Genomic DNA, 57,671 nt, shown 5'->3' on the forward strand with positions numbered 1-57,671 from the left:
AAGCCTACCTCTTTGATATCAAACTTTACAAGTAATTTTACTGCATTTCCACCTTCAACTGAATTGCCGTCCCTGTTGTCCGGATCTACCCAAATCTCAGAAAACATCTGCCTGCCGTTGTAGTCTGCCGGCAGCATCATATGTAGCAATGGCATGTAAACGCTCTGATTCAGTAAAGCAGACTGAAGAATGTTTTCGAAAACCATTGTATTCTGATATCCGGCTTGTCCGTTCAACCCTTTTGTCAATATGTTCAATAATTGATCCGATAGCAATCTTGCCTGATCTGCACCCATATTGGCAAAAATTCCGTCCACTAAATCCGCCACCATGCTGTTGTTTACCTTCGAGCCGACTTCGGGCATAGAAAGCAAATTATTTAGTGCATCCGAAAAGCCTTCCTTGCTGCCGGATTCATAACGAACTAAATTCAAGACAAATAAACTGATATTATCCCTTACCGAACCGAAATCTTTCGTTTGAGCCATATATTTGGATAAAAGGGGGATGATATCGCCTTTTATAATGTCTAGATTGCCTTGGATATCTCCCTTCGCCGCCCGGGCATTTAACTTTTCAATCAAGGCCCTCAATTCATCCGCAGAGGATTTTCTCATACGGTCCGCTACATTATTCAAATTAGCAATGAGATTCTGCAACGTATGGTTGTTCGCCGTAATGGCATCATATTTTCGAAGAAATTCCAATATCATATTTTTCACATCGCTTGAGCTGGTTCCATTCATAATGTTTCTTAATATGTCGAAAAAAGAACCTGTGAACTTCACCGCTGATCCTTGCATGCCTTTTAGAAGAGCCAGCAATTCTTGATCACCGACTTTCATCATCTCTAGATATTGCGCCATCTCTGAAGCAATTCCTTCATTCATGCCGGAATTCACAATACTGCCATACCGAGAGAAAAACAACTTCGCCGTTTCGGACGACATAGAAGGCATGCTGGCTAACTTTTGCATAAAGGAGTCAAAATTAGACCTGAGATTCGGCGAAAACCGGCTCTCTTGATTTTCATTATATAAAGTTTTTCCGTCACCTTTAGCAACCCTATTGGGGTTCACCACATTATTTATATTCGTATGATGGTCAGGCACATTCGATCGAATCTGGCCCGTCTTCTCCTGCCCTGTGAGCGGAGTCGTTACCCGCAGCATATCAGCCATAAGCAAATCCCCTTTTATTTTTATACACTAACATTAATAAGTTCTCGAAATCATTTTAGTTTCTTTTCGGTTTATTTTTATTTTCTTTCGTACTGTATACCAAAGCAAAAATTTCTGCTACGGCCGTATAATATGCATACGGGATTTCCATCTTGACCTCCGCAGTAGCATATATTGCCCGGGCAAGAGGTTTATCTTCTATCACCAGAACCCCCGCATTTTCTGCTACAGCGATAATTCGGAGTGCCAGCTCATCTTGACCTTTCGCAACAACAATCGGTGCTCTGTCCGAGTCTGGATGGTACCTGAGTGCTACTGCAAAGTGAGTAGGATTCTTGATGACAACATCCGCCGTAGGGACAGACTGCATCATTCTCGACATGGCCATTTGCCGCTGCTTCTGCTTGATTTTACCCTTTATCTGAGGGTCTCCTTCCATCTGCTTATATTCTTCTTTGATCTCATGCTTACTCATCTTCATCTGTCGCTCATGATCCCATCTTTGATAGATGTAGTCCAGTCCTGCGACAAAGATAAAAATGATGCATACCATGTAGACCATCATGACGATAGAGTCTAAAATATAAGCAACCGATTGAGGGATTCCTAGGTATAACGTTCGGATCAAATTATAAATTCGTGAAATAAAAAACTTATAAAGGACTACACAGATAATGAGGATCTTAATTATCCCCTTTATCAATTCCACCGCACTCTTCAGCGAAAACATCCTTTTAAATCCCTGAAGGGGATTTAACCGGCTGAATTTAGGCTTTAACGCCTCGGTCGAAAATAAAAACCGAGTCTGAAATCCTGTTGCAACAATTGCGGTTAAAGAAGCTATAAGCAAGATAGGTAATACCACAATAGCTAATAACTTGAGGGTTTCCAGTTGAATACCTGCAAGCACATGATAGTCTACCGTGTCTACCTTGCCGGTCTGCCCCAGTATATATATAAAAAAGTTATCAAGGCCTGCATAAATATAAGGAAGCATGATCTTTAATACCGAAAAGACAACTAATAGCGATACTACGCTTACAATATCCTTACTGCTGGCTATATTCCCTTTTTTTCTCTCATCTTTACGTTTTTTAGGGGTGGCTTTTTCTGTTTTAGATTGTGACAAGCCTCATCACCTCATCTATCCTAACAATCGGGCTACCGAACTTATCGCATTGAACAGCCCTTCTATCAAATCTGAAATAAAATTCATCATCGGTGAAAACATGGCAACGATTAAGACTAAGCCTAAGAAAATCTTTGCTTGAAAATTCACTACAAAAATATTAATTTGCGGAATCGCTTTCATCAAAATGCCGACACCCATTTCCAATAAAAACTGCATCCCGATCATCGGCATTGCAAGCTTAATTGCGAGTATGGTGCATTGGCAAAAAACCGCTATCATTTGGGTCGCCAGATCATTTCCTAAGAGCACCTGCCCATAAGGAGCTATCTTTTCAAGGTCTAAAAATAACTTCATCATCGTTAAATGCCCGTTCACGGAAAAAAACATCAGTATAAACAAAACGTTATATACCGTAGCTGATACGGACATCGAAACATTACTGGCAGGATCATAAATCTTGGACATGGAAAATCCCATTTGTAAGTCCATCAGTTCACCGCCAAGAATAATAATATACGAAAAAAGGCTTACTACGAAGCCTATTGCAAATCCAACGCAAAATTCCTTTGATAATAATACAATATATTCTACGGTGGAATTAATCGGTGCTACGGATGATAAATCAGAATAGGTATAAACCAACAGCGAAAGTACCAAAGCCATCGCTACCAGATATATCCTTGGAATACTTCTTCTCCCCAATATAGGGTTGAATACGATACAGCCAAGCATCCTCATAAATACCAATCCGAATGCGTTTAAATTGTCAAGTTCTAAAAAGTGCTGCATGTCTTAAAGCTCCAGCATAGCAGAGAAAATTTCTTTTGTATAGTCTACAAGCAACTCAAGCATCCACGGACCAGCCATCGTTAAAATTAAAGCCAGTAGGAGCAGTTTCGGAACAAATGTAATGGTTTGCTCATGAATCTGAGTAGCTGCCTGAATAATGGATATCGTAAGACCGATTGCCATACTGATAAGCAATACCGGTCCCGCTATCTTTGTAGCTATAATGACTCCCTCTCTTAATACATCATAAACCGGTGAGTAATCTCCCATTGTTCCCCCATTCAAATAATTTTATTGTAACCTCTTTAATGAACCTTGTCAGTTAAAACTGGATACTAAGGTGCTAAACAGAAGCTCCCATCCATTGATTACAACAAAAAGCAATAGTTTAAACGGTAATGAAATCGTCGCCGGCGGCAACATAATCATACCCATGGACATCAGTACACTTCCAACGATAATATCGATTATCATAAATGGTATGAACAGCAGAAATCCCATAATAAAGGCTCTGCTAAGCTCGCTGGTCATAAAAGCCGGAATAACAACATACATAGGAACATCCATCAAGTTGTCCGGTCTTTCCATTTTTGCAAAGTTCAAGAATACATTTAAGGATTCTACTTTGGTTTGTTTTAACATAAATTGTTTCAAAGGAACTTCCGCGCTGTCCAACGCTTGTTCCTGTGTAATCTGCCCCGCTTTATAAGGTTCATATGCATTTGTATTAATATCTGATATTACAGGCTGCATTATAAACAAAGATAGAAATAATGCAATACCGATAAGTACAGTATTAGGTGGGGTCTGCTGTAGGCCCAATGCATTTCTCAAAAGCGAAAGCACGATGACGATTCTCGTAAAAGATGTCATCATAATCAATATGGACGGCAACAATCCTACCAGCGTCAGGAGGGTCAAAATCTCCAGAGTCTGTACGCCCGTTCCATTGATCGAAAGTATTGCGTCATTCATCTTTCTTTTCCCTTATCTGCTATTTCTCTTTTTTCGTCATATGCTTTTGTAAGGCGCTTTTGAATGTCGCCATCTGCTGCATAGGTAAAACCGCAGGAGTTGTATCTAATTCAATTAAATCTTCCCCTGAAAGTTCCTTAAGGATCTGAACATTCTGAGAGGTGACACTGGTCAAATAGTAGTCTCCGCCTATCTGCACAATCATCATCATCTTGTCTTGGCCCATCATCATTCTGTCTACCACCCGCATATACTTCGCACCGCTCAGCTTATTGGCTCCCAATGCCACATACTTGCTGAATATGTAACTCAAGTATAGAACAGCAGCAACCGCTAACAGTGCCAATACCAGTGGTATCATTGTAGTTAAACTCTCCATAGCCCCACTCAACCTTGTGGGATAATTGCGGATACCGTCTTTAAAATTCTATCTGGCTTAAATGGCTTCACAATAAAGTCCTTCGCTCCAAGCTTGATCGCTTCGATAACCATTGTTTCTTGACCCATAGCAGAGCACATAACGATTTTTGCATCCGGGTGCTTGCCTATGATTGCTTTTAGCGCTTCAAGGCCATCCATATTTGGCATCGTGATATCCATGATGACTAAGTCCGGATTAATCTCATCAAACTTTTCAACAGCTTGTGCACCATCGCCTGCTTCGTATAAGTCTGTATAGCCATTCTTATTTAATGTGTCCTTAATCATCATACGCATAAATGCTGCGTCATCCACTAACAAAATCTTCGCCATTTCATTACCTCTCTTCTAATTGTGTCCTTTATACTATAACAAATTTCTTTTTACTCATTTTACTATATAAAACAGTCCTTTAGTCTTAGCTTCTTTCTTCCTACCGGCTATAGACTATTAATAAGGTCCGCTTTTTTGATTACTTCAGTAATTTTTACACCAAAATTGTCATCTACAACAACGACATCCCCTTTGGCTATACACTGACCGTTCACATAGACATCCACTTGATCCCCTGCCAGTTTATCCAGCACCACCAGTGAGCCTTGCCCTAATTCCAGGATTTCTTTTACCAATTTCTTCGTTCGTCCAATTTCAACGGAAATTTGCAGCGGTACTTTCATAATCAAATCCAGATTTGTACCTGCTTCCGTCGGAGACATCTCATAATTCTGGTAAACTGGTTGTACATTAATCAGCCTAGGGTCTGTATACGGATAAGGCGGAGCGTACATAGGCTGCTGTGGATATCCTTGCGGCATCATTCCTTGCTGCGGTGCCATTTGCGGCATACCCTGAGGAGCAGCGGCCTGTTGCGGTGCCACTTGCGGCGGTGGAGTCTGCAACGGTGCTTGAGGCACTGAATTTGTGCCTGCAGCTCCTGCTAACATCGCATCGATATCAGCTTGAGACAGTTCTCCGCTTGCAGCAGGCATTTGGACCGGCCCAGAAGTAGGCTCTGTTGGTTGCGGTGCAGAACTCTCCGAAGGATTTTCCTCTGCCATAAATCCAAACGACTCTATAAGACTTTTGCATAAATCTATTGAAAACATCGTAATAAAAGTGCTCGAAAAAGTGTCTTCTATATCGATATTAAAATAAACTTCCACTAAATCTTCGTCTTCTTTAAAGTATTTTCTCTTAAATTCATCCGCATTGTCTACTTCAAAAGCTACTGGAGTCGAAATATTTACCATGGTACCGATGACGTCCGCCAAAGCTGTTGCCGAAGCCCCCATCATCTGATTCATCAATTCACATACAGCGCTTAAAGACAGCTCGTCTAGCTGGAAAGTCTCCGGATCAATTTCCGTATACATCAATATCTCCAGAATTTTTCTGACATCATCCCGCTTCAGAACCATCAGATTATTTCCGGAAATTCCAGTTATATAAGTGATCTCCACTCCTACTGCCGGCTGCATTTCTTCGATTTCTAAATCATCGTAATTTCTAACATGAACCGATGGTGTAGTAATCAAAACCTTTTTCCCCAACATTTCCGACATAGCAGTTGCCGAAGATCCCAAGCTGATGTTCATGATTTCCCCGATGGCGTCTATTTCCATGGGAGTAAAATAGTTACTATTGTGGTCTTTCATATATCACCTCTGCTGTTATCGGGTTAACGTCGTCCCCGTTATCTTTACTGCAACGTTTCCTTTTCTTTCCCCCATGCGCCCTTTATACCAAGGTTTATCTTCAATATAAATGGATACATCGGAGTCTTTCGGTTTCTTTAAATTTATAACATCTCCTGGTTTCAATGCGTATATATCTTCTAACAAAATGCTCGCTTCTCCCAGAAACGCTCTCATCTCAAGCGGGGAGTCCTTAATACTCTCCAAAATTTCTTCTTTGGTCACATTGCCATTTTGATGATCTCGTCTTTTTGTTGACTTGGCAGCTTGTTCCGCCTGTTTAAACACACCCTCCATAATATTTCCGGGTATACAGATATTGAAAGTGCCGGTCGTTTCCTTGATTTCAATATTTAAAACAATGATGACGACAATTTCATCCGCTTGGATGCTCTGAATCAGCCTTGGATTCGTCTCAATTTTATCGTAACTGAATTTAATATCAAAATAGCTCCGCCAGGATTCCTCCATAATAGGAAGGATATGTACCATAATATTTTCAAAAAGCGAGATTTCTATATCTGTAAACCCCGCATTATAATCCACTCCTTCGTTCTCACCCGAGCCGCCGATCATACGGTCAATAAGCGCATAGATGATCGGATTGCTCATTTGAATCATAATGTTCTCAGGTTCACTGTCATCACTGCTCATCACCGTACCCTCAACCATAGCGACAATATCATTTTCGGATAAGGCATTATTGAACTCAAAATACTTCTGTTCTTCAATATCAACCATCTCCACTTGACAGCTCAGTCTCATCATACTGGTAAGGTAGGATGAAAGTACTCTCGCAAAATTCTCATATACACTAAATACTAGTTTTAATCTGTCTCTTGTGAATTTTTTAGGAGTCTTAAAATCATACTTCTTTATTTTTCTTGTCTCTTCTTCGTCATGCTTTTGAATTTCCGCAGGTGCTGAAGAGCTAAGCGAATTCAGCAATGCGTCAATTTGACTTTGTGATAATACGTCAGCCATTTATCTCTCCTATGAATCCCCAACATAAAAATTTCCACCTTTGAATTGATATCCCAATCTAACGCCCTCTCCTTTGTAAGGAAGAAATCTCTATCCTCTATTCCTCAATACGGTTATAACCTTGATCTACTATTAAATTAGCAGCATCGCTATTTGCTATATCCCTCTTCTTACTTCGATACTGCCTTATAAACTATTGCTTCTGCATATTTTTTCATTGACCTGGTAAAATCTGATCAACTGAGCCTGCTTTCGGCTGCTTCGGGGTCTACGCTTTTGGCGGCTGCTACTGCAAATACTATGTATTCAAACTATGCCTGTTAGACTTAGGGTTTTTCAATATTTGATTCATTATCTTTACGCATCATTACTTCTCCATGTTTTCCGCCATATGGCGTCTTGCTTTCAAGTAGCTTTCTTTATCTGCTATTCGTGCGTTAAATTCTGCAATCTTATCAATAATCTCATCAAAAGACTCCGTAACAATATAATACTCCTTATTCACAAGAAGAATCTTTGACTCCGGTATCGCTTCAATGATCTGAATTTGTGCGCTGTTCAAAAGGAACTGCTCTCCATTAATTTTAGTAAGTCTTATCATAATAACACCTGTCTAATAGTTAGATTTTGTTGTTATTTATAATCACGCCCCGATGAGATTTCTCCCACCGGGAGCAATGATTAAAATCAAATGGTTTATCTCTTTATGTTCACAAGCTCTTCGAGCATTGCATCCGTTACAGTAATAATTCTTGTATTTGCCTGAAAGCCTCTTTGGCAAGTAATCATTTCAGTAAATTCCTTCGATAAATCTACGTTTGACATCTCCAGGCAGCCGCCTGCAATGCTTCCGGTTGAATTCTGACCGGATGGATTGATTGTAATGGTACCGGTATTGTTTTTTGCAATATAATATCCGCCTTCGTTTCTTTCAAGGGCATTGGGATTCGGTACATTGGCTATCGCAATCTGGCCTACGGTAACAATCTCTCCATTATCATTTTTTCCTGTGATGGTTCCGTCTTTCCCGATGGAAATGCTGCTTAGTTGGATCGGACCAGAATTAGCATCAGACGTCGCGTTAGGCAGCTTAATGGGAACAAGTTTTGTTGTATCAATTTCTCCGTCAGCGTCCGCATCATCTGTCGCAAAACCGTATACGATCATACCGGCTGAATCCACCAGATAGCCGTCCTCGTCAAAGTTGAACTTCCCGACTCTTGTATACGACAAAGAGCTTAACTTTGTTGCATTATCTGCATCTGCAGGCACTCCACCAACGGCAGTATCGCTGCCTTCGGTAAGGGTCACTTCTTTGTCCTTCGCCCCTACAACAAAAAATCCGTTTCCGGTAATCATACAGTCGGTCGGATTATCCGTAGCGGCCGTACCTCCTGTGGTCATCAACGAGTCAATGGAGCTGATTTTTGAACCGTAACCGATCTGAGTCGGATTCGTTCCTCCATAAACATTGCCGGATGAGCCGGCACCGGCACTTGTTGCATAGAACATATCTGTAAAAGTCGCCCGAGCGCTTTTATACCCGTATGTATTTACATTGGCTATATTGTTGCCGATAACGTCCATCTTGGTTTGATGGGCACGTAGTCCTGCTACTGCGGCAAACATCGATTTTACCATTTAATTCTCCTTTCAGAGCCGTGTAGAAGCCTATCAGTCCATAAGCTTCATAACCTCCATAAATGGTCCAGTTATTGTTTCACGGTCATTTTGAATTACACCTATTTTATTTCGTTCATCGATTGGAATCCATGCATTTCGAATAGGGTTATAATATTACTGCACCATCAATATTCGTAAATACATTATCCCTCATTTCATTGCCTGACATGGTCGTTACAACCGTCTTATTTGGAACGTTTACTATAAAAGCGTTCATCGAGTCAAAGATAACAACATCCTTTGCACCCTTTTCATCCGCTTTTGACACTGCTGTGTTTAAACCCTGCATTAGCTCATCTGTGATCTCAATCCCTCTTTGAGCAATTCTTTCTTGCGCATGTTTTGAAAACTGCAGCGTTTTTTCACTGGCTCCACTGTTTTTATCGAGCTGTTCTTTTAAAAGTGTTCCAAAGTCGGCACCAATTTGAGTTGGAATAGCAGTGCGGTTGAAGTTGTTCGCTGTGTCTACACTTTTAGCCTTTCCGCTTCCTACCATACGGTTGATATTTTGATAATTGGAATAATTAATTTCTGTCAACCTTAGTACCTCCTTTCTTTACTATGATTCTTCCTGCGTACTTCATGGTGTATCGTCGTCTGATTCATCTCCGTCTGCTGGAGGCTCCGTTTCGGTGTCATCCGGCGGTGTAGAATCTTCAACGGCTCCGAGTACCATGATCTGGCTTAATTTATAGGCATTTTTCCCAATATACACCATCGGCTCGTTTTCATACAAGGTTACACCTGTGACAGTTCCTGTCTCAGTCACGAGATTATTACTGCCGTCCAGCTTTGCAACGGTCACTTCTTTTCCGACAAGTGAGGCGGCATACGAAGTATAGTTTGTCGCATACATTTCTTCATTGAGAGCGGTCAAGTCGTTGAGAGCCTGAATCATCGAGTATTGGGCCATCTGGCTTGTATATTCCGAAGTGTCTGCAGTATTATACATATCTTGGTTACGAAGCTGGGCTACCAGCAAGGTCATCCAGTCTGTTGTCTGCAAATTTAATGCATTAGAAGCTGCTGCACTTTTTGAGTTCGCAACGGATATTAACTTTGTGCGAATTTCATCATTAATCGTTGACATACTTTTTTCTCCTCCCTTCATAGAAATCTTTAATTTGTCTATCCTGCCAGTCCTAAGCTGTCAATCAAGCCTAATCGCAGTTTGTCTACAAAAGATAAATCTTCTGAAGCCTTTTCTTTTTCTTCTTGCCTGCCGTTTTGGTTTGTGCTGCCTTCTCGATTATGGCTATCTTGATCATACTGGCTTTGCAACATGTCTTCCTGTTTCAGATGAACGGTTGAAGTCAATCCCGTATTCGCCTCCAGTATGCCCCGGATATTGTCGGTAAGCAATGCGATCATATTCTGAGCCTTACTGTTGGAACAAGTGATAAGCACTTGTGCACTCCCATTTTCAAAGGTAAGTTTAATGTTTAACTTTCCAAGTTCCTTTGGATTCAGCTGTAAGTCAAATTCCTGCTTCCCCTCGTTCATTTTATAAATGATTTTGTCAGCCATTTGATCTGCAAGATTAGACTGAGTTGTGTCAACCGGTGCATCCGCTACCTTAATGTTCACTTTTGACGGATCAAGCAGCTCAGGCTTCACCATCAGCGGCACTTCCTGAGGATTTGCTTCTGTTGAATCGGACTTAGTATCCGGCATCAGTTGTCCCTTGACAAAGTTTTTTACCGAACTATCGGCTTCCGTATTTTCCGGTGCGGTACTGGCGGCCTGCTGTGAAATAATGGTCTGGTTGGTGCTTTGTTGCGGTGCTGCCTCCTTCAACAAGGCTGACTTTACCGTGTCAATGTTGCTTTGGAAGGGTAAAGAAACCAGTTGTTCCTCTCCGGCTTTTGTCAATTGAGAAGTTAGTTTTTTCAAGCTGTCTCCTTGGATTTGCACATTTTGTCCAGCTAAAAGCTGCACAAGACCACTCTCTTCTGCTTGCGGTACATCTCCCATTTCAGAAATCATTATTTTGTTTTCATCCACTGGATTTTGTACTTGAGTCTGAGCTGCTGCTAATTCCTGTTGCCGAGAAGAAGCATCTTCGACATCCGGCCTTTTAGGGTCTTGCTTGAACGCATCTTTTCTCGACAACTTGTCCTTGCCTGAGTTTCCGACGGGCTTCGTGTTATTGTTTTTTCTGTCAAACGCTTTGTCCATCTCACTCTTAAAGGATTCTTGCTGACTATTGCCACTCGAAGAATAGCTGCCGGAAACCAGATCATTTAAAGATTGGCTGCTCCCTGCTTTCATACCTGATGTCAACTTCGCTGCTGTTTGAAATAGCATATCTGCATTCATGTGAGTTCCTCCTTTCCTATTAAGTTGTTAAGGTTCATATATATCAAGCCTATCGGCCTAATACCTGATTAGATACGAATTCATCTATGGCAAGCTCTTCTTTTTTTGTCTCTTCCTTTGTGAATTCTTCAAAGTTTTTCTCTCTAAGTTTTTCAATGGACATCACATCTGTTTTTGCGACGATCATCTCTCTATGTCTCCGATGTTCGATATTTCGAAGTCCGTAAAGTTTTTCTTCTTCTTCTTGGATTCTCGTTTCTAAAATTTTTATGTATCTTTTATAGCCCTGATATTCAAGTATGGTAATACCTTCGCTGTTTCGTCGATTTAATTCATGGTTTACTTCTGTTAATTCTGCTACCACTTTGGCTATCAGTTCATTCTGTGTATTCACATCGGCAACTGCTTTTGCATACTTTCCTTTTGCCTCGTCTAAGGTGATATTCCTATACTTTTCAACCGATTTCAGTGAAAACTTAAACTTCGCCATAATAACTTATTTTATACCTTTTTCCTTTATTTTTCAAGAATCCTTGTCATACTTTCCAACATTTCTTCATAGGAAAAATATTCCGAAGTACTCTGCTTCAAAAACGAATTGATGGCATCAATTTTAGTCACCGCCTGATCCAGCCGGGGGTTAAAACCTTGCTTGTAAGCACCTATCGATATCAAATCCGCATTTTCCTCATACAATGCCAGCATATCTCTGATTTTAGAAGCCATTGCTCTATGGTTTTCGTCTACAATGTGCGCCATTAATCGGGAGATACTGGCCGTCACTTCAATGGCGGGGAAATGATTTCTCGCTGCCAGTTTTCTTGAAAGAATAATATGTCCATCCAAGATACCTCGAACGGTATCCGCAATCGGCTCGTTCGTATCATCACCTTCAACCAGTACCGTATAGATGCCGGTTATCGAACCTTTTTCAAAATTACCGCTTCGCTCTAAAAGCTTAGGCATTTCTGCATAAATAGAAGGGGTATAGCCTCTCGCTACAGGCGGCTCACCGATAGCCAGTCCGATTTCTCGTTGTGCCATAGCAAACCGGGTCAGAGAATCCATCATCAGTACTACATTTTTCCCTTGATCTTTAAAATATTCTGCTATTGCAGTCGCGACGATTGGGCATTTTACTCTTTGAACGGCCGGTTGATCTGAAGTAGCAACTACTAAAACCGATCGTGCCATCCCGTCAGGCCCTAAATCCCGATGAATAAATTCTCGAACTTCTCTTCCTCTTTCACCCACAAGCGCTATAACATTTATATCGGCGGAAGCCTGCTTTGCAATCATACCCAAAAGGGTACTTTTCCCCACACCGCTTCCTGCAAATATACCTATTCTCTGCCCTTTACCGACTGTATTAAACCCATCGATCGCTTTCACGCCAAAATCCAGTCGCTGCTCAATCTGCGGTCTTTTTAACGGATTTATATAATTATTTTCCACACTAATCAATTGGGGGCATTCCAGCGGCCCTAATTCATCGATAGGCTCCCCCATCGGATTGATGGTTCTCCCGCAAAGAGCGTCACCTGCCGGCACACGAAGCCTTCTTTTGGTACTTCTTACAAAATCGCCGGCACCCATGCCTTCCATAAAGTCATAGGGCATTAATATGGACTTGTCCCCTTTAAAGCCCACCACTTCAGCCATCACCTTGCGCTTTCCGTCTTTCGAGGAAATCACATTGATATCGCCTATGCTGGCTTTTATTCCGGAAGCCTCAATACTCATACCGACAATATTTTCTATTTTCCCAATATGTTCAAAGGTTTCTGAGTTTTTTATAAGATCTGACAGATTTTTTAGATACAACTCATTCCCTCCGTTACTTCCTACAGTTCATTATCATTTACAATTTGCTTGATTGCATCAAGCTGTACATCAACACTCGCATCAATAATTTGATCCGGTGTTTCGATAATACAAGTCCCCGTCGGTTCATCCTCCATGACTACCACCTTAATATTAGGTGATATCTGCCTCAGTGCATCAATCAAGCCTTTCTCCAGGTTCAACGTTAACGCCTTGTCATCATTGGAGATATATACTTTTGCCCAGTCCTTGTTCCTGCAATCCTCTGCAGCGGCAACGATAATCTTTGAAATGATATCCTTGCTTGACTTCAAACTAATCTTAATAATTTTTTCTGCTGCCACTATGGCTAAGTCGGTTAAGTCGTTTAGGTATTCCTCCAAAAGCTGTTTTTTTCTTACTTCAAATTCCTGCAAGCTTTGAAGCAGCTCTTCTTTAAAAGCTTTCGCTTCTTCTATCATTTGCCTATTCGTTGCCTGAGCGGCTTCGAGGTAACCTTCATTTTGCCCCTTTTCGAAGCCTTCGCCATATCCTTTTTCGGAAGCGGCTGCTTCCGCAACACGGATCTTTTCTTCCAGGATTCTTTCAGCATCTAACACCGCTCTTTTTTTAATGTCTAGGGCTTCCGCCGCAGCATTATCTAAGATTTCATTCGCTTCCTTTTTAGCTTGCTGAACAATGGCCAATCCTTTGTTCCTCAAATCACTATTTTGATCCTCGAAACTATTATCTGCCCCGATTCCGGCCTCTGCTTCCGCCTGTGCTCTATCTAACAAATCTGCTACAGATTGCGGCTCACGCTCTTCCGTAGAAGGAAGCAATTCTTCGCCTAAGAAAAATGCTTCATTCATGGCATACGGCATTATTTCTTCATCTTCTTCAAAGTTCTCCAGTAAAAAGCTTGAGGGCATAATCACCTCAGGCTCAGGCAGGATTCCGGAAACTAAGTCAATCTCATTAAAACTCTCCATTTCATACTCTTTGCTTTGATTTAAGATGGATTTATCTCGAAAACCTTCATCATCTAACGCAATATTATACAGAGAGCGAACATCTGCTGTTTCCTTGTCAATCCAATCGGTATCAGACTTCTTGCTGGAATCAGCAACGAAGGGCACATTTTTTTCGCTTTCAGACGACCCTTCTTCGTCCATGGGAATAAAATTATATTTTGTTTGAATCGCAGCGTCTTCCTGATGATCTCTTTGTAAAGAGCTATCAGCAATTTCCCTTCTGCTTACTTCGTGTCGTTTGGTCCTCTCGGCTTCTAGCTTAGCCATTTCAATCGCTTCCGAAAGTTCTTGCTCGGCTTTTTCAAGTGCGGTTAATATCTGGATGCCCTCCTTGGTTCTACGCAATGATCTCATCCTTTCCGCCCTTGTTTATAACCAGCCTGCCTTCTTCTTCCAAACGTCTAATGATGGCTACGATCTTCTGCTGCGCTTCTTCTACATCCTTTAGACGTACATTGTATGTAAACTCTAATTCACTCTTAACAGTTTCTGCCATACGGCTGGACATATTGGAGAAAATCATATTGGAAACTTCCTGATTGGAACCTTTCAATGCATAAACAATGTCTTGGGTTTCTGCTTCACGCAAGAATTCCTGTATAGCTCTGTTGTCCAGTAACGTAATATCTTCGAAAACAAACATCTTCTTTCGGATTTCATCCGCAAGCTTGATGTCTTTCTTGCTTAACTCGTCGAAGATAAACTTTTCATTTCCTCTGTCAAGGTTGTTCATGACATCTGCAATATAGTCTACACCACCAACCTGTGCGAAATCCAAAGATAGAACGGAAGCAAATTTTCTCTCCAATATTTTTTCAACAATCTTGATGGTCTCAGGCGATGCACTATCCATTCGGGCAATGCATTCAACAACTTTGACCTGCTTCTCCTTTGGCAGCTCCGTAATAATATCCGATGCCTGATTTGCTCTGGCATAAGACAAAATCAAAGCGATCGTCTGCGGTCTTTCATGCTGTATAATCGCAAATAAATTCTTGCTGTCCGTTTTTCTTATAAATTCAAATGCTCTCGTCTTTATGTTTCTCGTCACTCTTTCTAAAAGCGTAGTCGCTGTTTGAGCGCCAAACGCCTTTTCAAGCACGGTCCTTGCATAGTCGACCCCACCATCTGTGATGACTTTTTGAGTTAAACATAATTTATAAAAGTCATCCAGCACTCCTTCTGTCTGAGTAGCTGTAACATGGTTAAGTTTTGCAATCTCTAAAGTCAGAAGTTCAAGGTCATCTTCGTTTAAGTGCTTGTAAATCTTGGAGGCTCTGTCAGCGCCCAAGGATATCACCACGGCGGCCGCCTTCTGTTGAGGTGTCAATGCTAAGCCCTCTTTACTCATCTTGTTCTCCTCCTCTTATCCATGTCTTTAATAATTGTGCTGAAATTTCAGGATTTGTATCTGCAAAGTCTCTAATCTGTTCGCGCAATTCTTCTTCTCTTGATTTGGCTATATCGTCAAGTCTTAGCAATTCTTCCACATTTTGATCCGGCGGAAGTTCTTCATTGGCCAGTTCGGCTGCCTGCTTCTTTACCTTTGCTCTCTTAATGAGTAAAACTGCTACTAAAGCAAGAGCTATCAGCAACGCTATCACTGCCGGTATCAAGAATTTCAAGTAAGGATGTTGCTCAAATATTTCCACCAGACCAGACGTAGGAACCGTATCCTCTTGATAGAAGTTCGCATTGAATATCGCAATTTTTGAATCTGCCTGATCAACAGGGATTCCTGCCGTCACAGCAATTAATTCTCTAAGTTCTTGCGCCTTTTTATTGGTCAGGTCAGCGCTGTCCACTGCTACCGATACGGTGGTATCCGTCAATTCACCGGCATCACTTTGCACCTGTTCCTTTACTTGGCTCACCAAATAGTCGAAAGCTCTTTGGTTTTCAAAGTAAACATCGTTTCCATCGGTAGTAACCCCCGGGTATACAGGGATATCCGCATTGGACTCTGTTCCCACAATCCCGGACGAGACAGTCCCCTGCCCTTGAATTTCATAATTTGTATTTTCTTTTGAAATAACCCCTTTATTGTCCTGAGACGGAATATAATTAATGATTTCTTTAATTTTTTTATCAATGTCAACGGAACACTTCACCGATACGCGAATATTTTCTTGCCCGAATACCGGCTGCAATAAGTGCAAAATTTTTCCCTTGATACTGCTTTCTGTTTGTTTCTCTACAGCCATTTTCAGCTGGGTTGACCCCTCCTGGCTCTCCTCACCGTTATCGGTGACTGCTTCCCCGTTGCCGTCTACTACTTCAACGTTGGAAATTTCCAGTCCGGGAACACCTTTGGCAACCAGTCTCTGAATGCCTTTCACCTTTTCTTTTGACGGCGCTTCTCCGTCCTTCATGACAACAACAACAGATGCCGTGGATTCTTTCTTATCCTCTTCCAAAACATATTTTTGCTCATTTGCTAAAGCGATGGTTACCGTAGCATCCTTCACCCCTGCAAATAACTTAATATTTGAGGCCATTCGATTCTGTAAATCAAATAATGCATATTGAGATTTTTCAAAATCGGTAGTCAATAAGTCTACATTATTTGTAAAAACATCATAGGTAAATCCGCTTTTGGGATATCCCTGTGTTGCCAAGTTCACCTTAATCTTATCTACTTGATCGTCCGGAACGTATATGACGCCTCCACTTGATTTATAAGGAATGCTCTGCGTTTCCAGCAAACTCATTACCTCAACTGCTTCCGATTCACTTAACCCGGTATATAAAACACCATAGGAAACCTTATTGAGGGCAAAAGCTGCCGCAAAGGCGATGGCAACAACCAAAATAGCTGCTATAGCAATAATAATCTTGGTTCTTTTGCTAAGCTTCCCGTTTATCTCTGCCAGCTGTTGTCTTATTTGTTTCAATTGTAATTCTAAACGTTCTCGCAAATTACCTTCACCTTTATCCTAAAATTTTAATGTGCTTTTCCCTAATTCTTATTTTAATGTGTGTTTTTATATGCTCATTCTCATCACTTCACTATAGGAATCAAGCGCTTTGTTTCTCAATTCCACTAGCAAGTCAATGGACAGCTGTGCCTTCGCTATATCGATGCTGTACTGGTGTAAATTATCGCTGTTCCCTGTCGCTAATTGCTGCGCATCCAGGTTTACTTGTTGATCGGTATCAACAACATTCTGGATGGCGTCTTCAAATATAGATTTAAAGGGTACTTGCGCTCCTTGATCTACACTCGAACCAGGGTCGATAAGCCCCGTGCTTTTTGTACTTGTTTTATTCGTTTGAAGCAATGCATCGATCGCTTCCATCGGTTGGATAAACATGGCTACCTCCTGATTTTAATCCCTTATTATTCACAAAAAAATTAACGGCCTATATCCAAGGCTTTTTGAGCCATTAGCTTCACTGCATTTAGTACCGTTATATTCGCTTGGTAAGACCTCGTAGCAGACATACTGTCTATCGTCTCTTGAAGCATATCTACATTAGGCATTTGAACATACCCATTTACATCCGCATCCGGATGCTCCGGGTTATATACTGTCTTTAACGCACTATTGTCTTCTATAATTGCACTGACTCTTACGCCGGGTGTAGAATCTCCTCTCAGCACCTTGCCGCTCGTGTCTCTTTGCCGGATCGCATCATTTAAAGAATTTTGAAAAGAACCGCCACCCTTTGCTTCAAAAACAACAAGCTTTCTTCTATAGGGTTCTCCATTTTCGGTTCGGGTTGTATCAACATTGGAAACATTTTCTGCAATAATATCCAATCGCAGACGCTCCGCGGTTAATGCAGAAGCACTAATATTCATCGAACTTAAAAACGACATAAGTCACACCACCTTTCATACTGTCTAGGTATATCCAAATAGGATTTATATTCTGTAAAATATGTAAAAAAATTACTACCATCCTTCTAGTTACAAATACAACTTAAATTATATATTATTCAGCATTTTTTGCAACAAAAAATAGAAAATATTGTAGAAAAATGTTTGAAAAATAAACGAGGAAACCAATTTTTGGCATAAAAAAAGCACACGCCTTTATTCATCAAAATTCAGGCGTGTTGCATAATTATTCATGCTTATAAATTGTGTGTATAAATATAGATTTTCTTCGGCATATTTCAGTGAAATTCTGTATAATTAATTCAAAATTATTATCATTTTTTTCTTTCGCGCTATTTCGCGTATTTTTTCGCTAAAATTCTTCCGAGATGAACTCCGCTGGCTGATGCCTGGGATAAAGAGTGCGTAACGCCGGATCCATCACCCAACGCAAACAATCCTTTCACCTTGGTTTCCAAATTGGCATCCACTTCTACTCGTGAATTGTAGAACTTTACTTCAACGCCATATAACAAGGTATCTTCATTGGCTGTCCCCGGTGCGATTTTATCCAATGCATAAATCATCTCGATAATATTATCCAGTTGTCTCTTTGGAATAACAAGGCTTAAATCCCCAGGCGTAGCTTTTAACGTCGGTCTGGTAAAGCATTTTCCCATACGTCTGTCACTGCTTCTTCTTCCTTTTACTAAATCACCAAAACGCTGCAGCAGAACACCGCCCCCAAGCATGTTCGAAAGTCTCGCTATGGATTCACCGTATTCGTTGCTGTCCTTGAACGGCTCCGTAAATTTATTGGATACCAGCAATGCAAAATTCGTATTTTCGGTTCTGAGACTAGGGTCTGCATAGCTATGGCCATTTACGGTTACGATGCCGTTTGTGTTTTCCGCTACCACTTCGCCGTACGGATTCATGCAGAAAGTACGAACCATATCATTGTATTTATCGGTTTTGTAAACAATCTTGCTTTCATATACCTCATCGGTAATATGTTTAAAAATTTCTCCCGGCAATTCGACACGAACACCGATATCCACCCTGTTCTTTTCGAGAGCGATGCCCATCTGGTCACAAACGCTTGAAATCCATTTTGAGCCGGAACGCCCCGTCGCGAGCACTAAATCATTACATACATATTCTCCGCCTTTATTAGTTTTAACAATGAAAGTGCCGTCTTCATTGCGAGTTACTTCATAAATGGTTGAATAAAACTCCGTATCAATCCTTGAAGTCGTATGGTTAAAAATCCGTTCAAGGATCTGAACGTTCCTGTCAGTTCCCAAATGTCTTACCTTTGCATCCAGTAAATGCAAATTATTTCGAAGTGCTGTCGTCTTCAGCTCAGAATTGGCAGTTGAATATAGTTTTGCATCCGCTCCGCCAAAACTGCAAAGAACCTCGTCCACATATTCCATCAAATCTAAAGCTTCTTCCTGACCGATGTATTTGTGTAAATCGCCGCCAAATTGCGTTGTAATATTATACTTTCCATCTGATAAAGTACCTGCCCCGCCGTATCCATTCATAATATGACACGGTTCGCACTTAATGCAGTTGTTTACTTTTCCTAATTTAATGGGGCAGACTCTCTTTTCTAAAGGGGCCCCTTTATCTACCATCAATATTTTTGCTTTATTATCTAACTTGGCAAGCTCGTAGGATAAAAATACCCCGCTCGCACCAGCTCCTGCAATTATAATGTCATATTTTTTCATATTTCCCTCCAAACACTTGGACTTTTGCCCATACAAAGTTACTATATCTTATTTTATCTAAAAACACAATCCCTTTTCCTGTCGGCTTTTATGCTATAATAGAATTAAAATAATTCACATTTGAAGAGAGGAATTTATGAAATGAATACCAAAGATGTTGTAATTGCTGTTTGTTTCTTGCTAGCCGCATGTTTATGCATATTTGAACTCCTTGCCGGAGGCTTTACATCTTATTACATGAGCGGTGCTGTACTATTTACTTTTGTGAGCTTTTTATTTTATAAAAAAGCAAATAGCAGAAAGTAATACCTAAAATTGCTTTAATACAGTACAACAATAAAAAAGTAAATCAAAATCACTAACAAGATATTGACAATACTTAATAATAGGTATATTCTAATACCAAGACGGAATTTAGTTAAAACAATTTTAATTGTTCTAACTTGGATGCATTTGTTTTATCAACTTATTGTTATCCTTAGGGATTCCCCTAAATAAATAAAAAATCAGCAAAACAAAAAACAGGAGGTTTTACCCTTCTGTTTTTTGTTTCTATAAATCAACCTTCCATTAACGCAAGCAGATCATCAAGAGTTTTCTTCCCGAAGGAAAGCTTATCATCGTTTATCACAATGGCAGGCACGCTCATAATAGCATATTGATTTTTAAAATCAGGGAACCGTGATACGTCGATCATTTCCGCTTCAATCAGCGGATTTTTAAGCGCCATCAGCTGTGACAAGGCCACTACATCAGGGCACAAAGTACAGGAAAGGGATACGCCGATTTTCAGGTTGACCTTCTTCTTCACTGTCTGAATCTTTTCCAGCGTCTCTGCTCCTATTGTTTGGCCCGGTCCTGCAGCGTTGTAAAGCGCCAGTATGAACGAGTTTATCTCATGTCCTCCGGGAATGCCGTGGAACTGAACACCGGTGTAGCTTCCATCCGAATCAAGAATAGCAAAGGCCGGGAACAGCGTGACATGAACCTCTTTTTCCTTTTCCGGATTCTCGCCTTTATTCAGATATTGAATCTGTACTTTATCCGACAATGAAGCAAACTCTGATAAGAACGATTTGAGTTCCTCATTGAATTCACTGGTTTCATCTAAAAATGTCAGAAGGCTGATCCGTTTTTCGAACCGCTCCAGAATAGGCACAAGCTGCTCCTTCAATTCTTCATCAAAGAAAGTCTCACTCCGCAGAACACTCACTTCTTGCTCTTCATCAGACAGGCCAAGCCGCTCTTTCTTCTGTGCAAGATACTTTTCCGCACAAGTTGCCGCAATGGCCCCGTCTGACACAGCCGTAACAAGCTGACGAAGCGCCTTCGGACGAATGTCTCCCGCTGCATATACGCCGTCTACATTGGTACTCATATCCGCATCTGTAAGGATGTATCCCTTTTCATCAAGCCGAAGCTGTTGTGCATATTCGGCACTCTGAGGGATATACCCCACAAACACGAAAAGGCCAAAGGTCGTATTGCTCTCAGGCACATCATAGCGCCAGGACTCTCCGGTTTTCTTGTCAATAAACGTTGCATACCGGGGAACCGTATCTCCTCCTACCTCCAGGATTTCGGTATTGAACTTTACCTCAATCTTCGGATGTGCCAGCACTTTTTCGGCAATTGTTTTCGAGCAGGAAAATTGCGCTCCCCTTGCAATAACTGTTACTTTTCTGGCATAACGAGTCAGGAAAATCGCCTCTTCCGCCGCAGCGAATCCGGCCCCGATGACGAAAACATCCATTCCGGAGAAAAATTCGCCATCGCAGGTAGCACAATATCCGATGCCGCGGCCTTTAAACTCTTCTTCCCCGATAAAACCCAATTTTCTCGGCACAGAGCCGGTAGCAACGATGACGGCCAGTGCCTCATATTCACCCTCAACCGTTCGGATTTTTTTAATGTCTTGGGTAAAATCTACCGATTCCACTACCGTCCGAAGAAACTTTACACCGAAATTTTCCGCCTGTCGGCGCATGGTCTGGCTAAGTTCCTCCCCCGAAATGCGAGGAATACCCGGATAGTTCTCCACCTCCGACGTGATTCTGATCTGCCCGCCGGGCTCGTCTCTTTCAATCAGGAGAGTTTTCAATTTGGAACGCCCCGCATAAATGCCTGCGGTCATTCCCGCGCTGCCGGAACCGATGATTATCAGATCGTATAGTTCGTTCATAAGAATCACAGCTTTCCAACCAAATCCAAGCTAGGTTTAAGCGTTTCTGCTCCCGGACGCCATTTTGCAGGGCACACTTCATCTCCGTGGGCTGCGACAAACTGAGCAGCCTGAAGCTTGCGCAACAGTTCGGAGGCTTCACGTCCGATGCTGTTAGAGTTCACTTCATAAGCTACGATCTTCGCCTCCGGGTTTACAACAAAGCTGCCGCGCAGAGCCATTCCCTCTTCTTCAATATACACCTCAAAATCCTTCGCAAGCTTGCCGTTGGGATCAGCCAGCATAGGGTACTTGATTTTTTTAATAGTATCGGAAGCGTCATGCCACGCTTTGTGTACGAAATGGCTGTCTGTAGATACAGAATATACCTCGCAGCCGATTTTTTTGAACTCTTCGTATTGATCCGCTAGATCTCCCAGTTCAGTAGGGCACACAAAAGTGAAGTCTGCCGGATAGAACACGAAAACGGACCATTTCCCCTGAATATCTTCCTTGGATACATCCTTAAACCCTTCTTCTACAAAGGCTTTTACCTTAAAATCATTTACTTCTTTTCCAATAAGTGACATAATAATACCTCCTTTAAATTTGTTTTATTTTGATCGACAAAATTGCCGCATCATACTTGAAAATCCCAATTTACAGCTGGGCAGCGGATTGACATTCAGCACAAATTCCACTAAATATCATGATGCGCTTCTCTACCTTAATCCCCGTACAATCTTCTACCGCACGGTCGATCTGTTCAATCAGTGAAGCCATGGTTGCTTGATCGGTATCGCAAATCTTACCGCAGCAGCTGCAAGCAATGTGATAATGCTCATAAGAATTCGGGTCAAAACGATCCGGTTCCCCTGAGAAGGAAATTCTCAGTATTTCACCGTCATCTGCCATCTGACTCAAATTGCGGTATACGGTGCCGAGACTGATCTGCGGATAAGCTCTCCTGATCTCTTCATATATTTCCGTCGCAGTCGGATGATCCAACCGCGCAAGAGTCTCTCCAATCATTTGCTTTTGTACAGTATGTCGCCTACTCATTTCTTCACCAATCCTTATCGTTATTAGTAATTGTTATTATTATCATATAAAACTTTCAATTTGTCAATCTCTTATTAAAAATATTTGAAAATTTATTTTGCTCACAAATTTAGCAATTATTTAGCTAGGTAAAAGTGATCATAAAAAAGGGTAATAAAAAAAGCCTCTGCGAGGCGTTTTTAGCTTACATTCGTTCGCATTTCAGCGGTAGCCTTTTATGATACTCCGTCATATCGCAAGCGATATTTCTTACGTAATAAAAAAGGACGGCATAACCGTCCCTATTTTCATTATTCAGCTTATCGGCGTTCTTTAAGCTTGTTCTGCCGTGATCTTATCAAATTCAGCAACAACTTTTTCAAATTCTGCATCGTCATCAATATCCACTAATTCGAATTCTTCTTCGCCAATTTCTTTATATCCATAGATGTAGACATCATCTGTTTCATCATCCGGAATAAGAGCAATATATTCTTTTCCTTCAAATTCAAAAACTCCCATGATTTCACATTCAACTTCTACGCCGTCATCAAACTCTAAAGTTAGAAAATCTGCATCATCATGTCCTTCACAACCACAGCCGCAGCCGCACTTTTCTTTGTCTGACATATTAAATTCCTCCATACTTTTAATCAAAATACAACTAATGAGTACAAAGCTTTATCCACACTCTATATCTTCGTTCAATAGTGCATTTGTAAGCCTTTTCGCCATTACGATAGCTGCCTTTCACCGCTGCTCAGAATTGTGTGAAATTTACCTATATTTAGTAATTAGCGATTTCATTATATCATACAAGCCACGTCGCAGTATGATTTAATGAACACTTCCTTGCGGCAACGCCGTATCTCAATAATCGTGTTCATTATATCACTATAATTTACCTTTATCAATGAAAATATTCCCGAATATTCTTGGCAACTTGTTCCGTTATGCCAGAAATCGCACAAAGCTCTTCCGTCGTTGCATTTTTAATCTTTTCTATGCTGCCAAAATGTGCCAGTAAAGCATTCCTTCGTTGGGCGCCGATACCTCGGATTTCGTCTAAAGCAGAGCCTTGCATCTTCTTGTCTCTCAGCCCTCGATGATAATCAATCGCAAAGCGATGGACTTCCTCCTGAATCGCTCCCGTATATTTATACAATAAAGGATTTTCTTTCAATAAAACTTCTTCATACTCCGACTTGCCCTTCGGCTTGAAGATGAGTGCACGGGACCGATGTTTATCATCTTTCGCCATTCCCACGACACTGATCTGGCATTTCATCGCGGCCAGAATCTGCTCCACCGCAGAGACTTGCCCTTTTCCTCCATCGATGAACAACAAATCAGGCATTGTTTTAAAGGCCGGATCCCCTTCCATCGCCCTCTTAAAACGCCGATAGATGACCTCCTGCATACTGCCGTAATCGTTCGGCCCTTCCACCGTTCGAATTTTAAAGCGCCTATATTCTTTTTTATTGGGCTTTAATCCTTCAAACACCACCATCGCTCCAACAGAATCCACCCCATTCGTATTGGATATGTCATAAGCCTCTACCCGATAATCTTTCCAGCTTTGAACGCTTGTATTTCCTCCTGCTGATAAAGGATTTTCTTGGCCGCTGCCTAAAACAGTCAAATAGGATTCACCCTGTATTTTTACAATCAGATCAGAAAGCGCCTGTGATAAGGCACTTTTTCTCGCTAACTGATTATTTACCTTTTCATCGATGGTTTTTAACATTTCGATCGAGTCATGCTGCGCCAATTTCAGCAAATCCCGCTTATCTCCGCGCTGCGGTACGGTAATTTTCACCTGCCTCCCAGCCAGTTCTCCTAAAAACACCTCTATGAGTTCTTTTTCCTGTAAAGGCTGTTCTACTAATATTTCATGCGGTATATTTGGATTTTCACTGTAGTGCTGCTTGATAAATTCGCCGACCAATTCCGCTTTATCGTCCGTCCCCTCCATCTCAAAATTCTCTCGTCCCGACAGCTTTCCGTTTCGAACATAAAACAGTATGGCATACGATTTCTGTCCGCTGGATATGGCTAATACAATATCTAAGTCTTTTAGTCCCAGCATAACAACGTGTTGCTTTTCTGTAATCGATTTAGCTGCTTCAATGTAGTCTCTGTATTCTGCGGCTTTTTCAAAGTGAAGAAGTTCGGATTCTCGAATCATCCGTTCCGTCAACTCCGATATCAGTGGCTTGGTTTTCCCGTTTAAAAATTCGATCGCTTGATTGACGTTCTCCAGATAACGTCCCCGATCTGCATTGCCTGCGCAAATTCCCTGACATTGATGAATATGATAATTCAAACAAGTCTTTGCATCTTCGGGAAATCTTCGTGCGGAGCATCGTTTAAACGCAAATATATTATTCAGAAAATCAATCATCTGATTGACGGCTCCAACGTCCGTATAAGGTCCAAAATATTTGCCCCCGTCCTTCTCTATCCTTCTTGTTTTTATCAGTCTGGGGAACTCTTCATTCAACGTGATTTTTATATAAGGGTACGTTTTATCATCTCGTAAAAGGACATTGTACTTCGGCATATAGCGTTTAATCAGCGTACATTCCAAAATTAATGCTTCCATCTCCGTTTGTGTCGTAATATACTCAAACTCCTCAATATGACTGACCATTGCCCGCACTTTCGCCGGCATATTTTTAGGCGACTGAAAATATTGGCGCACTCGGTTTTTCAGTGAGATTGCTTTCCCCACATAAATAACCTGCCCCAATTTATCCTTATGAATATAAACTCCCGGAGAGTCCGGGAGTTTTTTTAGATTTTCCTTTATGTCAAACATATTTGTATTTCTCCAAATAGCTTTCCTTAACGATCCATATATTTACTTCTTTTATAATATACTTGATTCATCTCGCGTTCCATCGCAATTTTAATGGCACGCTCGGTTCTTCGTTTTTTCCTGCGCTGAATGTTGTTATAACGTATTGTCATCAACGAGGCGACCGCTGCTGCTGCCACCGTGCTCAACGCAACCATTATCACATAAGGTTTGCCCACCTTTCCGCTTGACATGCTGAGTGCTGAAAGCAATCCGCCCTTTTCAACCGCATCAGCGGCAACCACATCCACCGAACTCATCAAAGTACTTCCTTTAAAGAAATCGACCGTCCCGACTTTTTGACCTTTCTTGACAGGAGCCGTCACTTTTTCATCCAGTTTCAAGACTTTCGTTAAGTCACTGCTCTTTTCATCAGAAGAAAGAGTCGCATACCCATCTGTTTTTGCTGCCAATCCGACTTCTTTCTCTTTGCCGTGGGTCACTTTTATCGATCCTAAATCTGCACCTTCTTTAATGGTTCTAATGGACTTATAATTCTCAAATCCCCAATCCAGAAGGGCTATACTGTCTCCAAATCGACCTTTATCGGTGGATTTCAGAACGACAGCGATCAATTCCGTACCATCGCGCTCTGCTCCGGCAACAAGGCAGCCTCCCGCCTTACTTGTATAACCGGTTTTGATGCCGATCACACCTTCATATTTTGCCGCCCGCAAGACTCCATTTGCGGAAACTTTTGTCTTTGTATCATACAATAATCGGTTTGTATTATAAAAATATCGGGTATCCTGCTTATTGGTTGCAGGAACCGTATGTTTATAGGTGCTTACAAACTGTCTGAACGTTTCGTTTTGCATGGCGCCCTTTGCAATCATAGCAAGGTCATAAGCTGTCGTCAAGTGTCCTTCGCAATGAAGCCCGTTTGGGTTTACAAAGTTTGTATTTTTTGCTCCTAATTCTTTCGCCTTTTCATTCATCATCACTGCAAAGTTATCTATCGAACCGCCCATTTCTTTTGCAAAGGCTACAGCCGAATCGTTTGCAGATTCCAAAAATAATGCATACAACAGATCGTTTACGGTAATCCGTTCTCCCTCCAGCAGGTATATCCTGCTCCCCTCGGTAAATGGCGTTTCCGCATCGATCGTAAGCACTTGATCGAGATCAAGATTTTCAATGGCTAATAAGCCCGTGATCATTTTAGTCGTACTAGCCGGCTCTTCCTGTTTATCCATTTCTTTATTATAAAGAACGGTGCCTGTCTTTGCATCAATTAAGACCCCTGTCTCTGCTACAATGTTTGGAACATCAGTGCTCGCAAAAACCATCGGGGTATTGACGGTCAACATCGAAAGAAGCACAATCACCGTAGTAAATATTTTTCTCATGCCACCCCTCAATATCCCTCTATTTTTTCTCAAAGAAATAGTCTGCCAGTTCATACCCACTGCCAAAGCTGTTACCCTTTTCCCCAGAGTCCTCATGGAATGCCTTTTCAAGATCCGCAGGCTGTTCATTCGTGCTGTCATAAAGTACATACGGCACCGGCGTTGATGAATGTGTTCTTATCGCGAGCGGCGTTCTATGATCAGGTACAATCAGTACTCTGAAAGGTTCTCCCGCTTCACGCAAATATCCTACAATTGGTTTTGCAATTTTCTCATCAATGCTTTCCAAACACTGAATTTTCCCAGGCTGATCTCCTTGATGTGCACATTCATCCGGTCCTTCCAAATGAACATACAAGAAGTCTTTCCCTTTCTTAAATTCTTCAATAGCCGCCTGTGCTTTCCCAGCAAAATTTGTATGTAAGGTTCCTGTTGCTCCCTCTACATCCACGGAATTCAAGCCTGCACAAATAGCGATTCCCTTAATTAAATCAACCGCAGAAATGGCTGTCCCTGTAATCTTATATTTATCATAGAAGGAAGATAAGCTAGGCTTTTTACCTTGACCCCATATCCAAATCGTATTTGCAGGGTTTAGTCCTCTTTCTACTCTTGCTTTATTGACAGGATGTTCTTTTAAGAATTCATAGCTTTCTTTCATCATTTTTGTGATAAACTCAGCGCCCTCACCTTTTGGCAGATGATCTCCTACGCGCTGAGTCAATACATCATGCGGAGGCGTCAATTGGTAGTCGGTAGAACCGTTTTTTACGATCATACAATGCCTGTAGCTCACACCGGTATAGAACTGAATGATGTCACTTCCAAACTTTTCATTAACAGCTTTAATCAAAATATCGGCTTCCTCTGTCGTGATGTCTCCTGAACTGTGGTCTGTAATAATTAGATCCTCATATTCCCCATCCCCCGTCACGGTAATGATATTGGTTCTGAACGCTACATCCGTATCGGACATATCAATTCCGATGCTGGCGGCTTCCAGTGGTGATCTGCCTGTTAAATAAATTGACGGATCATAGCCCATAACGGATAGATTTGCGGCGTCACTGCCCGGAGCAACCCCTTCAGGAATCGTCTGAACCATTCCTACCTCACCGCGTTCTGCGAGACTTTTAATAAATGGCATGTTTGCAACTTCAAGAGGAGTCTTTCCTCCAAGTGCTTCAATCTTATCATCTCCTGCGCCATCAGGAACTATAATTAAATATTTCATGTGTTCTCCATTCTAAAAAGCACGAGCCTATTGACGACTATAAGCACCATCAACAGGCCCAATATTTTCTTTTTATCTCATAATGCTCATCGAAAAAAACGTCTGCACATTATGCATTTTCAGCTTCAAATTTCTTCATAAATGCTACAAGCTTTTCTACGCCTTCCATCGGCATTGCGTTATAGATACTTGCTCTCATACCGCCGATAGAACGGTGTCCGCCGAGATTGATCAGCCCCTCTGCCTTTGCTTCTGCGATAAATTTCTTATCTAAATCCCCATTTCCTGTCACAAATACAACGTTCATCAGAGAACGGCTGTCTTCTTTTACAGGGCAACTATAAAGCTTGCTGGCGTCAACATAGTTATACAGCTTATCGGCTTTCTCAATATCAAGCTTATTTAATGGTTTAATTCCACCATTCTTTAGGATATTCTTAAATACTTCGCCTGCTACATAGATGGTAAAGCACGGAGGAGTATTATACATGGATTCATTGTCTGCATGGATCTTATAGTCCAGATAAATCGGTGTATCTGCAGGAGCAAATCCCAATAAATCTTCCCTGATGATGACAAGAGTCACACCGGAAGGTGCAATGTTCTTTTGAGCTCCGGCATAGATCAATCCAAACTTTGTCACATCCACTTCTTCCGATAGAATGCAAGAGGACATATCAGCAACTAGCGGAACGTCTCCTGTTTCAGGCACATACTCATAATGCGTCCCATAGATCGTGTTATTGAAGGTAATATGAACATAGTCCGCATCCGGTCTGAAATCTTCTTTATTTACCTTTGGAATATAAGAGAAGTTGGATTCAGCGGAGGAAGCCACGATTTTAATATCTCCAAATTTTTTCGCTTCTTCGGCAGCTTTCTTTGCCCACGTACCGGTTACAATATAATCGGCCTTCTTGGAGTTTCGCAGCAGGTTGATTGGAACCATTGAAAATTGAAGAGTTCCACCACCCTGAAGGAATAGTACCTTGTAATTGTCAGGAATGGACATCAATTCTCTAAGATTCTTTTCTGCATCATGTAGAATTGCTTCAAATTCCTTTGAACGGTGACTCATCTCCATAACGGACTGTCCGCTACCATTGTAATTTGTTAATTCCTTCGCTACGTCTTCAAGCACCTCTAATGGAAGCATGGACGGACCTGCTGAAAAGTTATAGACTCTGCCGTTATTGTTGCTCATTAAAAATTCACCTCTCTTAATTCTTTTCTTGATTTATTTTTGTTTATTGTCACTATTAAATAAGTAAAATATAGGTTTTTCAACCAAAAATTAAAACCATATTTATGTTTATATCAATAATAGGTACCATTATACCACTTTACCTCACCCTAGTAAAGTGGTATAATTACCATGTTTTATATTTTGTGAGGTTCTTGACAGCATGGTACGGCAGTTAAATTTGCGTTTAACGGATCAACTTTTAAAGCAAACTTAGGGCACGATGCTCTATTCACAGTATCAACACTATTTATTTTTAATACATTTTAACGAGGTGGATCAAATGTACAAAATTGCAACATTAAACAAAATTTCTCCAGTAGGACTTGGACGTCTTACAGACCAATATACTATTACTGATGACATTGCTTCAGCTAATGGCATTTTGGTAAGAAGCCACGATATGCTTACGATGGACTTCTCAGACAATCTTCTGGCTATCGCAAGAGCAGGGGCCGGCGTAAATAATATTCCCATTGACCGATGCGCTGAAAAAGGCATTGTCGTCTTCAACACACCCGGAGCAAATGCAAATGCAGTAAAAGAGCTTGTTCTTACAGGACTTCTCCTTGGCGCAAGAAATGTGCCGGATGCGTTAGGCTGGTGCTGCACACTAATCGGAACAGAAGAAGTGGGCAAGGCGGTTGAAAAGGGTAAGGCACAGTTCGCCGGAACAGAAATCCATGGCAAAACATTAGGCGTAATCGGCCTTGGTTCCATCGGTGTTCTAGTTGCCAATGCAGCTCAAAATCTAGGCATGCAGGTGATCGGATATGATCCCTACATGACACTTCAGGCAGCCCACAGTTTATCCAATGAGATTTCTGTCGTTACAGATTTAGGAGATTTGCTCCCTGAATGTGACTATATTACCATTCACGTTCCTGCCGTGGATTCCACAAAAGGCATTATCAATGCCGATTCCATCGCCAAAATGAAGAGCGGCGTTATTCTCCTTAATTTTTCCCGGGATAAGCTCGTAAACGATGCGGATATGCTCACTGCTCTTGATTCCGAAAAAGTAAGAAAATATATTACAGACTTTCCCAACGATAAGTTGATCGGACAAAAAGGCGTCGTTTGCATTCCTCACCTTGGCGCTTCCACCGAAGAGGCAGAAGATAATTGCGCCATGATGGCGGCCGATGAATTGATGGATTATATCGAAAACGGAAATATCAGAAATTCGGTAAACTTCCCTGCTTGCAGTTTAGGTAAAGTGACCGGAACAAGAATTTGTGTTTTAAATAAGAACGATTCTTCCGTATTAAACAGCATTACCGGAGCGATGTCCGAAATGAATCTAAACGTGACCAATATGGTAACAAAGAGCAAAGGAGATTTTGCTTGCGCACTTCTCGATGTAGACGGAACTGCAGATGAAGCCGTGGTAACTTCTAAGCTTTCAGCGGAAGGAATTATTAAGATCAGAGTCATTAAGAAGGCATAAAGATTTCAATTGAAATCTTCCTATTGAACAACAAAAGGCTGTTTCAAAGTTTGAAACAGCCCTTTATTTTAGTAAAACATTCTAATTTATTGCGTAACGGACTTCGTATCTGCCCATACTTTATTGCATAATATTCCTAATCCTAATGCCCAGGCTAAGAAATAGAACCACATCATGACCGCCACAACGGATGCCATGGAACCATATAGAATATCATAATTGGCGATATATCCCGTATACACCTTATAACCAAGCGTCACCGCCAACATACCGACGGAAGCGAATAAGCTCCCCGGTACGATGCTTCTGAAGCTCAATTTCGTGGAAGGAAGCACATAATAATTATAACTTACCATTAGGAAATAGAGTATCATGGTAACCGGATATCTTAAAACTAACCAAAAGACATCCACTTGATAGGTTACCCCTATCGTCGCTGCCAAAGTTTTTGCCATCACGCCGAGGATCAGTTCGCCATATACCAAAATGATCAACGCAAAGGTCAACGTAAACAGCGTCAGAACCATCGTTTTAACCGCCCGAATTCGTTCCTTAAAATATCCATTTCCCGTAGATTTGCCTCCGGTTAAGGTAAAATTGGTGATTCTCATCAAACAAAATTCTGCTCTTGAGGCTGCCCATAATGCAATGACAATCAATACGATATTCATTCCGCTCGTGGATTGATAAGACAACATCTCTAAGATCGCATCGGCAACATCACCCGAAACATATTGCTTGATAAAATCATCCAGCGTATCGAGAGAAATAGAAAATACCCCTAAAAGCTGTGAAAGGACGATGATAATGGGTACGATGGACATCAGAAAATAGAAGGCTACCTGTGCGGCAAAGCCTTGATAATACGGATTCTTGAATTGCTTGATTCCAAGCATCACCATTTTTATGAGTCTCTTTTTTGTCATTATTTTTAATCTACCTTCAATCCCCAATTATTCTCCTGTCTGACCGTTTATTCTATCTTCCCTAGTTTTTCTAATTGTTTTTGAAGCTCAATCAATGCTTTTGCCCGATGACTAATTTTGTTTTTCTCCTCCGGCGGTATCTCTCCGAAGCTGACAGGATATCCTACAGGGCGAAACAACGGATCATAGCCGAACCCGTTTTGCCCGGATTCTTCCAATAAAATATGTCCTTCACACTCTCCTCGTGCAACAAGTACCCTTCCGTCCGGAAACGCCATTGTAATGACAGCGACGTATCGTGCGGTACGTTTTTCCATCGGAACATCCTCCAGCATTTCTAAAAGCTTTTGGTTATTCTTATTATCATCGCATTCCTCACCGGAGAATCGTGCAGAATAAACGCCGGGGGCTCCGTCTAAGGCATCCACCACAATTCCCGAATCATCCGCAATCGTAATTTTGCCGCAGAGCTTCATAACTCCCTCCGCCTTTTTCAGGGAATTTTCTTCGAAAGTCACGCCATCCTCTACGATTTCCACCTTTGGAACGCCGAAATCATCACGTCCGACAATTTCCATTCCAAATTGTTTTGTGATGGCTTCCATCTCCATTATTTTATGTTTGTTTTGCGATGCTGCTACTATGATCATATTCCCTCCATCCACTTTATATCCATATCTATTGGCTGACAGCTATTGTCCTTACTTAAAATCTCCGGTTATCTCCCTTTGTACTTTATTTAACTGCGTGCATCCTTCCGCAGCTAATGCCAGTAATGCGGTTAGATCATTTGCCGTAAAAGGGGATTCTTCTCCTGTTCCTTGAACTTCAATATACTCGCCTTTATCCGTCATTACCACATTCATATCCACTTGAGCTCTGGAATCTTCATAGTAACACAAGTCTAACATTCGTTCCCCTCCGACTACTCCGACACTGATAGCGGAAACAAAGCCCTTCACCGGAAGTTCTTTTATCATCTGTTTCTGCTGCATCCATTTCATGGCCTCAACCATTGCCACAAAAGCTCCTGTAATACTAGCCGTTCGAGTTCCTCCGTCTGCTTGTATCACATCGCAATCGATCCATATGGTCCGTTCACCGAGTTTCCCCATATCTACCACTGATCGAAGAGAGCGCCCAATGAGTCGTTGGATCTCCATGCTTCTTCCATCGATCTTCCCACGGCTTGAATCTCTTATCTTTCGAGTTGCCGTTGATCTTGGCAGCATACCATATTCAGCGGTGATCCATCCCTGCCCGGTTCCTTTTAGGTGTTTAGCGGTGGAATCTTCCACGGAAGCTGTACAGATTACCTTTGTATTCCCCATTTCAATTAAAACGGACCCTTCCGCACTCATCAAATAATTGTTCGTGATCTTCATATTTCTGATCTGATCATTTTCTCTATTGTCAATTCTCATTTTTCCCCCGTCACAGCAACTGCTGCCCTTTATCCTTTGTTTTATATATGTTTATGTTGTTTAAATAACTGCTTTTAACCCGATAATCACGAGGATAAGTCCTCCGAGGATTTCTGCACGACAGCCTAAGATATCGCCGAACTTCCTCCCCATTACAATCGCTAATGCCACTAAGTCCGCCGTGATAAAAGCAATGATGGCCACTGCTTGCAGAATGTCCACTCGCATAGCACTGAATCCTACGCCCACCGCAAAAGCATCGATACTCGTTGCAATCGATTGAAAAATCAATACACGAAAGGTTAACTTCCTTTGTGACTGTGCCGCATCACAAACCGTTTTACCGCCTGCTGCCTTTTGCTCTGCCATATGCTCCCAACCTTCTTTGATCATCTTGCCGCCTATCACCCCAAGAATGAGCAGAATCACAATCCCCGCATATCTGGAAATTATGTCGGCAAACAATCCGCCGGCGAAATAGCCTATCAAAGGCATCAATGCCTGAAATAAGGCAAAAAATAAAGTCATTTGCACATAGTCTTTCGTTTGTAAGTTCTTACAGACCATGCCGTTGGTCATGGATACAGCTACCGCATCCATCGCAAGTCCAATTCCTATAAAAATAATTTCAATTAATGTCATTACTTTCTGCTTCCTTAAATCAGTTTTATTTATCACTTTATAGCTTTCGTTTTCGTCCAAATAGTATACCATAATTTCTCTAGACCTTCAAAGAAATATATTGTATTATATTTCTATAACATTGTATACATCAAAGGTACGCTTTAGCCCTACAGGGTCCTATTTTATAGTTTATTAAAGGAGTAATATTTTATGAAGATTGTAGTTTTAGACGGATATACAACCAATCCCGGCGACTTATCCTGGGACAAGCTCAAAGAAATGGGTGAATTTACGGTCTACGACCGAACCTCTCCGGAGGAGATCGTAGAACGTGCAAAAGATGCCGACGTTGTTATCATCAATGCAGTTGAATTGACAGCAGAAATCTTAAAACAATTACCGCAATTAAAACTGATCTCCCTTCTGGCAACCGGCTATAACAATGTGGATATTCCGACGGCACGTGCACAGGGAATCGCCGTATGCAATACCCCTGCTTATTCCACGGAAGCCGTATCCCAGCATACGATTGCTCTTTTGCTTGAAATCTCAAACCACGTTGCGCTTCACAGCGAAGCCGTTCATAACGGGGCTTGGTATAAATGCCCGGATGATTGTTTCTGCATCAAACCGCTTTCTCTATTAGACGGGAAGACCTTAGGCATTGTCGGCTACGGTAATATCGGAAAAAGAGTAGGACGAATAGCGGAAGCCCTTGGGATGAAAGTCATTCCTTACAGTAAAGATCCGGAAGCCGCTATTCAAGCAGATGTCCTCAGTTTACACTGCCCGGTTACACCGGACAACCGGAACATGATTAACGCAGAATTTATCTCCCGTATGAAAGACGGTGCAATCCTATTAAATACCGCCCGAGGAGGTTTAGTCGATGAAGATGCCCTGCTGGAAGCTCTGAAATCCGGCAAGATCGCAGCTGCCGGTATTGATGTAATCAAAACAGAGCCACCGAAAGAAACAGAGAGCAATCCGCTTATCGGAGCTCCGAACTGCTTTATTACGCCGCACCATGCTTGGATGCCGCGTGAGACAAGACAATTGCTTCTTGATATTGCTTATAAAAATATTCAAAGCTTTGTGAATGGCGAAACGCTTAATCGTGTTGATCAATAGCCATTACTCAGAATTGTTTTATAATCTAATGAACACAATGGATGGAGAATACTACCCTATGAAAATCGTTATACTGGATGGCGGTACGATCGACCCGGGTTTATCTTGGGATGGGCTGAAAGCCTTTGGAGAACTTACCGTTTATGCGAAAACCTTACCGGAACAGGTGGTTGAAAGAGCAAGAGAGGCCGACGCCGTTTTCGTCAGCAAAGTTCAATTAAATCAATCGAATTTATCGCAGTGCCCTCATGTGAAATTTATCGGTGTGATGGCTACCGGCTACAATAATGTGAATTTGGAGGATTGCGGAGAAAGGGGTATTGCCGTTTGCAACATCCCTGCCTATTCAACGGATTCCGTTGCGCAGCACGCATTCGCATTGATCCTTGAAATCACCAATCAGGTAGCACTTCACAACGCTTCTGTCAAGGCAGGAGACTGGAGCCGATCCGAATTGTTCTGCTATTGGAAATCTCCGCTGGTATTGCTTCGGAGCATGTCCATCGGTATCATCGGATACGGAAATATCGGCAAAAAGGTAGCGAACATTGCAAAAGCCTTTGGGATGAAAGTCAATATTTACAGCCAAAACCCAGAGGCCGCAATTCAATCGGACATTCTGTCTCTGCACTGTCCGGCGACCGATGAGAATAAAGGGTTTATTAATAAAGACTTTATCCGTCAGATGAAGGATGGAGCGATTTTAATCAATACGGCCCGAGGGGTGTTAGTAAACGAAGGGGACTTAGCAGAGGCATTAATCAGCGGCAAACTGTCTGCCGCCGGTCTTGACGTTCTTGTCGAGGAACCTGCTGCTGCGGATAATCCCCTTATTCCGCTTCCGAACTGTTTCATCACACCGCATATGTGTTGGGCGGCGGCAGAATTGCGTCAAATAATCATTGACGGCTGCATCTCAAATTTTCAAGAATTCTTGAACGGCGGCACCTTAAACAGAGTGGATTAAAGATAAAAAGACCTGTCTCAAAAAGATTCATAGGAGACAGGTCTTTTATTTAAAATCTAAAGTCTCTTTTCCCTTGCTCAATATCTTGGAGGTTTCCAAGCGCAATCCGCTTCACCTTTTCAGAAGACACATGCTCCATTTCCTTTAGGATCAGGTCTTCTCCGAGACGCTTTGTTTCTCCCGAAGCGTAGTCCTCCAGATACTCTTTTAACGTCATCAGGGCATTCGGATGGCAGCAATTCTGAATTTGCTGATTCTTGCAAAGCTCCATAAATCGGTCTCCGGTTCTGCCTTCTCGATAACAAGCAGTGCAGAAGCTTGGAATGTAGCCTAATTCCATCAGCCACTTTACGACTTCGTCTAAGGATCGGGTATCACTTACTTCAAACTGCTCTGAGCGTTCATCCTCCGGTTCCTGTTCCGCATAGCCGCCCACGCTGGTCCTTGAACCTCCGCTTACTTGAGATACCCCCAAATGAAGCAGTTTCTCTCGACATTGCTGACTTTCTCTTGTCGACACAATCATCCCTGTATACGGTACGGAAACCCTGATACAGGCAACGATTTTCGCAAAGATATCATCATCAATGCCATTGTCAAACACATCCGGGTCGATGTCGTCCGCACGGCGAATTCTCGGTACGCTGATGGTATGTGGGCCTACTCCATAGACGGCTTCCAAGTGCTCCGCGTGCATCAGAAGTGCCGCAAATTCATATTTGTACAGTTCCAATCCAAACAAGACACCAAGTCCCACATCATCAATGCCTCCCTGCATCGCTCTGTCCATCGCTTCTGTATGATACGCATAATTGTGCTTTGGCCCTGTCGGATGAAGCTTTTCGTAGCTTTCTTTATGATAGGTTTCTTGAAATAAAATATAAGTACCGATTCCTGCCTCTGCCAGTTTCCTATAATTCTCAACCGTCGTCGCCGCAATATTGACATTCACGCGGCGGATGGCTCCGTTCTTGTGCTTAATGCTGTAAATGGTATCAATGCACTCTAAAATGTAGTCCATGGGATTCATCTCCGGGTCTTCCCCGTACTCTATCGCTAACCTTTTATGTCCCATATCCTGAAGAGCCATTACTTCCGTACGTATTTCCTCCTGTGTAAGCTTTTTTCTCGCAATATGCTTGTTCTGAGCATGGTACGGACAGTAAACACACCCATTAACACAATAGTTGGATATATAAAGCGGTGCGAACAAAACGATACGGTTGCCGTAAAAATCCTTCTTGATCTGTTCTGCCAAGCGATAAATTTCCTGATTCTTTTCTTCTATCTGACAGGCAAGCAATACCGATGCTTCTCGGTGTGAAAGACCCTTTCTGCGCTTTGCTTTTTCAAGAATATTGTCAATCAGGTCTTCATTGTTCTTATTCTGCTGTGCATACTCGAGCGTTGCCAATACTTCTTCATGCGAAATAAACTCTTCCGCCTTTGATGATGTTGGATTGTACATGTTTTCTTCCTTTCCTATTTGAACCTTTAAAACGTTCCTCTACTTTACACGGTCTCCACGATCTACCACCAGTTCGTAGCCGATACTTTTCATGCGGTTGTCCATACAGACGCGGCATTCTGCCGCCTCATCTCCCGTGCAGATTTTATTATCATACAGCATGTATTTCCTTCGAACGTTAATAGGCGATAAATTCGGCATGACGACATTCGCCCCCGCAAGAATGCCGAGCTCCCTTCCGTTGGGTGCGATGGTTCCCAATGCCGTAGTCGCCGGAAGCAATACTTTCGGCAGCATCAGCCGAACGATACCCACCATCACTAAAGTCTGTTCCAGCGTTCCGTTCGATTCCTGTGCAAAAGGAGTTTGATGATGCGCTATGAAGGGCCCCACCCCCACCATATCCGGTTGAAATTCATGCATAAACAGCAAGTCATCTGCCAGACAGCCCACTGTTTGGTAAGGCGAACCGATCATCAAACCGCAGCCTACTTGAAAGCCAATCTCTTTTAAATCCCAGAGACATTTTTTCCTGTTTTCAAGGGTCAATTCATTGGGATGGATTTTGCTGTAATGCTCGTCGTTTGCGGTTTCATGCCTCAGCAAATATCGATCGGCTCCAGCCTCAAAATACGCTTTATAACTCTCATATCGTTTTTCGCCGATAGACAATGTAATGGCACAATCCGGATAGTTTTCTTTGATCTCCTTTATGATGTCTACCAGAACTTCATCCGTGAAGGCGTTGTCTTCACCGCCTTGCAACACAAAGGTTCGAAAACCCAACGCATGTCCGTTTTCGCAGCAAGCTACTATTTCTTCCTTGGTCAAGCGATATCGGCTTGCTTCCGTATTGCTTCTGCGTATTCCACAATAATAGCAATCATTTTTGCAGTAATTGGTAAATTCAATCAAGCCTCTTGTGAAAACGGTACTGCCATAATGTTTATGCCGAACCGCTCTGGCTCTTTCAAACAAGTATTCTCTGCTTTCCTCCGTGTGATCCTGCAGCAAATACTCAAATTCTTTTTTGGTCAATAGCTGGGTCTGTTCCAGCTGATCAATTAATTCTTTCATCATACCTCCGAGTTTTTTCATCTCAACGGTTGCCATCGGTCCGCTGCAATCCGCTATTCCGGCAGTTTCGAATAAACCGCCTTTGCACTGACGCCGGATAACCTGCCGATTTTCCCCGAAAGTGCACTAATAACATCTACGGGCGCATCCATTGCAATACTGATAATGTTGACACCTCTCTTCTCATAAGGAATTCCCATACGTCCTATGATATATTGCCTGTATTCATGAAGAAGCATATTGACTTGTTCAATCGAGTCTTTATTTTCTATCACTATTCCTAACAAAGCCACTCTAGTTTCCACGGCCTTCAACCTCCTTGCCGGTCATTCATACCTTAACCTTTATTGCTCTAATTATTCAAACAAAAATGCGGCTTCACCACTCCGCCAGGGAACCCAACGGCTTAAACAAAAAAATGCGCCTAAAGGCGCATAAGTATAGGTTCTTTTACATTTTTTCATTATCGTACAGCGCCTTCCATCTCAGAAATCGTTCTTAGATGTCAGAAATACTCTCTATTATTTTTTATATCCTTCATCAAAAGAATTCCTCGTGACTCAGTATCTTTATACTACTCTTTTTTCTCCGTAAATGCAAGAAAAACGCCCAGTTTTCCCAAGCGTTTTTCTATCGTTTATTTAAATTCTTATAGTACATAGCAAAGGTGTAGTCTATCTTTTATATCCACTAAACCCGATTAATTACTTTCGGTTCGTGATAGGTAAATACTTTGGTAGTAAATTCATCTGAATACTTCTTGGTAAACAAACTCACCATCGGTACGACAATGACTGAAAAGATCATCGCAGAGACACCCATCTGAGGCGCAAATGCCTTTGCCGCTGCAAAACCTATGGTACTGCATAGGTAAATCATTGCACCGCCTACCACGATCAGACCGGACAATAAGCCTGCCCAAGCACCGGCCTTGGTCACTTTCTTAGAGTATATGCCCCACATGAACGGACCTATAAAGGAACCGGCTACGACGCCCCATGAGAAGGACATCAGATTTACAATAAAGGAGATGTTCATCGTCGCGAAGAAATAGGAAAGTGCAACGAAGATGACGCATAACAATCTCATCCATTGCATCTGTCTTTTTTCTGAAATCATCGGGTGGATATCTTCTATCAAGTCAACCGATACCGCGGAACTAGATGAAAGAACTACCGCAGCTAACGTCGACATGGACGCTGACAACAAAAGCAGCATGATGATGCTTAGAATAACCATGGAAAATACATTGGAGGTAAGCGCCTCCATTAAAAGCGTCGGCATCACGCCGTCAAACCCACCGACTACATTTGGCGTACCGTCGGCATTAGGCGTTAAAAACAATCTGGAAAGAGAGCCTGTGAAATAAGCTCCTGCTCCGATGATGATTGAAAAAACGGTGGATACAATGGTCGCAATTCGGATACTGCTTTCGTCCTTTATCGCATAATACTTATGTACCATCTGCGGAAGGCCCCATACACCAAAGCTCGTCAGCAAAACATTCGTGAGTAAAAATGAAGCACTTGGTCCGCCGGTAAGATCGATAAGCTGAGGATTCACAGCTTCCAATCTCGGAATAACCTGTGAGAATCCTCCGACCTGCGGACTATACACTAATATCAAAATCATTGCGATTAAACCGCCTACCATGATAATGCCCTGAATAAAGTCATTTAATGCCGTCGCTACATAACCTCCCATGACAAGGTAGATTCCGGTTAAAACCGCAACAAGAAGCATACAAATTTTAGGATCTGCTCCCCCGTAAATGGCACTGAACATAGAGCCCAAGCCCTTATAAACAGACGCAGAATATGGAATCAAAAAGATAAATATTACTGCGGCAGAGAAAAGCTTCATGCCCCTGCTGTTATAGCGTGCCGAAAAAAACTCCGGCATGGTTCTGGCATCTAAAGTCCTGGTCATACGCCTTGTTCTCTTGGCAAGAACCTTCCACGCCAACCAGCATCCAAGAAACGCATTTCCAACACCAATCCACATACTGCCAAGACCGATGTTCCATCCATGCATGCCGGCATAACCTATAAAAATTACAGCGGAGAAGTACGAGGTTCCGTACGCAAAAGCGGAAATCCATGGGCCCACGCTTCTGCCTCCCAGCAAAAATCCGTCCATGGTTGCTGCTTTTCTTGCGCTGAAAGCACCCACTCCCAACATAACAAGAATAAACACGACTAAAGATATCGTTGCAATTAATTGTGTCATAAAAATTTCCCTCCAGTATAGATCCGCCTGATCATCTTAAACGGCGAATCTCTATGCAAGGAATTCATAAAGGGTTCCTTTATAGAATTCTACTGCTACTACATTCCTACATTTTCTATTATTTTGTCTTCAACGGCTCGTCGAAGACCGGTGCATCTGCGCATTTTTCCATTGCGTCATGCACTAGATTCTATCAGACTACTTTTGCACTCATGGTGCCCTACAAACCTCATGTGATATTTCACCAGTCCCTATCTGCCATAAAATATCGAGGAATCTTCGTTTTTCTTGTTTGCTATGTACTATTCAATTGTCAAGTTGCAAAGTCTTAATTAGCATTTTACAATACTTTCATCTGACTTTTCAATGCCTTTTTGCTGTGCCACTCAAAGTTTATGAAAAAATAAGTTATCCTCAGTCCTATATTATCCGATTATATAAACATAAACGGAATGAATAAATCCCGAAAAAAATGTTTGATTTGTCAATATTTATTTACTTAAGTAAATAAATATTATAAAATATAGTGTTATTAAAATGTGTGTGTATTATATTAAGAGGAGTAATTTATGATTTCAAGCTTACATATATCTGATACGGTAGAATTATGCATTACCGATAAAATGCTTCAGAAATCTTTTTATAAAACAAAAATTCAAGACATCAATCTAAACAACGTTTTTTATACCATGGTGCCGACCTCCGAAACGGGGCGTCCGGTGCTCTTTTTTAAAGATCAAACTTATGAACTCTATCATAAAGGCAGTGAAGGCATCCTTCTTTGGCGAATCGTTTATCTAGGCAGTGAAAAAACGGATAATATTATTACCTTACAATTTCAAGCAATTTCCGGTCCTGAAAAAACGCAAAGAAGAGAATATTTCAGACAACCGGTAAGTATTCCAGCAGAATTCGATATGACCGATGAAGAAGCAAAGGCGAGCCAAAAGACAGCCCTTAGCGGAAGAATTATTGACTTAAGCGGAGGCGGCTGTTCCATGATGTCCAGCACTGAGCTGAAACTTCAGAGCGGAGCTCGGATCCGATTTGCCTTTCGTGGTGTTACCTTCGAATTTGACGCAATCGTTCTGGATCGAATCGATTATACACAAACAAAATCGGAGTGGGATTATAAGTATAGAATGTGCTGGATCGATTTTATTCAAGGCAGCCGAGATCATCTGGTTCGACTTGTATTCGATCAACAGCGTGAATTCTTGGCTCAAATCTCTTTATCCGGGAGATAAAAAGATGCACACATGCCAACGGCTTGCAGTTGGTCATCTTGATACAAAAAAAATCAGTATCTAAATAATTCTGTTGAACCCCTTACACCTGGTTCTTTAAAAATTTTTGGATACTGATTTTAACTTTCTAATGAATCTCATTGAACAATAGTAAGCCCTCTATAAATTTGTCAACATTCGGTTTTCCGCCTGAAGTATTCTTTCCTCTTAAGTAATCCATTTCAGCCCGAATACTTTGAAAATCAAAAATGCCTTGATGGTAAGTCTGAAAAATTTCATTATAATAATCCTCCACACCCATGGCGGCGATGTTCGTCAATCCCTTTTTCACGGCACGGCGAATCCGCTGTTTTACAACCTTCGGATCTTCGTCGATCCTACTGCAATAACAAGAAATACCTTCTCTGATATCACCGGAACCCTTCTGCAATTGTTCCTCACAAATCTTTATGATATCACAAGTTCCGGTTTCGCCGATCATTCCCAGTATGGATAGATGATATTTGATGTCCTTCATTTGCTGCTGTTTCGAATGGGTCTGGAGCCTCTGCGGAATCAGCTTCTCCACTTCAAATATCTCGCAAATTTCACCGACCATATTTTTCAATTTCATTCTTTCATTTACATTTCTAAGGACACTTACTACTTCGATCAAATTAATCGGCTTGCTGATAAAAAATTCTACGCCCTCTTTATACGCTTCTGCAATCATCTCTTTATTGGATACCTGGGAAATCATGATAAAACTGATTTGTGGCTTCATCTTCTTAATTTCACGAACTAAGCTTACGCCATCTTTTTTCGGCATTAAATAATCGATTAAAACAATATCCGGTGCCTGCGCCATTATTTCCACCGCCGCAGTCTCTTCATCTATGGAAAAGCCTATCACTTCTCCTAAATTCTGCTCTTCCACAATCCGATTCAAAACCTTTACTATGCTTAACGAATCATCCACAATATAGTATCTCAACTTTATCCTCCTCAAAATACGAAACCGGAATCCATACAAGGAACTGCGAGTAACGGTTTTCCACCGACTCAACAGAGATGCTTCCGCCAAACACTTCCACAATCAAATCTCTTACCAGTGTTAAGCCAATTCCCCTATTGATATCTCCTGTAGTCAGATCAAATTTCGTTGAATAACCCGGAGCAAAGATCATTTCCATATCCTCTTGCTTAATACCTATGCCATTGTCCGTAATTTTAAAAGCATAAAATTCATTTTCTTCCCTATTCGTTTTATAGATATGTAGCTCAACCAACCCATTTTGCTGCGCTGCGACCGCATCAATGCCATTTACAATCAAATTACGCAATACGGACATCAGCCTGTAATGCTCTTTCACTGTAAAATTGCAATCAATCCTTGCAGAAAAATGAATCGCTTTATTTTTTTCGTTTATATACTCCGCTATATCCGACTCCAAGATTTGAATCAGATCCCGAATACATAAATCCATTACTTTCATCTCCGATACAATATTATCTTGAATCCCTTTGATCACACGAATATATCCTTTTTTTATTTCATGAACATCTTTGGCAATATCCAAAGCTAAGGTATGAATCTCCCGCGGATACGTCTTATCTTCTGCAATATGGTAGAGTGAAAATGCCTTTTTCATGACGTCTTCAATTTCTCCGATGTTTTTTTTCATGAAATATACCTCGCTGTCAAACACCGAAGCCATCACCATCAGCTTTTTATATCTCAATTCATGCTCTTCTTTCGATAATAAGGATTTATAGGAATCAATGGCGATACAAGTCATAAAAACTAAAGCAGATCGAACCAATGCGATGACAAACAACGTCTGAACCAAGGAGTACGTTATAAATCCCGGTCCATTCATAGCCAGCAGCTCTACCGTATTGGAAATGGTATCGCAAGCTACCAATGTAAACAAAAAAATTGTATAATTTTGATTAGATTTTCTGTAATAGGCAAAATAGTAGATGAACCCATAAGAAAAGTAAAATAATATGTCCGGCAAAGCAGCTTCCGCAGCCGCAGCGGCATCTTTGATTTGAAGATATAACATCATATATCTGAAAAACGGAGAACAAAGCCCTGTTAAAACTGCCAGCTTAATCGGGTTTATTTCCGGGAATATGTGCAGACAAGTTCCAAAGATAATCACGGCTACCGCAATGATAAAATCATCAGAAAAAACATTAATATATAGCTGCGATCCAAAAGATACACAAACCGCAGTGATAACCGCCTGCTTTACTTTCTTCATCCGTAACCTCGCTTAGCCCATATTTCTTTATCTTCTGTAGCACAAAGCGTGGCAATAAGAGTCCTTACTGCCACGACTTATTATAATATATTATACATTTATCAATTCTAGCTTGCAATATCCTTATCGCCATTTTGATTTTTCATCACACTCTTCTTCTTTTCCAACAAATCGGAATATCTTCGCTTTACGATGTCATGCCATAAATCAGCATTTTTAATGCCGCACTCAGCAGGATCAAAGACAGGGTCCAATCCTAGCTTCTTTTGTCTTTCATAGTCCTTCAATATTTTAACTGCCGGTTTTTGAAGTAATATTAATCCGATCAGATTGATCCACGAGCAGAAGCCAACCCCGATATCGGCAAAATTCCATGCTACCGTTGAAGTTCGAACACTCCCGAAGATAATCATCGCAACTAATATCAATTTTACTGCGATCTGAATTTCTTTTAATTTCGGGCTTTTCTTAAACAAATAAGCTACGTTGCAATCCGCATAGAATCCAAAGGACATAAGGGTAGTGAAGGCAAAGAAGAAAATAGCCAATACAAGAAATATCGAACCAAATCCAGGGAGCAAGGAATCAATGGCGGCCTGCGTATAGGCTGAACCTGCGGCCACACCCGGAAGGTTTTCCACAATAAATGTTCCATCTGCACCCTGAACATTGTACATCCCCGTACATAAAATCATGACAGCGGTAGCACCACATACAAAGATGGTATCTACATAAACGGAAAAAGATTGAGCCAGCCCTTGTTTTGCCGGATGGGAAACCTCTGCTGCGGCAGAAGCCTGTGCCCCTGAGCCCATTCCTGCTTCACTGGAATACACGCCACGTTTTACACCCCATATGATCGCCTGCCCCCATATAGCCCCGTAAACTGCTTCCATATGGAAAGCAGACTTAAAAATAAGTGCAAACATACCGGGAACATTTTTATAATTCACTGCAAGAATGATTAGAGCCAACAAAATATATCCGATCGCCATAAATGGAACAATATATTCTGCCGTACGCCCAATTCGTTTCATGCCACCAAATATGACAAATCCGGTTAAGGCGGCAAGGGCCAGCCCTGTTACTAAAGTGGATATGCCAAATGTATTATGTACGGATTCGGCAATGTTAAAAGCCTGAATAGTTGGTCCCGTAAGAGCATTTGCTATGGTTGCTGCAATGGCAAACACCACCGCCATCGCTTTAATGCCCGTGCCTTTTTCTATATAGTAGGCCGGTCCTCCGCGATATTCCCCATTTATTTCTTCTTTCCATGTCTGCGCTAATACAGATTCTGCGAAAGCAGAGCCAGCACCTAAAAAGGCGTACACCCACATCCAAAATACGGCGCCGGGACCCCCAAAGCAGATTGCTGTTGCAACGCCGGCAATAGCACCGATTCCGATACGTCCGCCTAACGCCATAGCGAATCCTTGAAAAGATGAAATCCCATTCTCGGAGCTTTTACCTCCGAGCAGCAGGGTTAACATATCTTTTGCCAATCTTACCTGAAAAAATCTCATCCGAACTGATAATAACGTTGCGACACCCATGCAAAGCACAATTAAGGCAACGCTCCATAGGTATACGTTAATTTCATTCGTTATAGTGACTAGATTCATAATCTTGTCCTCCTTAATAAATATGTATACAAGACTGAATTTGATACTGTTTTTCTATGCAAATGTAATGATTGTGCCTGTTTTTTCTTCAAGTGCTTCCAATGATTTATCAAGAGATGTAATGATTGCTTTTTTAGTTGGATTTGCCCTTACAAACTTCATTGCAGCCTGCACCTTCGGAAGCATGCTTCCTGCCGCAAACTGCCCCTCCTCCACATACTTAGAAGCTTCTGAAAGCGTCATCTTATCTAAGTTCTGCTGCTGGGGCGTATTAAAATGAATGGCTACTTTCTCAACTTCTGTCAAGATCATTAAGCAATCGGCATCCACTTGTTCTGCCAATAGTTCTGCCGCGAAATCTTTATCGATGACCGCGGCGGTTCCTTCCAACATGCCATTGTCCTTTTCAATGACCGGTATTCCACCACCTCCACATGTTATAACGATTGTAGAATCCCATAGCCTTTTAACCGCATCGATTTCTACGATTCTGCGAGGCAGCGGTGACGGTACAACACGCCTCCAACCACGCCCCGCATCTTCTTTCATGATATAGCCCTTTTGTTCCGTTAATTCTTTTGCTTCCTCTTCACTGTAGAACTGCCCAATAGGCTTCGTCGGATTTTGAAAAGCCGGATCGGATTCTTCGACAATCATCTGAGTTGCAACGGTTACCACTTGCACATTCTTATTTCGAAGATTAAGTGCATATTTTAAACACTGTTGTATGTGGTATCCTATATAGCCTTGTGACATGGCTCCGCATACGTCAAACGGCATGGCAGGCGTTGCATCCTTTGCATATTCGGAAGCCAATAAGATTCTTCCTACCTGAGGCCCGTTTCCGTGTACAATGGCGATCTCATATCCTCGGCATGTGATTTCCGCAATATAGTTACAGGTTTGCTTAACGACTTCCAACTGTGCCTCCGCTGTGGCAGGTCCTTTGCCTGATTGCAGTGCATTGCCGCCCAAGGCGATTACAATTTTTTCTTTATCTGACATCTTCCTTCTCCTTTAACCAATAGTGGCTACCATAACAGCCTTGATGGTATGCATTCTATTTTCTGCTTCGTCGAACACTTTAGAATGTTTGCTTCGGAACACTTCGTCAGTAACTTCTCTGATGTCATACCCTAAGTCCATTTGACTCTTTGCCATGGCAGTCTCAAAATCATGGAAAGCCGGCAGACAATGCATAAAGATCACATCTTTATTTCCCGTAGCCTCTACCATTTCTTGTGTTACCTTATATGGGGTAAGCATTTTTACTTTTTCCGGAATCTGCGCCTCTTCACCCATGGAAGCCCATACGTCCGTGTAAAGTACATCTGCCTCTTCCAAGCATTCTGGTGTGCTGGAAATTTCAATAACAGCACCCGTTTCTTGAGCAAGCGCCTGAACATTGGCAAGAATATTCTTATCAATTGCTTCGGCTAACTCGGCGGGACCGTATGCAACATAATGCATTCCCATCTTTGCACAGCCATACATCCATGCATAACTCATGTTATTTCGGATATCTCCGCAGAATACAACCTTTACTTTGTGCAATGGTTTAGCCACATGTTCTTCTATCGTCAACAGGTCCGCTAGAATCTGAGTAGGATGATCGACGTCCGTTAAGCCGTTCCAAACCGGTATTCCTGCATGCTTTGCTAAGCTTTCCACCAGTTCCTGCTTGTATCCTCTGTATTCAATGCCATCATAAAACCGGCCAAATACCTTTGCGGAGTCCTCCACCGATTCTTTTTTACCAAATTGAGAACTGTTTGAGTCGAGAAAAGTTACATTTCCTCCTTCATCAAGGCAAGCCACTTCAAAGGCGCATCTTGTTCTGGTGGAAGTCTTTTCAAAAAGAAGAACAATGTTCTTTCCCTTTAAAGCCTTCCCTTCCATACCTGCTCTCTTTTTTGCTTTCAAATCATGTGACAAATCCAGCAAATATCTGATTTCCTCCGGTGTAAAATCCATTAATGTCAAAAAACTTCTTCCTTTTAAATTCACTGCCATTTTCTATCTCTCCTTTTTCCGTTTGAATTTTGCGCAAACAGCTCTGTCGATTCACTCTACACTTCCTATTTTCAATGGACATGCTGTTTCTATTTGTCTTTCTTCAGTATAAGAAACTGCCTCAGATCGCTTCAAATTGCTTCATTCAATAACTGTCTTTTCAGAAAATTTTTAATATGGGAAGTGATTTATATGCTTTAGATAGGCTTTATTCGATCACCTTTTTTTATTTTCCGGCATAGAATATTACAGAGACGGGAGGTGATATTATGTGTTGCCAATCTCGCAGATGTTGTTGTCATCGATGCTGCTGCTCTTGCTGTTCTTGTTTCTGCTGTATTTGCCGTTGTTTCTGCTGCAGGCCTCGATGCAGATAAATAAATAATAACGCCCATCGAATCGATGGGCTTTTTTGTTATATTTTTACCAGGGATACACATACTAAGGCCGAGGTGATATATATGTTGATTGATTTTGATAACGTAAATTTATCGAGCTACTACTATAAAAATCCTGACTTAAGAGTCTATTATCTATCCTTAGCGGAGCCTATTCGAAATAGGTTGGACGAGTCAGGTGTTGAAATTTCCACTTTGGGCGAATTAAAACTGTCGGTTGATCGTATCATAAATGGGTAAACAAATCGTTTACCCATCTTATTTTATAGGCTTTCGCTCGTTGAGCTCGCATAGCGTGTGAAAAATCACCACCACCCGTTAGACGGGTGATGGTGATTTTTTTATTTCATATATTGGGGTATTCATATTGATTATTAAGAATTTAGTGCTCTAACAAATGAAGTCCTCTCATATTACTGTTTTTTAAATATTTTAAAACCCCTGCTGATACAGCATCCATATCTTCACTTGCTGAAATAAAAACAGTAAGCCTGTAATCTTTGCATACATTCGAAATGAATTGGATAAATGCATTGACAATTTGAACACTTGGTATTTCCATGAGGCCTTCCGTTTCCCTATCCGATAGAATGTTCGGCTGAATGTATCCCAAGGCACGAAACATATATTCATTTAGCTGAATTCCACACGCTATTTGTTTCTGCTCAAAAATCTTTCCTAAAACATCGGCCATCCAAAAATACGGAACATCTTTGATACAGAGCGTCTGTATCTGTATATTTCTCAAGCCTTCCGTTTCGAGATCCAGATCTTCCCTTTCTTTCAATTTTTCAAACTTTTTACGTAATTTTTCAGAGGGTTGGATACCAAGTCTACTGGCCAGCCTGTCACGGAATGAGTTATAAAATACAATTCCTGAAGCACGATTTCCAATGTTCAAATACAGCGTCATTATTTTTGCGGCTACTTCCTCATCGTAGGGCTCAATATCCAAAATTTCTTTCAGGATATTCAAACATTCTTCCGTATTGGCCTCCACTTCATATAGTTCTTCCAACCTCTTTAAAATTTGTACCCTAAAATTTTCAAACCGTGTTCGCTCAAATATAATGATTTCATTAAAATCATCACAATTGTTATAGTAACAGCCTTCTAAAAACTCTCCCACAAACAATTTCTTCAGCTTCAGTAAATTTTCTATAGACTCAGCTTGTTGAGGTTTAAAATTCATAATATCCAGAATATCACACCTAAAATCATAATTCATATTAATTCCGCAATGGTCTTTGTCTATAAAAAGAAACTCTTCCCCATTCTCACCGGTTCCAATATTTTTCTTGATTAACCACAGATTATATCTCAAGTTGTTTTTTGCAGCCTCTTCACTGCTGTCTGGCCAAAGATAATCCAAAATCCTTTCCCGGCTCAAATATTTGTTACGGTTTAGTACAAGTAAGCATATCAAAGCTGTGGTTTTGTTTCTAAAACTCTCCACCACACTTTTGCCCTTATATTCTACCCTTGTCTTTCCTAAAAAATATAGATTCAGCATCATCGCAACTTTCCTATTCTGTTTTTAGCCCAGCGCATTGTAAAGAATATCTCCGGATTTGATCGTGGCTATTACTTTGACCTGGTCCAAAAGCTCATGCGGGGTCGACAAAATATCACGATCCAGTACGACGATATCTGCCGTTTTCCCAGCTTCCAACGTTCCTTTTTGCTGTTCTTCAAAAATGGCATACGCAGCTTTGCTCGTATACAGTTCTAATGCTTCATACACAGTGATCCGGTGCTGTTTCACTGGGTGATTCACCGCCGCCGCGATACCAATCATCGGATTATATTCGGTAATATCGCTGTCCGAGCCCCCAACGAGACAAACCCCTTGATCGATAATTTCTCTAAACATATTGGTTCTTATAAATTTGTCACCCAAACGCTTCGAATACATTTTGTCTGGGCCTCCCCAATAGGTTTCATAGGTTGGGTTCATAGAAAAAATGATTCCCATTTTTTTTGCTTGTTGAATATGTTCAGTACTCGCAAGCTCTACATGCTCAAGCCGATGACGAAGTCCCGTCACGCCTGTCTGATACAATGCATATTCATGCGCTTTTAATGCTGCTCCGATTGCCCGGTCGCCAATCGTATACAGAGACAATTGAAGGTTGTTTTTATAGCACTCCATGACAAATTCATTTAATTCTGCCTGCGTATAGCGCAGGCTCCCCATTCTTCCCGGACAATCGGCGTATTCAAAGGAAAGTGCTGCGGTTCTCGCCCCCATGGTTCCGTCTACATAAAAGCTTCCTCCAATGCGGTTCAAATTCATGCGTTTCATCTTCTCTACATCCAAGGATTGATAGAAAAGCGCCATATCAACAGGAAATTCACTGCTGCATTCAAAAATAAAGTCCGCATCTTTATCACTGTACATATAGCCGCCTTCCATTGCATTGACGGTAGTAATTCCGGTTGCAAGAAGTTCCGGAATAATATCCAATACCGCTTCTTTTCGAACTTTATCCGGTATCCCATCTAATATATTCGTTCGCAAAACAGCATTTGCCTTTCCTCGAAAGATACCCGTAGCAACATCCTGACTATCTTTATCTACACCTTCCATGTTAAATGGAACTTTGTAATACAATAATCCATAGGTATTTAGCATGCTTACCTGATAATCCAAACAATTAATCCAAACCGGAACATCACTGCAATACCGATCTAATATCAATCGATCGGGGAATTTCTTTTCTTTTAGTTGTTCCACTTGCAATCGAATGCCGATTATACTCTGGCCTGGTTTTTCCTGAGCCGCCCGTTGTATTTGGAGACCTATCTCCTCAAAACTATAACCTTTGCTTAAATTAAGACTCCTTGCATTTAAGGCTGTCTGTACCACATGGAAATGGCTGTCGATGAATCCCGGAAGCACGGTGTTTCCTCCGGCATCAATGACAACGGTGTTTTCATTCACAAATTGGGATTCCGCTGCATGGTAACCCAAAGCAAGGATTTTCCCGTTATGAATAGTAACCCAATCTGCCGTTTTCCCATCTTTCATCGTTAAACATTTTGCATTTTTTATTAATATGTCTGCAGCCATTCCTTTTCCTCCAGCCATCTCCGACCTAATTATATAACATTAAATTTTAAAATACTCTTTTCCCTGCGATATACGTTTGCCGTACCTTTATATCTTTAAGGCTCATTTCATCCATGGCAAAAGGATCTCTATCCAATACAACCAAATCAGCAAACTTGCCTACTTCTAAGGTTCCTAGATATTTCTGCTGCCCTGTCGCATAATGAACATTTTTGGTAAAGAGTTCAATTGCTTCATATACCGTTAATTTTTCGTGAGGTCCATAGCCGCCTGCCGGCTGGCCGTTCTTATCACAACGGGCGACGGCAGAAAAGATTCCTGCTATGGGATCATAGGATTCCACCGGACAATCGGAGCCTCCGGTCTGAATAAGACCTTCATCTTTTAAGGTCTTCCATGCATACGCACCTTTTGCACGCTCCTTGCCGATACGATCCTCTATCCATCGGGCATCCGTACCTAAAAATACCGGTTGTATATCGAGCACCAGCGGGAGCTTTTTCATACGTTCAATCAGTTCTTCATTCACCATCTGTACATGAATGATTCTAAAAGGCAGACGCTGACTTTGCTCTTCTTCCGTCATTCCTTTTTCACGAGTAGTTCTTAACGTTTCTTCGATGGCGGTAAGAGTAATATCCAGTGCACGATCACCGATTGCATGAATGGCTGATTGCAACCCCTTTTCATATGCTTGAAGTACTTTTAAATTTAATTCTTCTTGCGAACAAATGACAAATCCTTTATTCTTAGGATCGTCATGGTAAGGTTCGTGCAACGCCGCTGATCGGGAGCCAAGGGACCCATCCGTAAATAATTTGTAGCCCCCAAACTGCACCAATCGATGAGGGTCTCGCTCCTGATCCTTCGTTAATTTTTCCGAAGAAAACAGCTCATCTAAGTATACCGTTACTCGAACAGGCATCTTTCCTTCTTTGTCCAGTTCACGGTAAGTATTTATGTCTTCATTATAACGCCAAATTTTTGCGGCATAGGTATGAATCGTTGTAATCCCTTTTGAGGACATATCTTCCAGAACCTCCAACAGGATCTTCCTCTTTTCCGTTTCATCTAAGAGCGGGTCCGGTATGATTTCATCGAATACCTTCGTACTCTGTTCTCTCAAAATTCCGTTGGGCATGCCGTCTTCATCAAATTCCACAATGCCTCCCGGGCCGCCGTCATAGCCCTGCCCTACTCCTGCCAGTTGCAAGGCCATCGAATTTGCCACAATGGTATGTAAACAACATCTTCTGATAACAATCGGATGCAGCGTGCTGATTTGATCTAAATCCTTCTTCGTCGGAAACCGATTCTCCTTAAACTTTGTCTGATCAAAATTGACTCCTTTAATCCAATTCCTCGGCAGGGTTTTTTCCGCCTTTTCTTTTATCAGAGAGAGCATCTCATCCATGCTCTTGGCCTGCTCCAAATTAACCGAGGTTTGATTCTGACAGTAGGCGTACAGATGCATATGGGAATCTGCCATTCCCGGTATGACCACCTGCCCTGCTAAATCAACTGTCTCCGCACTTTTATAGAAATCCGCGTCTTGATTGCATCCGGCAAAAACAATTTTACCATCCTTTATTCCTAATGCCTCAACTGCTTTTCCCTCTTCCTCCATAGTATATAATATTCCGTTTTTAAATAATAGATCAAGTTCCATTTCTATCACCCATTTCCCCTTATGCTTCTGCCTTCATCTCGGTTTCCTCTGTTTCTGCTTTTTCCGCCGGTGAATCCTCTTTCCATACGAATATGCCGGTAATAGCATAAAATGCTGCAATGATTGGAACAGACCAACACAATACCGTATATGGCGCATATTTAAGAGGACTAACACCCAGCACGCCCGAAAAATAGACTGCTCCGAGAGACCAAGGCAGCATTGGATCGATACAAATGCCGGAATGTTCTAATGTTCTGGATGCTACGATCCTTTTGATTTTTAGTTTGTCATAGCCTGCCACAAACATTCTGCCCGGAATCAGAATACAGACATATGGACTGGCAGTCGCTGCAACAGTCGCAATTCCGGCTACCATTTGAGTTAATATCAAGTTTCTTGCATTGCTTGTAATCGCACTTGCACTGAACAGCAGGGTATCCAGTACGCCGGTTTTTTCCAGAATTCCACCATAAGAAAGACCCAGATAACCAATGGATACGGTCCACATCATGGACTGCAAACCACCTCTGTTCAGCAACTTATCCACGTCTATATTTCCAGTATCTATTACATAGCCATAGTTCATATAAGACATCATCTCGAGAAGGCTATAGCCCTGAAAGATAATAGCGATGATCATACCTGCCATTGCACTAATGACAATAGTTGCAAGGGCATTGAATTTTCTCAGTGCCAATACCACCACTAGAATCATGGGAATCAAACTAATAATGGTATAGACCGGTGTTACATTAAAATGGCTGCTTAATGTCTGTAATAAAGTATCCACTTGATTACTGTCCATTTGTCCTTTGGAATACTTCATTCCCAGAAAAACGGCTGCCACCAAAGCGAGTATGTAACCGGGGATAGTAGCGGTTGCTACACTTTTAATATGAGAGAAAATATTTACTTCACAGCTGGCTGCCGACAGATTAACCGTATCTGAAATCGGAGAAAGCTTATCTCCGAAGATAGCACCTGAAATAATTGCACCTGCTGTCATCGCAGGGTCAACGCCAAGTCCCCCGCCAATGCCCATAAGAGCTACACCAAAAGTTGCGGCTGTCCCCCAGGATGTTCCTGTTGCAAGACAGGATAAGGAACACACCAAAATAGTTGTCAGTAAAAATACAGATGGTGATATAATCTGTACTCCGTAGTAAATGAGCGATGGGATGGTTCCCGCTGCAATCCACGCCGGAATCATTACACCGATAAACATGAGTATCATCATGGATATGGTTGCGATCTTTGTTCCATGAATGACTCCCTCCTCTATAAGACTTAACGGAGTTTTGTTAAAGATGCCGAGCATCACTACAGCAAATACTGTTGCAAAAATCAAGGTCATATGTACATCAGGTGTTCCTACAATGACCAGCTGCAAGATAAAACTTCCAAATAAGAATAATACAATTGCGAGGGATACTCCCAGCGATGGCTTTTTTAAGTTTTCATCCATTTTTATTTCCTCCTTCAAAAATGATTTTTATAACTTAACTATACATAAGCGGTGTTTCCCTACCTGTGATTTTTGCTTCCATAAAAAAATATTTCATGTTTATATTTTTATTTTTCAGATTATTCTGCAACGATTTTGCAACAGTTCTGTTATTTTTTCCCAATCTTTGCTCTCTTTCTTTTCTATTGTCTCGTGTCTCTGTTGCATATTCAAGTCCAGAATAAAAAAAGTCGTTGGAAGAGCCATTCCGCCAATATCACAGAAGCGATATTTCTTACATGATAAAGAGAGCGGGCTCAACAAGTTAAAGTATATAAGAGCATACTTTAACTTGTTGAGCCCGCTCGAGTAGACATAGTGCCTATGTATAAAAGGAGTTCTTATGTTAAGCTGTATTAAGCTAATTCCTGCCAGTTGGCCGGATATACAAAATAAGCATATCTGGTATTGGTAGGCGTGCTGAAATGAATGTGGCTGCCTTTTGGAATCAATATGATATCTCCTTTATTTCCGCGGATGACATTTCCGCCGTCAATTTTGATATCCAGTGTGCCATCGATAACATAGTCAAATTCGTCATAGGTAAGTGTCCATTCAAAATCCGCTCCATCCACTAATTCCATAATACCTGCACCCATTCTCGGTGCTTCTTCTAACGTAACAATATCTTTTAACTTTACATCATTTCGGCCTTCAAAAGCTTCCGTCTTTACCGTATCACCGCGTACGACCAGAATACCGCTTGCTTTATCCGTTTCTTTTACGAAGTCTTCACCGGCTTGTGCTTTTGCCTGAACCAGCAATTCTTTTACGATGGCTTTTATTAAGTCTTCACTAATATTCATAATCTTCTCCTATCTTTCGTTATGCTTTATTCTTCCTCTTCACCGGTTGATTCAATTTTGCTTAGAAGCTTAGGTGCCAGCATATTGGCTAAGATCAATGCCGTAATACCCGCAACCAGTTTGCCTACAACCACCGGGAAAATCATCTCCGGATTATTTCCTGCTGTAAATCCAAGGTGATCTCCGAATACAAATGCGGCGGATACCGCAAACGCTACGTTCAGTAATTTTGCTTTTGGATTCATGTCACCCATGATATTAAACATGGCAATGTTGTTGGCCAATGTAGCCACCATACCAGCCGAGCCCGTATCGTTCATCCCAAGGAGCCCGCCAACCTTTTCCAAAGTGCCTCCAAAGGTCTTTGTAATCCATTTCACCATTGGGAAAGCACCGACTAATACACAAGCAATCTGACCGCATACCAGCAAGCCGGACTCTAACCCGTTTACTCCGCCATTCTTAGCCGGGTCTACCATGATATCAAATAATGGAAGCATAATACCTGTCTCATACTCAAATATTGCAATTGCTGTAAAAACTGTAATGATAACCGTAACCGCAGTACCAAAGCGGTTAAAACCATTAATCATACTGGCCGGTTTAAACCAAAGGCCGAGTACGATCAAACCAGCTACAATAATAACCGGAATTAAATTTACTAAAATAGTAAATAAACTGATTTTATATGTAGTCATATTCATGACAAGACCACCGGCGATGCATCCGATCGGAATCGTGATAAGACCTGCCAGAATACCGGCGGCCAAATAAGGCCGATCCTTCTTTTTAATAATGGATAGGGCTACCGGAATAGTAAATACAATTGTAGGCCCCATCATGGAACCTAAGATCAGTCCTGAAAAATTTCCGAGGGTATCGTTGGCTGCAAGCTGCATAGCCAGTGGGTACCCTCCCATATCGCAGGCCAGTAAAGTGGTAGCGAACATCGAAGGATCCGCACCGACCAACGTGTAGATCGGTGAAATAATCGGCTTCAATAAAATTGATAATACCGGAGCAGCCGCAACAACACCGGCCATTGCAATAGCTAAAGGTCCCATGGCAAGAAATCCTTCATCAAACTGTTCACCATAGCCCAGTTTATTGCCTCGAATTTTATCAATCGCACCGACCAGCATAAAAATGGTCATAATCGTTATGATAACTGAATTTACTGTTAGATTTCCGATGTACGCCTGCAAACTTTCCGTTAATACAGATACATCGAACGCATTTATTAATTCATCAAACATATCTTCCCTCCTTCATTTTATTTCCCGTATTGCTGTAAGTCGCTTGTCACAGCAAGCTTTCCAATAATTTTGGAGATGGCCTTGGTATAACCGTGCTTCCTACCATCAGTTCGGTTGCCTTTTCGGCTGCCGTAACAGCAGCACGCACAGCACCTACATCACCAGTCAGTGTGACCACACCTTTTCCTCCGATTGCCCAACCCATACGAACTTCAATTAATGCAATATTGGCCGCTTTAGCCGCTACATCGGCAGCAGTAATTGCCGATGCGACGGAAAAAAACTCTAATACACCAACGGCACCTAACGTTTCAACAGAATTGGACATATAGATTGCCGGAATTACTTGATCGTTAATATTGGGAATCATCAGCGTATCCACCGCATGCGGTCCGCTTCTTTTCATTCCGTCTTTCATGGATGCATCAACCGAACCGGTCTCCCCTCCGATTATGATGATATATTTCCCCGGGCACACCGTAGTGGCACGTAACACATCTACCTGTGCAGCTTTCATCATATAATCAGCCACTTCAATTCCTTGAGCAATGCTATTCAATTCAATCATACCTACTGCATTTGCCATAGTGCCTACTCCTTCTCTTTGTCGATGACAATCCGTTCACCATCTATGAAGGTTACTTTGCCGTTTATGCTGGCATGTAACGAAGCAGACAGTGAATCTTCTTTTGCCCTTACGATTACCTCTCCTTTTTGAACCCTGTTTCCTACAGACACACAGGGAACCCCCGGTGCGCCGATATGTTGTTTGATTAAGAGTGAAACACGGTCCGGTACAAAAGTCCGGCACTCGCCCGCATGGACATGATAATAGTTCATTAGATCCAATCTAGCCACTAACCGTTCCGTAGGGATCCTCCTATAGGGCAGATCTGCCGAGGCTTTCGGATTCTTGTTGCGCTCCGCTTTTAATCCACGCGCCGCTAATTGCTTTTTAATAAAAATATTTACTTTACGAGGGGAGAGACTCATAGGGCAAGCGAACATCTCACAAATTCCGCAGTCACAGCAGTTAGCCGCCTCTCCAAATATCTTCTCATATTCATC

General features: G+C 41.7%; 56 protein-coding genes (2 of these 56 cut by a window edge). 5 read left to right on the top strand and 51 right to left on the bottom strand.

The annotated features are described in order from the left end of the window. The 30 genes from JYB65_RS10305 to serC form a co-directional block, all read right to left on the bottom strand. Positions 1 to 1,181: the 5' portion of a hypothetical protein gene (locus tag JYB65_RS10305; RefSeq protein WP_206582591.1), read on the bottom strand. Its footprint begins 232 nt before the window's first position; only the first 1,181 of its 1,413 coding nucleotides appear in the window; the start codon lies at positions 1,179 to 1,181; the stop codon falls past the left edge of the window. Positions 1,182 to 1,236: 55 nt separating this feature from the next. After that, positions 1,237 to 2,310 carry a flagellar biosynthesis protein FlhB gene (gene flhB, locus JYB65_RS10310; RefSeq protein ID WP_206582592.1) on the bottom strand — a complete coding sequence of 358 codons (1,074 nt, stop codon included), beginning with the start codon at positions 2,308 to 2,310 and terminating at the stop codon, positions 1,237 to 1,239. A 15-nt stretch (positions 2,311 to 2,325) separates the two neighbouring features. After that, positions 2,326 to 3,102, bottom strand: coding sequence for a flagellar biosynthetic protein FliR (locus tag JYB65_RS10315; protein ID WP_206582593.1), 777 nt, complete (start codon positions 3,100 to 3,102; stop codon positions 2,326 to 2,328). A gap of 3 nt (positions 3,103 to 3,105) precedes the next feature. Next, the gene (fliQ, locus tag JYB65_RS10320; protein ID WP_206582594.1) at positions 3,106 to 3,372 is read right to left on the bottom strand and encodes a flagellar biosynthesis protein FliQ; all 267 of its coding nucleotides are present in this window, start codon (positions 3,370 to 3,372) and stop codon (positions 3,106 to 3,108) included. Positions 3,373 to 3,420: 48 nt separating this feature from the next. Next, positions 3,421 to 4,077: a flagellar type III secretion system pore protein FliP gene (fliP, locus tag JYB65_RS10325; RefSeq protein ID WP_206582595.1), complete on the bottom strand. Its 657-nt coding sequence runs from the start codon at positions 4,075 to 4,077 to the stop codon at positions 3,421 to 3,423. A 19-nt stretch (positions 4,078 to 4,096) separates the two neighbouring features. Beyond that, complete coding sequence (locus JYB65_RS10330; protein ID WP_206582596.1) at positions 4,097 to 4,456, bottom strand: flagellar biosynthetic protein FliO; 360 nt, start codon at positions 4,454 to 4,456, stop codon at positions 4,097 to 4,099. 8 nt (positions 4,457 to 4,464) lie between these two features. Further along, positions 4,465 to 4,830 (bottom strand): response regulator, encoded by a 366-nt coding sequence (locus tag JYB65_RS10335; protein WP_206582597.1) that lies wholly within the window; start codon positions 4,828 to 4,830, stop codon positions 4,465 to 4,467. A gap of 107 nt (positions 4,831 to 4,937) precedes the next feature. Next, positions 4,938 to 6,152 carry a flagellar motor switch phosphatase FliY gene (gene fliY, locus JYB65_RS10340; RefSeq protein ID WP_206582598.1) on the bottom strand — a complete coding sequence of 405 codons (1,215 nt, stop codon included), beginning with the start codon at positions 6,150 to 6,152 and terminating at the stop codon, positions 4,938 to 4,940. 15 nt (positions 6,153 to 6,167) lie between these two features. Further along, positions 6,168 to 7,175 (bottom strand): flagellar motor switch protein FliM, encoded by a 1,008-nt coding sequence (fliM, locus tag JYB65_RS10345; RefSeq protein WP_206582599.1) that lies wholly within the window; start codon positions 7,173 to 7,175, stop codon positions 6,168 to 6,170. Positions 7,176 to 7,542: 367 nt separating this feature from the next. Then, positions 7,543 to 7,776, bottom strand: coding sequence for a flagellar FlbD family protein (locus JYB65_RS10350; RefSeq protein WP_206582600.1), 234 nt, complete (start codon positions 7,774 to 7,776; stop codon positions 7,543 to 7,545). A 95-nt stretch (positions 7,777 to 7,871) separates the two neighbouring features. Further along, entirely contained in the window at positions 7,872 to 8,816 is a 945-nt protein-coding gene (locus JYB65_RS10355; RefSeq protein WP_206582601.1) for a flagellar hook-basal body complex protein, read from the bottom strand. 148 nt (positions 8,817 to 8,964) lie between these two features. After that, positions 8,965 to 9,396 carry a TIGR02530 family flagellar biosynthesis protein gene (locus JYB65_RS10360; RefSeq protein WP_245156653.1) on the bottom strand — a complete coding sequence of 144 codons (432 nt, stop codon included), beginning with the start codon at positions 9,394 to 9,396 and terminating at the stop codon, positions 8,965 to 8,967. Positions 9,397 to 9,438: 42 nt separating this feature from the next. Beyond that, complete coding sequence (locus JYB65_RS10365; protein WP_206582602.1) at positions 9,439 to 9,948, bottom strand: flagellar hook assembly protein FlgD; 510 nt, start codon at positions 9,946 to 9,948, stop codon at positions 9,439 to 9,441. Positions 9,949 to 9,986: 38 nt separating this feature from the next. After that, positions 9,987 to 11,177 (bottom strand): flagellar hook-length control protein FliK, encoded by a 1,191-nt coding sequence (locus JYB65_RS10370; protein WP_206582603.1) that lies wholly within the window; start codon positions 11,175 to 11,177, stop codon positions 9,987 to 9,989. A gap of 49 nt (positions 11,178 to 11,226) precedes the next feature. After that, positions 11,227 to 11,667, bottom strand: coding sequence for a flagellar export protein FliJ (gene fliJ / locus JYB65_RS10375; RefSeq protein WP_206582604.1), 441 nt, complete (start codon positions 11,665 to 11,667; stop codon positions 11,227 to 11,229). Positions 11,668 to 11,693: 26 nt separating this feature from the next. Further along, on the bottom strand, positions 11,694 to 13,001 hold the full coding sequence (locus JYB65_RS10380; RefSeq protein ID WP_206582605.1) for a FliI/YscN family ATPase: 1,308 nt from the start codon (positions 12,999 to 13,001) through the stop codon (positions 11,694 to 11,696). A 20-nt stretch (positions 13,002 to 13,021) separates the two neighbouring features. After that, positions 13,022 to 14,368 carry a FliH/SctL family protein gene (locus JYB65_RS10385; protein ID WP_206582606.1) on the bottom strand — a complete coding sequence of 449 codons (1,347 nt, stop codon included), beginning with the start codon at positions 14,366 to 14,368 and terminating at the stop codon, positions 13,022 to 13,024. After that, positions 14,352 to 15,365 carry a flagellar motor switch protein FliG gene (gene fliG / locus JYB65_RS10390; protein WP_206582607.1) on the bottom strand — a complete coding sequence of 338 codons (1,014 nt, stop codon included), beginning with the start codon at positions 15,363 to 15,365 and terminating at the stop codon, positions 14,352 to 14,354. Before fliG ends, JYB65_RS10385 begins: the two co-directional genes overlap by 17 nt. Beyond that, on the bottom strand, positions 15,358 to 16,932 hold the full coding sequence (fliF, locus tag JYB65_RS10395; protein WP_206582608.1) for a flagellar basal-body MS-ring/collar protein FliF: 1,575 nt from the start codon (positions 16,930 to 16,932) through the stop codon (positions 15,358 to 15,360). The genes fliG and fliF overlap by 8 nt, the downstream gene beginning before the upstream one ends. Positions 16,933 to 16,998: 66 nt before the next feature. Next, a complete protein-coding gene (gene fliE, locus JYB65_RS10400; protein ID WP_206582609.1) occupies positions 16,999 to 17,328 on the bottom strand; it encodes a flagellar hook-basal body complex protein FliE in 330 nt (109 codons plus the stop codon). Between the two features lie 41 nt (positions 17,329 to 17,369). Beyond that, positions 17,370 to 17,837: a flagellar basal body rod protein FlgC gene (gene flgC, locus JYB65_RS10405; RefSeq protein ID WP_206582610.1), complete on the bottom strand. Its 468-nt coding sequence runs from the start codon at positions 17,835 to 17,837 to the stop codon at positions 17,370 to 17,372. Positions 17,838 to 18,190: 353 nt separating this feature from the next. Beyond that, entirely contained in the window at positions 18,191 to 19,576 is a 1,386-nt protein-coding gene (locus tag JYB65_RS10410) for an NAD(P)/FAD-dependent oxidoreductase (RefSeq protein ID WP_206582611.1), read from the bottom strand. 559 nt (positions 19,577 to 20,135) lie between these two features. Beyond that, complete coding sequence (locus JYB65_RS10415; protein WP_206582612.1) at positions 20,136 to 21,758, bottom strand: FAD-dependent oxidoreductase; 1,623 nt, start codon at positions 21,756 to 21,758, stop codon at positions 20,136 to 20,138. A 5-nt stretch (positions 21,759 to 21,763) separates the two neighbouring features. Then, positions 21,764 to 22,327 carry an alkyl hydroperoxide reductase subunit C gene (ahpC, locus tag JYB65_RS10420; protein ID WP_206582613.1) on the bottom strand — a complete coding sequence of 188 codons (564 nt, stop codon included), beginning with the start codon at positions 22,325 to 22,327 and terminating at the stop codon, positions 21,764 to 21,766. Between the two features lie 70 nt (positions 22,328 to 22,397). After that, positions 22,398 to 22,799, bottom strand: coding sequence for a Fur family transcriptional regulator (locus tag JYB65_RS10425; protein ID WP_206582614.1), 402 nt, complete (start codon positions 22,797 to 22,799; stop codon positions 22,398 to 22,400). A 312-nt stretch (positions 22,800 to 23,111) separates the two neighbouring features. Beyond that, complete coding sequence (locus JYB65_RS10430; protein ID WP_206582615.1) at positions 23,112 to 23,408, bottom strand: DUF1292 domain-containing protein; 297 nt, start codon at positions 23,406 to 23,408, stop codon at positions 23,112 to 23,114. Positions 23,409 to 23,688: 280 nt separating this feature from the next. Beyond that, positions 23,689 to 25,599 (bottom strand): excinuclease ABC subunit UvrC, encoded by a 1,911-nt coding sequence (uvrC, locus tag JYB65_RS10435; protein ID WP_206582616.1) that lies wholly within the window; start codon positions 25,597 to 25,599, stop codon positions 23,689 to 23,691. A 26-nt stretch (positions 25,600 to 25,625) separates the two neighbouring features. Next, positions 25,626 to 26,987 (bottom strand): D-alanyl-D-alanine carboxypeptidase family protein, encoded by a 1,362-nt coding sequence (locus JYB65_RS10440; protein ID WP_206582617.1) that lies wholly within the window; start codon positions 26,985 to 26,987, stop codon positions 25,626 to 25,628. 19 nt (positions 26,988 to 27,006) lie between these two features. Beyond that, positions 27,007 to 28,221 (bottom strand): cofactor-independent phosphoglycerate mutase, encoded by a 1,215-nt coding sequence (locus tag JYB65_RS10445; RefSeq protein WP_206582618.1) that lies wholly within the window; start codon positions 28,219 to 28,221, stop codon positions 27,007 to 27,009. A gap of 109 nt (positions 28,222 to 28,330) precedes the next feature. Next, complete coding sequence (gene serC, locus JYB65_RS10450; RefSeq protein ID WP_206582619.1) at positions 28,331 to 29,425, bottom strand: 3-phosphoserine/phosphohydroxythreonine transaminase; 1,095 nt, start codon at positions 29,423 to 29,425, stop codon at positions 28,331 to 28,333. A 322-nt stretch (positions 29,426 to 29,747) separates the two neighbouring features. Here serC and JYB65_RS10455 point away from each other — a divergent pair, with 322 nt between their 5' ends. After that, entirely contained in the window at positions 29,748 to 30,914 is a 1,167-nt protein-coding gene (locus tag JYB65_RS10455; RefSeq protein ID WP_206582620.1) for a 3-phosphoglycerate dehydrogenase family protein, read from the top strand. 86 nt (positions 30,915 to 31,000) lie between these two features. Here JYB65_RS10455 and JYB65_RS10460 read toward each other — a convergent pair whose 3' ends face one another. The 4 genes from JYB65_RS10460 to JYB65_RS10475 are packed head-to-tail and all read right to left on the bottom strand — an operon-like array spanning position 31,001 to position 33,906. Beyond that, entirely contained in the window at positions 31,001 to 31,840 is an 840-nt protein-coding gene (locus JYB65_RS10460; RefSeq protein ID WP_206582621.1) for a YihY/virulence factor BrkB family protein, read from the bottom strand. A 47-nt stretch (positions 31,841 to 31,887) separates the two neighbouring features. Further along, complete coding sequence (locus JYB65_RS10465; protein ID WP_206582622.1) at positions 31,888 to 32,490, bottom strand: XTP/dITP diphosphatase; 603 nt, start codon at positions 32,488 to 32,490, stop codon at positions 31,888 to 31,890. A 51-nt stretch (positions 32,491 to 32,541) separates the two neighbouring features. Continuing rightward, positions 32,542 to 33,264, bottom strand: coding sequence for a ribonuclease PH (gene rph, locus JYB65_RS10470; protein WP_206582623.1), 723 nt, complete (start codon positions 33,262 to 33,264; stop codon positions 32,542 to 32,544). A gap of 60 nt (positions 33,265 to 33,324) precedes the next feature. Then, positions 33,325 to 33,906, bottom strand: a complete 582-nt coding sequence (locus JYB65_RS10475; protein ID WP_206582624.1) for a manganese efflux pump MntP — start codon at positions 33,904 to 33,906, stop codon at positions 33,325 to 33,327. 192 nt (positions 33,907 to 34,098) lie between these two features. On the opposite strand from JYB65_RS10475, the gene JYB65_RS10480 reads away from it, so the two are divergent. After that, positions 34,099 to 35,019 (top strand): D-2-hydroxyacid dehydrogenase, encoded by a 921-nt coding sequence (locus JYB65_RS10480; RefSeq protein ID WP_206582625.1) that lies wholly within the window; start codon positions 34,099 to 34,101, stop codon positions 35,017 to 35,019. Positions 35,020 to 35,077: 58 nt separating this feature from the next. Continuing rightward, positions 35,078 to 35,986 carry a D-2-hydroxyacid dehydrogenase gene (locus JYB65_RS10485; RefSeq protein WP_206582626.1) on the top strand — a complete coding sequence of 303 codons (909 nt, stop codon included), beginning with the start codon at positions 35,078 to 35,080 and terminating at the stop codon, positions 35,984 to 35,986. A gap of 49 nt (positions 35,987 to 36,035) precedes the next feature. On the opposite strand, the gene hydG is transcribed toward JYB65_RS10485, so the two are convergent. The 4 genes from hydG to JYB65_RS10505 all read right to left on the bottom strand — a co-directional run bounded on the left by hydG (position 36,036) and on the right by JYB65_RS10505 (position 40,760). Then, on the bottom strand, positions 36,036 to 37,454 hold the full coding sequence (hydG, locus tag JYB65_RS10490; protein WP_206582627.1) for a [FeFe] hydrogenase H-cluster radical SAM maturase HydG: 1,419 nt from the start codon (positions 37,452 to 37,454) through the stop codon (positions 36,036 to 36,038). A gap of 39 nt (positions 37,455 to 37,493) precedes the next feature. Beyond that, on the bottom strand, positions 37,494 to 38,531 hold the full coding sequence (gene hydE / locus JYB65_RS10495) for a [FeFe] hydrogenase H-cluster radical SAM maturase HydE (protein WP_206582628.1): 1,038 nt from the start codon (positions 38,529 to 38,531) through the stop codon (positions 37,494 to 37,496). Between the two features lie 53 nt (positions 38,532 to 38,584). Continuing rightward, the gene (locus tag JYB65_RS10500; RefSeq protein ID WP_206582629.1) at positions 38,585 to 38,836 is read right to left on the bottom strand and encodes a TM1266 family iron-only hydrogenase system putative regulator; all 252 of its coding nucleotides are present in this window, start codon (positions 38,834 to 38,836) and stop codon (positions 38,585 to 38,587) included. Between the two features lie 385 nt (positions 38,837 to 39,221). Next, positions 39,222 to 40,760, bottom strand: coding sequence for a sodium:solute symporter family transporter (locus tag JYB65_RS10505; protein WP_206582630.1), 1,539 nt, complete (start codon positions 40,758 to 40,760; stop codon positions 39,222 to 39,224). A gap of 569 nt (positions 40,761 to 41,329) precedes the next feature. On the opposite strand from JYB65_RS10505, the gene JYB65_RS10510 reads away from it, so the two are divergent. Then, complete coding sequence (locus tag JYB65_RS10510) at positions 41,330 to 42,007, top strand: flagellar brake protein (RefSeq protein ID WP_206582631.1); 678 nt, start codon at positions 41,330 to 41,332, stop codon at positions 42,005 to 42,007. 127 nt (positions 42,008 to 42,134) lie between these two features. Here JYB65_RS10510 and JYB65_RS10515 read toward each other — a convergent pair whose 3' ends face one another. From JYB65_RS10515 to argF, 5 genes are all read right to left on the bottom strand, one after another. Then, on the bottom strand, positions 42,135 to 42,980 hold the full coding sequence (locus JYB65_RS10515; RefSeq protein ID WP_206582632.1) for a DNA-binding domain-containing protein: 846 nt from the start codon (positions 42,978 to 42,980) through the stop codon (positions 42,135 to 42,137). Continuing rightward, the gene (locus JYB65_RS10520) at positions 42,958 to 44,256 is read right to left on the bottom strand and encodes a sensor histidine kinase (RefSeq protein WP_206582633.1); all 1,299 of its coding nucleotides are present in this window, start codon (positions 44,254 to 44,256) and stop codon (positions 42,958 to 42,960) included. Before JYB65_RS10520 ends, JYB65_RS10515 begins: the two co-directional genes overlap by 23 nt. 107 nt (positions 44,257 to 44,363) lie before the next feature. After that, positions 44,364 to 45,881, bottom strand: coding sequence for an alanine/glycine:cation symporter family protein (locus tag JYB65_RS10525; RefSeq protein ID WP_206582634.1), 1,518 nt, complete (start codon positions 45,879 to 45,881; stop codon positions 44,364 to 44,366). A gap of 54 nt (positions 45,882 to 45,935) precedes the next feature. Beyond that, positions 45,936 to 46,886, bottom strand: coding sequence for a carbamate kinase (arcC, locus tag JYB65_RS10530; protein WP_206582635.1), 951 nt, complete (start codon positions 46,884 to 46,886; stop codon positions 45,936 to 45,938). Between the two features lie 12 nt (positions 46,887 to 46,898). After that, on the bottom strand, positions 46,899 to 47,894 hold the full coding sequence (gene argF / locus JYB65_RS10535; protein ID WP_206582636.1) for an ornithine carbamoyltransferase: 996 nt from the start codon (positions 47,892 to 47,894) through the stop codon (positions 46,899 to 46,901). Between the two features lie 461 nt (positions 47,895 to 48,355). Between argF and JYB65_RS10540 the strand changes: the two genes are divergently transcribed. After that, positions 48,356 to 48,532 (top strand): hypothetical protein, encoded by a 177-nt coding sequence (locus JYB65_RS10540; RefSeq protein ID WP_206582637.1) that lies wholly within the window; start codon positions 48,356 to 48,358, stop codon positions 48,530 to 48,532. A 142-nt stretch (positions 48,533 to 48,674) separates the two neighbouring features. Here the strand turns inward: JYB65_RS10540 and JYB65_RS10545 are convergent, their stop codons facing one another. From JYB65_RS10545 to JYB65_RS10580, 8 genes are all read right to left on the bottom strand, one after another. Further along, positions 48,675 to 49,808 carry an AfsR/SARP family transcriptional regulator gene (locus tag JYB65_RS10545; RefSeq protein ID WP_206582638.1) on the bottom strand — a complete coding sequence of 378 codons (1,134 nt, stop codon included), beginning with the start codon at positions 49,806 to 49,808 and terminating at the stop codon, positions 48,675 to 48,677. 21 nt (positions 49,809 to 49,829) lie between these two features. Further along, positions 49,830 to 51,365 (bottom strand): amidohydrolase, encoded by a 1,536-nt coding sequence (locus JYB65_RS10550; RefSeq protein WP_206582639.1) that lies wholly within the window; start codon positions 51,363 to 51,365, stop codon positions 49,830 to 49,832. 46 nt (positions 51,366 to 51,411) lie between these two features. Next, entirely contained in the window at positions 51,412 to 53,034 is a 1,623-nt protein-coding gene (locus tag JYB65_RS10555) for an amidohydrolase (protein ID WP_206582715.1), read from the bottom strand. A gap of 19 nt (positions 53,035 to 53,053) precedes the next feature. Beyond that, a complete protein-coding gene (gene nhaC / locus JYB65_RS10560) occupies positions 53,054 to 54,502 on the bottom strand; it encodes a Na+/H+ antiporter NhaC (protein WP_206582640.1) in 1,449 nt (482 codons plus the stop codon). A 395-nt stretch (positions 54,503 to 54,897) separates the two neighbouring features. Then, positions 54,898 to 55,347, bottom strand: coding sequence for a cupin domain-containing protein (locus JYB65_RS10565; RefSeq protein ID WP_206582641.1), 450 nt, complete (start codon positions 55,345 to 55,347; stop codon positions 54,898 to 54,900). 26 nt (positions 55,348 to 55,373) lie between these two features. After that, positions 55,374 to 56,603, bottom strand: a complete 1,230-nt coding sequence (locus tag JYB65_RS10570; protein ID WP_206582642.1) for an ethanolamine utilization protein EutH — start codon at positions 56,601 to 56,603, stop codon at positions 55,374 to 55,376. 46 nt (positions 56,604 to 56,649) lie between these two features. Then, a complete protein-coding gene (locus JYB65_RS10575; protein WP_206582643.1) occupies positions 56,650 to 57,189 on the bottom strand; it encodes a BMC domain-containing protein in 540 nt (179 codons plus the stop codon). 5 nt (positions 57,190 to 57,194) lie between these two features. Beyond that, positions 57,195 to 57,671 carry the 3' portion of a 4Fe-4S dicluster domain-containing protein gene (locus JYB65_RS10580; RefSeq protein ID WP_206582644.1) on the bottom strand. The gene runs 873 nt beyond the window's last position, so the window shows 477 of its 1,350 coding nt (coding positions 874-1,350); the start codon falls outside the window, past its right edge; its stop codon occupies positions 57,195 to 57,197.

The organism is Clostridium aminobutyricum, from assembly GCF_017255415.1.
GTDB classification, from domain to species: Bacteria; Bacillota; Clostridia; order Peptostreptococcales; family Anaerovoracaceae; genus Aminipila; species Aminipila aminobutyrica.

Coding starts and splice junctions, on each gene's coding strand:
- JYB65_RS10315 (WP_206582593.1), bottom strand. CDS start 3,102: ATGCAGCACTTTTTAGAACTTGACAATTTAAACGCATTCGGATTGGTA.
- fliQ (WP_206582594.1), bottom strand. CDS start 3,372: ATGGGAGATTACTCACCGGTTTATGATGTATTAAGAGAGGGAGTCATT.
- fliP (WP_206582595.1), bottom strand. CDS start 4,077: ATGAATGACGCAATACTTTCGATCAATGGAACGGGCGTACAGACTCTG.
- JYB65_RS10330 (WP_206582596.1), bottom strand. CDS start 4,456: ATGGAGAGTTTAACTACAATGATACCACTGGTATTGGCACTGTTAGCG.
- JYB65_RS10335 (WP_206582597.1), bottom strand. CDS start 4,830: ATGGCGAAGATTTTGTTAGTGGATGACGCAGCATTTATGCGTATGATG.
- fliY (WP_206582598.1), bottom strand. CDS start 6,152: ATGAAAGACCACAATAGTAACTATTTTACTCCCATGGAAATAGACGCC.
- fliM (WP_206582599.1), bottom strand. CDS start 7,175: ATGGCTGACGTATTATCACAAAGTCAAATTGACGCATTGCTGAATTCG.
- JYB65_RS10350 (WP_206582600.1), bottom strand. CDS start 7,776: ATGATAAGACTTACTAAAATTAATGGAGAGCAGTTCCTTTTGAACAGC.
- JYB65_RS10355 (WP_206582601.1), bottom strand. CDS start 8,816: ATGGTAAAATCGATGTTTGCCGCAGTAGCAGGACTACGTGCCCATCAA.
- JYB65_RS10365 (WP_206582602.1), bottom strand. CDS start 9,948: ATGTCAACGATTAATGATGAAATTCGCACAAAGTTAATATCCGTTGCG.
- JYB65_RS10370 (WP_206582603.1), bottom strand. CDS start 11,177: ATGAATGCAGATATGCTATTTCAAACAGCAGCGAAGTTGACATCAGGT.
- fliJ (WP_206582604.1), bottom strand. CDS start 11,667: ATGGCGAAGTTTAAGTTTTCACTGAAATCGGTTGAAAAGTATAGGAAT.
- JYB65_RS10385 (WP_206582606.1), bottom strand. CDS start 14,368: ATGAGATCATTGCGTAGAACCAAGGAGGGCATCCAGATATTAACCGCA.
- fliG (WP_206582607.1), bottom strand. CDS start 15,365: ATGAGTAAAGAGGGCTTAGCATTGACACCTCAACAGAAGGCGGCCGCC.
- fliE (WP_206582609.1), bottom strand. CDS start 17,328: ATGTTTATCCAACCGATGGAAGCGATCGATGCATTGCTTCAAACGAAT.
- flgC (WP_206582610.1), bottom strand. CDS start 17,837: ATGTCGTTTTTAAGTTCGATGAATATTAGTGCTTCTGCATTAACCGCG.
- JYB65_RS10410 (WP_206582611.1), bottom strand. CDS start 19,576: ATGAAAAAATATGACATTATAATTGCAGGAGCTGGTGCGAGCGGGGTA.
- JYB65_RS10415 (WP_206582612.1), bottom strand. CDS start 21,758: ATGAACGAACTATACGATCTGATAATCATCGGTTCCGGCAGCGCGGGA.
- ahpC (WP_206582613.1), bottom strand. CDS start 22,327: ATGTCACTTATTGGAAAAGAAGTAAATGATTTTAAGGTAAAAGCCTTT.
- JYB65_RS10425 (WP_206582614.1), bottom strand. CDS start 22,799: ATGAGTAGGCGACATACTGTACAAAAGCAAATGATTGGAGAGACTCTT.
- JYB65_RS10430 (WP_206582615.1), bottom strand. CDS start 23,408: ATGTCAGACAAAGAAAAGTGCGGCTGCGGCTGTGGTTGTGAAGGACAT.
- uvrC (WP_206582616.1), bottom strand. CDS start 25,599: ATGTTTGACATAAAGGAAAATCTAAAAAAACTCCCGGACTCTCCGGGA.
- JYB65_RS10440 (WP_206582617.1), bottom strand. CDS start 26,987: ATGAGAAAAATATTTACTACGGTGATTGTGCTTCTTTCGATGTTGACC.
- JYB65_RS10445 (WP_206582618.1), bottom strand. CDS start 28,221: ATGAAATATTTAATTATAGTTCCTGATGGCGCAGGAGATGATAAGATT.
- serC (WP_206582619.1), bottom strand. CDS start 29,425: ATGAGCAACAATAACGGCAGAGTCTATAACTTTTCAGCAGGTCCGTCC.
- JYB65_RS10455 (WP_206582620.1), top strand. CDS start 29,748: ATGTACAAAATTGCAACATTAAACAAAATTTCTCCAGTAGGACTTGGA.
- JYB65_RS10460 (WP_206582621.1), bottom strand. CDS start 31,840: ATGACAAAAAAGAGACTCATAAAAATGGTGATGCTTGGAATCAAGCAA.
- JYB65_RS10465 (WP_206582622.1), bottom strand. CDS start 32,490: ATGATCATAGTAGCAGCATCGCAAAACAAACATAAAATAATGGAGATG.
- rph (WP_206582623.1), bottom strand. CDS start 33,264: ATGAGAATTGACAATAGAGAAAATGATCAGATCAGAAATATGAAGATC.
- JYB65_RS10475 (WP_206582624.1), bottom strand. CDS start 33,906: ATGACATTAATTGAAATTATTTTTATAGGAATTGGACTTGCGATGGAT.
- JYB65_RS10480 (WP_206582625.1), top strand. CDS start 34,099: ATGAAGATTGTAGTTTTAGACGGATATACAACCAATCCCGGCGACTTA.
- JYB65_RS10485 (WP_206582626.1), top strand. CDS start 35,078: ATGAAAATCGTTATACTGGATGGCGGTACGATCGACCCGGGTTTATCT.
- hydG (WP_206582627.1), bottom strand. CDS start 37,454: ATGTACAATCCAACATCATCAAAGGCGGAAGAGTTTATTTCGCATGAA.
- hydE (WP_206582628.1), bottom strand. CDS start 38,531: ATGAAAGAATTAATTGATCAGCTGGAACAGACCCAGCTATTGACCAAA.
- JYB65_RS10505 (WP_206582630.1), bottom strand. CDS start 40,760: ATGACACAATTAATTGCAACGATATCTTTAGTCGTGTTTATTCTTGTT.
- JYB65_RS10510 (WP_206582631.1), top strand. CDS start 41,330: ATGATTTCAAGCTTACATATATCTGATACGGTAGAATTATGCATTACC.
- JYB65_RS10520 (WP_206582633.1), bottom strand. CDS start 44,256: ATGAAGAAAGTAAAGCAGGCGGTTATCACTGCGGTTTGTGTATCTTTT.
- JYB65_RS10525 (WP_206582634.1), bottom strand. CDS start 45,881: ATGAATCTAGTCACTATAACGAATGAAATTAACGTATACCTATGGAGC.
- arcC (WP_206582635.1), bottom strand. CDS start 46,886: ATGTCAGATAAAGAAAAAATTGTAATCGCCTTGGGCGGCAATGCACTG.
- argF (WP_206582636.1), bottom strand. CDS start 47,894: ATGGCAGTGAATTTAAAAGGAAGAAGTTTTTTGACATTAATGGATTTT.
- JYB65_RS10540 (WP_206582637.1), top strand. CDS start 48,356: ATGTTGATTGATTTTGATAACGTAAATTTATCGAGCTACTACTATAAA.
- JYB65_RS10545 (WP_206582638.1), bottom strand. CDS start 49,808: ATGATGCTGAATCTATATTTTTTAGGAAAGACAAGGGTAGAATATAAG.
- JYB65_RS10550 (WP_206582639.1), bottom strand. CDS start 51,365: ATGGCTGCAGACATATTAATAAAAAATGCAAAATGTTTAACGATGAAA.
- JYB65_RS10555 (WP_206582715.1), bottom strand. CDS start 53,034: ATGGAACTTGATCTATTATTTAAAAACGGAATATTATATACTATGGAG.
- nhaC (WP_206582640.1), bottom strand. CDS start 54,502: ATGGATGAAAACTTAAAAAAGCCATCGCTGGGAGTATCCCTCGCAATT.
- JYB65_RS10565 (WP_206582641.1), bottom strand. CDS start 55,347: ATGAATATTAGTGAAGACTTAATAAAAGCCATCGTAAAAGAATTGCTG.
- JYB65_RS10570 (WP_206582642.1), bottom strand. CDS start 56,603: ATGTTTGATGAATTAATAAATGCGTTCGATGTATCTGTATTAACGGAA.
- JYB65_RS10575 (WP_206582643.1), bottom strand. CDS start 57,189: ATGGCAAATGCAGTAGGTATGATTGAATTGAATAGCATTGCTCAAGGA.